The organism is Dyadobacter sp. Leaf189, assembly GCF_001424405.1.
In the GTDB taxonomy this organism is placed as follows: domain Bacteria; phylum Bacteroidota; class Bacteroidia; order Cytophagales; family Spirosomataceae; genus Dyadobacter.
This window is the reverse complement of sequence record NZ_LMPS01000009.1, coordinates 1-57,671: the sequence shown is the minus strand read 5'-3', so window position 1 is coordinate 57,671 and position 57,671 is coordinate 1. Positions and strand designations below refer to the sequence as shown.

At 45.7% G+C, this 57,671-nt stretch carries 49 protein-coding genes (1 of these 49 running past the window's edge); 25 read left to right on the top strand and 24 right to left on the bottom strand.

Features of this window, described 5'->3' with window-relative positions; all coding sequences use genetic code 11:
* The 4 genes from ASG33_RS24650 to ASG33_RS24635 form a co-directional block, all read left to right on the top strand.
* Nucleotides 1–979: the 3' portion of an O-antigen ligase gene (locus ASG33_RS24650; RefSeq protein WP_056291917.1), read on the top strand. Its footprint begins 416 nt before the window's first position; the window shows 979 of its 1,395 coding nt (coding positions 417–1,395); its start codon lies beyond the left edge, outside the window; the stop codon is at nt 977–979.
* Nucleotides 972–1,976: a glycosyltransferase gene (locus ASG33_RS24645; protein ID WP_056291909.1), complete on the top strand. Its 1,005-nt coding sequence runs from the start codon at nt 972–974 to the stop codon at nt 1,974–1,976. The genes ASG33_RS24650 and ASG33_RS24645 overlap by 8 nt, the downstream gene beginning before the upstream one ends.
* A 357-nt stretch (nt 1,977–2,333) precedes the next feature.
* Nucleotides 2,334–4,328 carry a DNA primase gene (gene dnaG, locus ASG33_RS24640; RefSeq protein WP_056291904.1) on the top strand — a complete coding sequence of 665 codons (1,995 nt, stop codon included), beginning with the start codon at nt 2,334–2,336 and terminating at the stop codon, nt 4,326–4,328.
* An 18-nt stretch (nt 4,329–4,346) separates the two neighbouring features.
* Nucleotides 4,347–4,895, top strand: a complete 549-nt coding sequence (locus tag ASG33_RS24635; RefSeq protein WP_056291901.1) for a DUF4136 domain-containing protein — start codon at nt 4,347–4,349, stop codon at nt 4,893–4,895.
* A 59-nt stretch (nt 4,896–4,954) separates the two neighbouring features.
* Here ASG33_RS24635 and ASG33_RS24630 read toward each other — a convergent pair whose 3' ends face one another.
* On the bottom strand, nt 4,955–5,257 hold the full coding sequence (locus ASG33_RS24630; protein WP_056291895.1) for a YtxH domain-containing protein: 303 nt from the start codon (nt 5,255–5,257) through the stop codon (nt 4,955–4,957).
* Between the two features lie 80 nt (nt 5,258–5,337).
* Between ASG33_RS24630 and ASG33_RS24625 the strand changes: the two genes are divergently transcribed.
* Nucleotides 5,338–6,465 carry a YCF48-related protein gene (locus ASG33_RS24625; RefSeq protein WP_229238850.1) on the top strand — a complete coding sequence of 376 codons (1,128 nt, stop codon included), beginning with the start codon at nt 5,338–5,340 and terminating at the stop codon, nt 6,463–6,465.
* Nucleotides 6,466–6,518: 53 nt separating this feature from the next.
* Here the strand turns inward: ASG33_RS24625 and ASG33_RS24620 are convergent, their stop codons facing one another.
* Entirely contained in the window at nt 6,519–7,526 is a 1,008-nt protein-coding gene (locus ASG33_RS24620) for a YpdA family putative bacillithiol disulfide reductase (protein ID WP_056292320.1), read from the bottom strand.
* A gap of 72 nt (nt 7,527–7,598) precedes the next feature.
* On the opposite strand from ASG33_RS24620, the gene ASG33_RS24615 reads away from it, so the two are divergent.
* From ASG33_RS24615 to pyk, 6 genes are read left to right on the top strand one after another with little or no spacing between them, the layout of a single operon-like run.
* The gene (locus ASG33_RS24615; RefSeq protein WP_082489400.1) at nt 7,599–8,669 is read left to right on the top strand and encodes an aminodeoxychorismate synthase component I; all 1,071 of its coding nucleotides are present in this window, start codon (nt 7,599–7,601) and stop codon (nt 8,667–8,669) included.
* Nucleotides 8,656–9,249, top strand: coding sequence for an aminotransferase class IV (locus ASG33_RS24610; RefSeq protein ID WP_056291893.1), 594 nt, complete (start codon nt 8,656–8,658; stop codon nt 9,247–9,249). Before ASG33_RS24615 ends, ASG33_RS24610 begins: the two co-directional genes overlap by 14 nt.
* A 40-nt stretch (nt 9,250–9,289) precedes the next feature.
* Nucleotides 9,290–9,520 (top strand): hypothetical protein, encoded by a 231-nt coding sequence (locus tag ASG33_RS24605; RefSeq protein WP_056291890.1) that lies wholly within the window; start codon nt 9,290–9,292, stop codon nt 9,518–9,520.
* Nucleotides 9,511–9,810, top strand: coding sequence for a type II toxin-antitoxin system RelE/ParE family toxin (locus ASG33_RS26345; protein WP_056291886.1), 300 nt, complete (start codon nt 9,511–9,513; stop codon nt 9,808–9,810). The genes ASG33_RS24605 and ASG33_RS26345 overlap by 10 nt, the downstream gene beginning before the upstream one ends.
* A gap of 25 nt (nt 9,811–9,835) precedes the next feature.
* Nucleotides 9,836–12,331, top strand: a complete 2,496-nt coding sequence (priA, locus tag ASG33_RS24595; RefSeq protein ID WP_056291884.1) for a primosomal protein N' — start codon at nt 9,836–9,838, stop codon at nt 12,329–12,331.
* A gap of 26 nt (nt 12,332–12,357) precedes the next feature.
* Entirely contained in the window at nt 12,358–13,797 is a 1,440-nt protein-coding gene (gene pyk, locus ASG33_RS24590) for a pyruvate kinase (protein WP_056291883.1), read from the top strand.
* A gap of 105 nt (nt 13,798–13,902) precedes the next feature.
* On the opposite strand, the gene pdeM is transcribed toward pyk, so the two are convergent.
* Entirely contained in the window at nt 13,903–14,544 is a 642-nt protein-coding gene (gene pdeM / locus ASG33_RS24585; protein WP_056291880.1) for a ligase-associated DNA damage response endonuclease PdeM, read from the bottom strand.
* Entirely contained in the window at nt 14,534–17,038 is a 2,505-nt protein-coding gene (locus ASG33_RS24580; RefSeq protein WP_056291876.1) for a ligase-associated DNA damage response DEXH box helicase, read from the bottom strand. Before ASG33_RS24580 ends, pdeM begins: the two co-directional genes overlap by 11 nt.
* 93 nt (nt 17,039–17,131) lie before the next feature.
* Here ASG33_RS24580 and ASG33_RS24575 point away from each other — a divergent pair, with 93 nt between their 5' ends.
* A complete protein-coding gene (locus ASG33_RS24575) occupies nt 17,132–17,320 on the top strand; it encodes a hypothetical protein (protein WP_056291874.1) in 189 nt (62 codons plus the stop codon).
* Between the two features lie 89 nt (nt 17,321–17,409).
* On the opposite strand, the gene ASG33_RS24570 is transcribed toward ASG33_RS24575, so the two are convergent.
* Together ASG33_RS24570 and ASG33_RS24565 are read right to left on the bottom strand one after the other, a co-directional pair.
* On the bottom strand, nt 17,410–19,008 hold the full coding sequence (locus ASG33_RS24570) for an ATP-dependent DNA ligase (RefSeq protein ID WP_056291871.1): 1,599 nt from the start codon (nt 19,006–19,008) through the stop codon (nt 17,410–17,412).
* Nucleotides 19,005–20,150, bottom strand: coding sequence for a ligase-associated DNA damage response exonuclease (locus tag ASG33_RS24565; RefSeq protein ID WP_056291868.1), 1,146 nt, complete (start codon nt 20,148–20,150; stop codon nt 19,005–19,007). Before ASG33_RS24565 ends, ASG33_RS24570 begins: the two co-directional genes overlap by 4 nt.
* 156 nt (nt 20,151–20,306) lie before the next feature.
* Here ASG33_RS24565 and ASG33_RS24560 point away from each other — a divergent pair, with 156 nt between their 5' ends.
* Genes ASG33_RS24560 through ASG33_RS24550 form a run of 3 tightly spaced genes read left to right on the top strand, consistent with a single transcriptional unit; the run spans nt 20,307 to nt 21,893 of the window.
* The gene (locus ASG33_RS24560) at nt 20,307–20,915 is read left to right on the top strand and encodes a Uma2 family endonuclease (protein ID WP_056291865.1); all 609 of its coding nucleotides are present in this window, start codon (nt 20,307–20,309) and stop codon (nt 20,913–20,915) included.
* An 8-nt stretch (nt 20,916–20,923) separates the two neighbouring features.
* Nucleotides 20,924–21,451, top strand: a complete 528-nt coding sequence (locus ASG33_RS24555) for a hypothetical protein (protein ID WP_056291854.1) — start codon at nt 20,924–20,926, stop codon at nt 21,449–21,451.
* Between the two features lie 43 nt (nt 21,452–21,494).
* Entirely contained in the window at nt 21,495–21,893 is a 399-nt protein-coding gene (locus tag ASG33_RS24550) for a DUF5618 family protein (protein WP_056291850.1), read from the top strand.
* Between the two features lie 377 nt (nt 21,894–22,270).
* Here ASG33_RS24550 and ASG33_RS24545 read toward each other — a convergent pair whose 3' ends face one another.
* The 3 genes from ASG33_RS24545 to ASG33_RS24535 all read right to left on the bottom strand — a co-directional run bounded on the left by ASG33_RS24545 (nt 22,271) and on the right by ASG33_RS24535 (nt 24,671).
* On the bottom strand, nt 22,271–22,516 hold the full coding sequence (locus ASG33_RS24545) for a hypothetical protein (RefSeq protein WP_056291848.1): 246 nt from the start codon (nt 22,514–22,516) through the stop codon (nt 22,271–22,273).
* Nucleotides 22,517–22,590: 74 nt separating this feature from the next.
* Nucleotides 22,591–22,800, bottom strand: coding sequence for a hypothetical protein (locus ASG33_RS24540; protein WP_056291846.1), 210 nt, complete (start codon nt 22,798–22,800; stop codon nt 22,591–22,593).
* A gap of 110 nt (nt 22,801–22,910) precedes the next feature.
* Nucleotides 22,911–24,671, bottom strand: a complete 1,761-nt coding sequence (locus tag ASG33_RS24535; protein ID WP_056291839.1) for a discoidin domain-containing protein — start codon at nt 24,669–24,671, stop codon at nt 22,911–22,913.
* A gap of 162 nt (nt 24,672–24,833) precedes the next feature.
* Here ASG33_RS24535 and tyrS point away from each other — a divergent pair, with 162 nt between their 5' ends.
* The gene (gene tyrS / locus ASG33_RS24530; protein ID WP_056292316.1) at nt 24,834–26,129 is read left to right on the top strand and encodes a tyrosine--tRNA ligase; all 1,296 of its coding nucleotides are present in this window, start codon (nt 24,834–24,836) and stop codon (nt 26,127–26,129) included.
* A gap of 181 nt (nt 26,130–26,310) precedes the next feature.
* Entirely contained in the window at nt 26,311–26,931 is a 621-nt protein-coding gene (locus ASG33_RS24525) for a DinB family protein (RefSeq protein WP_056291829.1), read from the top strand.
* Nucleotides 26,932–26,934: 3 nt separating this feature from the next.
* Here ASG33_RS24525 and ASG33_RS24520 read toward each other — a convergent pair whose 3' ends face one another.
* Nucleotides 26,935–27,750, bottom strand: coding sequence for a metallophosphoesterase (locus ASG33_RS24520; RefSeq protein WP_056291825.1), 816 nt, complete (start codon nt 27,748–27,750; stop codon nt 26,935–26,937).
* 111 nt (nt 27,751–27,861) lie between these two features.
* Here ASG33_RS24520 and ASG33_RS24515 point away from each other — a divergent pair, with 111 nt between their 5' ends.
* A complete protein-coding gene (locus ASG33_RS24515; RefSeq protein WP_056291823.1) occupies nt 27,862–28,320 on the top strand; it encodes a regulatory protein RecX in 459 nt (152 codons plus the stop codon).
* A 6-nt stretch (nt 28,321–28,326) separates the two neighbouring features.
* Here the strand turns inward: ASG33_RS24515 and ASG33_RS24510 are convergent, their stop codons facing one another.
* Nucleotides 28,327–29,322: a ribonucleoside-diphosphate reductase small subunit gene (locus tag ASG33_RS24510; protein WP_056291821.1), complete on the bottom strand. Its 996-nt coding sequence runs from the start codon at nt 29,320–29,322 to the stop codon at nt 28,327–28,329.
* Nucleotides 29,323–29,567: 245 nt separating this feature from the next.
* On the opposite strand from ASG33_RS24510, the gene ASG33_RS24505 reads away from it, so the two are divergent.
* Both ASG33_RS24505 and ASG33_RS24500 read left to right on the top strand, forming a co-directional pair.
* The gene (locus tag ASG33_RS24505; RefSeq protein WP_056291819.1) at nt 29,568–30,452 is read left to right on the top strand and encodes a hypothetical protein; all 885 of its coding nucleotides are present in this window, start codon (nt 29,568–29,570) and stop codon (nt 30,450–30,452) included.
* A 9-nt stretch (nt 30,453–30,461) separates the two neighbouring features.
* Nucleotides 30,462–31,880 carry a hypothetical protein gene (locus tag ASG33_RS24500; RefSeq protein WP_056291816.1) on the top strand — a complete coding sequence of 473 codons (1,419 nt, stop codon included), beginning with the start codon at nt 30,462–30,464 and terminating at the stop codon, nt 31,878–31,880.
* Nucleotides 31,881–31,882: 2 nt separating this feature from the next.
* Here the strand turns inward: ASG33_RS24500 and corA are convergent, their stop codons facing one another.
* Entirely contained in the window at nt 31,883–32,827 is a 945-nt protein-coding gene (gene corA, locus ASG33_RS24495) for a magnesium/cobalt transporter CorA (RefSeq protein WP_056291813.1), read from the bottom strand.
* A gap of 166 nt (nt 32,828–32,993) precedes the next feature.
* Here corA and ASG33_RS24490 point away from each other — a divergent pair, with 166 nt between their 5' ends.
* Both ASG33_RS24490 and ASG33_RS24485 read left to right on the top strand, forming a co-directional pair.
* The gene (locus tag ASG33_RS24490) at nt 32,994–34,181 is read left to right on the top strand and encodes an MFS transporter (protein WP_056291810.1); all 1,188 of its coding nucleotides are present in this window, start codon (nt 32,994–32,996) and stop codon (nt 34,179–34,181) included.
* Entirely contained in the window at nt 34,171–34,776 is a 606-nt protein-coding gene (locus ASG33_RS24485) for a YigZ family protein (RefSeq protein ID WP_056291807.1), read from the top strand. The genes ASG33_RS24490 and ASG33_RS24485 overlap by 11 nt, the downstream gene beginning before the upstream one ends.
* Before the next feature lies 1 nt (nt 34,777).
* On the opposite strand, the gene ASG33_RS25990 is transcribed toward ASG33_RS24485, so the two are convergent.
* From ASG33_RS25990 to ASG33_RS24475, 3 genes are all read right to left on the bottom strand, one after another.
* Entirely contained in the window at nt 34,778–34,942 is a 165-nt protein-coding gene (locus ASG33_RS25990; protein ID WP_200942872.1) for a hypothetical protein, read from the bottom strand.
* A gap of 102 nt (nt 34,943–35,044) precedes the next feature.
* On the bottom strand, nt 35,045–36,808 hold the full coding sequence (locus tag ASG33_RS24480) for a RagB/SusD family nutrient uptake outer membrane protein (RefSeq protein ID WP_056291803.1): 1,764 nt from the start codon (nt 36,806–36,808) through the stop codon (nt 35,045–35,047).
* 36 nt (nt 36,809–36,844) lie between these two features.
* Nucleotides 36,845–40,105, bottom strand: a complete 3,261-nt coding sequence (locus ASG33_RS24475) for a TonB-dependent receptor (RefSeq protein WP_056291799.1) — start codon at nt 40,103–40,105, stop codon at nt 36,845–36,847.
* A gap of 329 nt (nt 40,106–40,434) precedes the next feature.
* On the opposite strand from ASG33_RS24475, the gene uvrA reads away from it, so the two are divergent.
* Nucleotides 40,435–43,287, top strand: coding sequence for an excinuclease ABC subunit UvrA (gene uvrA, locus ASG33_RS24470; RefSeq protein WP_056291796.1), 2,853 nt, complete (start codon nt 40,435–40,437; stop codon nt 43,285–43,287).
* Here uvrA and ASG33_RS24465 read toward each other — a convergent pair whose 3' ends face one another.
* Nucleotides 43,288–44,022, bottom strand: coding sequence for a LytTR family DNA-binding domain-containing protein (locus tag ASG33_RS24465; RefSeq protein WP_056291791.1), 735 nt, complete (start codon nt 44,020–44,022; stop codon nt 43,288–43,290).
* Nucleotides 44,019–45,098, bottom strand: a complete 1,080-nt coding sequence (locus tag ASG33_RS24460; RefSeq protein WP_310589220.1) for a histidine kinase — start codon at nt 45,096–45,098, stop codon at nt 44,019–44,021. Before ASG33_RS24460 ends, ASG33_RS24465 begins: the two co-directional genes overlap by 4 nt.
* Nucleotides 45,099–45,443: 345 nt before the next feature.
* Between ASG33_RS24460 and ASG33_RS24455 the strand changes: the two genes are divergently transcribed.
* A complete protein-coding gene (locus ASG33_RS24455; protein WP_056291789.1) occupies nt 45,444–48,350 on the top strand; it encodes a TonB-dependent receptor domain-containing protein in 2,907 nt (968 codons plus the stop codon).
* Nucleotides 48,351–48,421: 71 nt separating this feature from the next.
* Here the strand turns inward: ASG33_RS24455 and hemC are convergent, their stop codons facing one another.
* The 7 genes from hemC to ASG33_RS24420 form a co-directional block, all read right to left on the bottom strand.
* Nucleotides 48,422–49,348 carry a hydroxymethylbilane synthase gene (hemC, locus tag ASG33_RS24450; protein ID WP_056291786.1) on the bottom strand — a complete coding sequence of 309 codons (927 nt, stop codon included), beginning with the start codon at nt 49,346–49,348 and terminating at the stop codon, nt 48,422–48,424.
* A gap of 22 nt (nt 49,349–49,370) precedes the next feature.
* The gene (gene rimK / locus ASG33_RS24445; protein WP_056291784.1) at nt 49,371–50,273 is read right to left on the bottom strand and encodes a 30S ribosomal protein S6--L-glutamate ligase; all 903 of its coding nucleotides are present in this window, start codon (nt 50,271–50,273) and stop codon (nt 49,371–49,373) included.
* A 16-nt stretch (nt 50,274–50,289) separates the two neighbouring features.
* Entirely contained in the window at nt 50,290–50,775 is a 486-nt protein-coding gene (locus tag ASG33_RS24440) for a RimK/LysX family protein (protein ID WP_056291781.1), read from the bottom strand.
* The gene (locus tag ASG33_RS24435) at nt 50,772–51,890 is read right to left on the bottom strand and encodes an ATP-binding protein (RefSeq protein ID WP_056291778.1); all 1,119 of its coding nucleotides are present in this window, start codon (nt 51,888–51,890) and stop codon (nt 50,772–50,774) included. Before ASG33_RS24435 ends, ASG33_RS24440 begins: the two co-directional genes overlap by 4 nt.
* Nucleotides 51,891–51,926: 36 nt before the next feature.
* Nucleotides 51,927–53,120, bottom strand: coding sequence for a putative sugar nucleotidyl transferase (locus ASG33_RS24430; RefSeq protein ID WP_056291774.1), 1,194 nt, complete (start codon nt 53,118–53,120; stop codon nt 51,927–51,929).
* Between the two features lie 127 nt (nt 53,121–53,247).
* Nucleotides 53,248–53,499 (bottom strand): type B 50S ribosomal protein L31, encoded by a 252-nt coding sequence (locus tag ASG33_RS24425; RefSeq protein ID WP_056291772.1) that lies wholly within the window; start codon nt 53,497–53,499, stop codon nt 53,248–53,250.
* Between the two features lie 129 nt (nt 53,500–53,628).
* A complete protein-coding gene (locus ASG33_RS24420) occupies nt 53,629–54,540 on the bottom strand; it encodes a sugar phosphate isomerase/epimerase (RefSeq protein ID WP_056292310.1) in 912 nt (303 codons plus the stop codon).
* A gap of 440 nt (nt 54,541–54,980) precedes the next feature.
* On the opposite strand from ASG33_RS24420, the gene ASG33_RS24415 reads away from it, so the two are divergent.
* Nucleotides 54,981–57,425, top strand: a complete 2,445-nt coding sequence (locus ASG33_RS24415) for a ribonucleoside-diphosphate reductase subunit alpha (RefSeq protein ID WP_056291769.1) — start codon at nt 54,981–54,983, stop codon at nt 57,423–57,425.
* The last annotated feature ends 246 nt before the right edge of the window (nt 57,426–57,671 follow it).

The window sequence follows — 57,671 nt, the reverse complement described above, 5'->3', positions numbered from 1 at the left end:
CAACGTGGTTTTTGGCGCCACAGTACTTACACTGGTTACATTGCCCTGTTATCTTGTATATCTGTCCGCTGCAATGCAATCGTCTGATTTTCGGGCTAGATTGGAAAGCTACCTGTGTCTGCTTTATATCATTCTCGGGGCCGGAACCTTCGGTCTTGTGGCGGCCGGCGCTAGTTACAAAGGATCTGACAACTTACTGGCTACACGGAATATCACAGATACCAATGTAACAATGGCGTATTTCGTGTTACTCTGGCCATTTGCATTGCTGTATGCCAGGCGACAACGCTCGCGGGCCGGCTTAGTTATCTTTTTGACTTCGGTTTTCCTGGGTGTCGTTTTGTTTTCATTTTCCCGCGGCGCAGTGCTGCTCATCATCCCTTATCTGATTATTACAAATACATTCAGTTTTGGAAGGTGGTTGTTCTGGATGTTTGCAGGTGTTCTCGGACTGCTGATTTTGACTGTGCCCTGGACAGCGCCTGCTACTGACAATGCAGGACTTACCTATTTCTGGAAGCTTCGGTTTGGTGACTTGGCCACGCATTCAATCTTCGGCAGACTTCTCGAAACCAGCGGAAGAGGGGAGATACATGCTGTTGCACACAGTCTTTTTCTGGAAAGTCCGGTTTTTGGGCATGGTACCGGGAGCTTTGAGGTGCTCGGACCAGGGTACAGGGAGGCGCATTCACTTTGGTATACGTTAATGGCCGAGAATGGGCTGATCGGTGCGATACTGATGTATTCTGTTTTTGTTCAATGCGGCACTATGCTTGTAAGCGCGTCCAATGCGGGGAGAATGTACAAGGTGCTGCCACTTGCACTGGTGGTTTACCTGGTTTTTAATCATACAGTCGGGAGCGTCTTTGTGATCATTCCTGCGAAAAGCCTGACGATCAACTGCATTGCGCCGGTGTTGTTGCTTTGTCTTTATTTTTATTCCGAAAGTCTGCGCAAGTCACCTCTATCGAATGCGTAGATTGCTCATCATTGGAAAAGTGCCGCCACCAATCGGCGGGGTAACCATGCATGTGAAGCGACTGGTGGAAAACCTCGAAAAAGAAGGTTTTAACAACTTTGACTTCGCTGACTTGCAACACGGGCCGGTTCGATGTTTTTTCAAATTGTGCCGCTACGAGGTGATACACCTTCATATCTCAAATCCCGCCTGGCAGGTTCTGTTAGCGCTATTTTGCAGACTTACATTCAGGAAACTAATCATTGCTTACCATGGAAACTGGGGCCGGTATACTTTCTGGGGGAATGTACTGGTAAGCTGGTCGGCGTGGCTTTGCTCCATTCCCATTGTTCAGAATGAAGAAAGCTTGCAAAAAGCACTGGAATGCAACAAATCTGCCAGGCTGATCTCGACGTTTTTGCCCTCTGATTATATAGTTCCACTCGATAAGTGTACGAGCTCAAAGCTGGCGGAGTTCAGGAAGCAGCACAGGATAATTGTTTGTACCAATGCATGGAACCTGACTTTTGACAAAAACCAAAAGGAAACTTACGGGATTTCGGATCTGGTTACTTACATCTCACAACAGCCCGCGTTTGGACTGGTCATTTCCGATCCTTCCGCTGCTTACATTCGCTACATATCAGATTTATGCGGCGAGCTTCCGACGAATGTTCTCTTCATCTCCATTCCGCACGATTTCAGGAATGTGTTGCAGATAGCAGACGCATTTATCAGGAATACTACCACTGACGGCGTTTCATTGTCCATTCACGAAGCACTTCAACTGAATGTAGCAGTACTTGCTTCCGCCGTGGTGGAAAGATCACCTTACTGCCAGGTTTACAATGATTTAAATGAGATGGATCTGGAAACTGAGATCAGGAAGGCAGAAGATTTGCTTCCCGGTAAACGAATTGAGAGTGAGGAAACTCCGGTGATCGAACAGCTGATGTCGCTTTATAGCAGTGCATTGGAATGTAAAATTTTGGAAAGCTCCAAAAAAACAAAGGCATAGAAAGTTTCCATGCCCTGTTTCACACTATACACACACTATATTTTTAATATCTATATCAAATTATTTGATGGTTCGAATTCTGGTTCTAATACCGCAAAATAACAAACTAAAGTAATTAGAAAAAAACTTTAAGATGTGATTTTCTAAATTCTAATAAGAAAATAATGGACAATTCTGGAAAAGAATTTTGCCAAACCCCGTTTTAGGCTTCAAATTTACGCAAATAATATTCAAATATTGCCCATAGGTTGCCACCTGATTACATTCGTGTAACTAATTTTTCTTACAAATGTGTTATGTAAGTATATTTCACTCCCTGTGAGCAGAACAGGTTACATACTCTAATCGATTACAAAAATGAGGATCAATCCCGAAACCGTAGAGCGGATCAAGCTGGCCGCCGACATTGTCGAGGTAGTAGGGGATTTTGTATCCCTGAAAAAGAAGGGCGCAAACTACTCGGCTTGCTGTCCTTTCCATAATGAAAAAACGCCATCATTCAATGTAAACCCGGTCAGGCAGATTTATAAATGCTTCGGCTGCGGCGCCGCGGGGGACTCCATTAAGTTCGTGATGGATGTTGACAATGTTGGCTACGGAGAAGCATTGCGTTACCTGGCCAATAAATACAATATCGAGATTGAAGAGGAGGAAATGACGGACGAAGAGACCCTCCGTCAGAATGAGCGCGAGAGCCTTTACATTATCCTCAATTTTGCCAAGAATTTCTATCAGCACCAGCTCCAACATTCGGATGAAGGACAGGCAGTAGGGCTCAGCTATTTTCGCGAACGTGGTTTCAGCAATGAAATCCGGCAGAAATTTGAGCTGGGATATAGTCTGGATACCTGGGATGCATTTTCCAAAGAGGCACTTGCAAAAGGATATTCAACAGAAATACTGGAAAAAGCGGGTTTGCTGATTCCACGAGAAGGCAGCAGCGGCGGCGGTTACGACAGGTTCAGGGGGCGCGTCATTTTCCCGATCCACCATGTAGGAGGCAAGGTAATCGCATTTGGCGCGCGTATCCTGAAATCAGAGAGCGGGCAAAAGGCAAATCAGCCCAAATACCTTAACTCTCCCGAAACCGCTGTTTATCACAAAAGCGATGTACTCTACGGGATCTTTCAGGCCAAGAATGCAATCCGCCAGCTCGACCATTGTTACCTCGTAGAAGGTTATACCGACGTAATTTCACTGCATCAGGCCGGGATCGAGAATGTTGTTGCATCTTCCGGTACTTCGCTCACCATTGAGCAAATCAGACTAATCGGCAGGTTTACACCCAATGTTACCATTCTTTACGATGGCGATATTGCGGGGATCAAGGCGGCATTGAGAGGTTTGGACCTTGTTTTGGAGGAAGGTTTGAATGTAAATATCGTCCTCTTTCCCGATGGAGACGATCCCGATAGTTACGTCAGGAAAGTAGGTGCGGAAGCATTTAAAACTTATCTCAAAAAAGCCTCGAAAGACTTTATCACCTTCAAAACGGAGGTTTTATTGCAAGATGCGGGCAATGATCCTTTCCGCCTTGCGGCTGTAATCGGCGAGGTGGTGAGCAGCATCGTCAAGATACCTGACGCGATTAAAAGACAGGTATTCTTTCATCGCACATCAGAAATGATGAATGTGGATGAACAAATGCTTATTTCGGAAGGTAATAAGCTTGTCAGAAAGCAGCAGACGCAGAAAAAGCCGGATAGAGGTTTTTCGCAGCAGAAAGCAGCGCCGGAAGGTCCTTCTGACCTGGGCAGCTTTTCCGACGGGTTTACCTTTACCGAGGAGGATATATTCGAGCCCGAGCCGGCACAAACCTACGAGCCGCCTCAAAAAAGCAAGCTGTATTACCAGGAAGAGGCATTTACGCGATTGCTGGTTTTGTTTGGTACAAAAGAGCTGGAACCAACCATTACAGTTTGCCAGTATGTTTTGGGCGAAATTGAAGGTATTGACTTCAAAGATGCGGTGTTTCAACACCTGCTGACGCTTTTCAGAGAAAATCTGAACCGCAATTATGTCCCGCCCACCGACTACTTCCTAAACCATCACGAATCCGAGATCAGGAACCTGACGATCGGCTGGCTCACCAGCAAATATGAGCTGAGCGAGCTGTGGTCAGAAAAATACGAGATATATGTTCCATTCGAGGCTGACGTTTTGGATAAAACTGCTTTTATAAATATCCTCCGGCTGAAAAAAGCCTTTATCGAGGAGAAAATGAAGGTTTGTTTAAATCAGGCGCTTCACGCGAAATCGGAAGACGAGCAGAATAGCGTGATGAGTGAGTTTATGTTTTACAAAGGGATCAGCATGGCGGCGGCCAAGGAGCTGGGGAGTGTGATTGGATAACTTAACAATGGAGCAACGATGAAAAAGATCATTTTTGCATTTTGGGGACTGTCAATTCTGCTGCTGGCAGGATGCAGCAGTTCCTATAAAATCCTTAAACCGGAGCAGGAAGACAATTTCCGGCTGTCGGACTATGCTACATTCGGTTTTTACGAGATAGAGGCAACAGGTGATACGATGCCTGAAAATTTTGAGAAGAATGTCGGGATCATCAAAGCTGCTGTTGCACAGAACTTGCAGGCAAAAGGCCTGGACGAAGCACGGGACGCTAATTTGAAAATCAACATCGCATTGGATGTGAAAGAGAAGGTGCAGACCAGGCAAACGGATTTCCGGACAGAAGGCTTACCGAGGTATATGGGGCAGCGCCGCTATTCTTGGAAGAGTGAGGAGGTAGTTGTCGGGAAATACCGCGAAGGAACGCTCATGATTGACCTCGTAGATGCAAACAACAACAGAATGGTGTGGCAAGGCGGTGTGTCGGGCATTATACCTTCCAAAAGCAAGAACTTCACGGAAGATGTGAACCAGGCTGTTGCCGAACTCTTGCAGAAGATCCCGAAGTAGCAGACACAAAAAAGGCAGCTTCGTAGGAAGCTGCCTTTGAATATCTCAATATAGGAGTATTATGCATTGTTGTTAACCACATTGCGGACTTTGTCATTGACGTTATCGGCAACAGAACCTGCTTTATCTTTTACTGAGCTTACATTTTTCAGAAAACCTTCTTTCAGTTTGTCGGCCAAAACGGATAATTCTTCAAGGCTTTTTTCGTATTTGTCTTTCGCGTTGTCGCCCAAGCCATAAGCTTTGTTTTTGAGCAACTTGCGGGCATCTTTACCATTTTTCGGAGCAACCAGAAGGCCAATTGCAATGCCTGAAATCAATGCACCAAGAGCGCCTACGAGAAATTTTTGATTCTTGTTCATACGAATTTCCTATTTTGTGATAATAAAAGCTTAGAACTGAGTGTAGTAAAAATACTGTGCCAATTTCTCCCATTCCTATCTTGAAAGCCCCCTTGCTGATCCTGAGAGCACTTTTGATGCTCAATCCGCTGTTCCTTGTCCAGCCCGCATCTGCGCAATGGAATATCATTGATATCAAAGCTACTACTCACATGCGCGCTGTCCACGCGGTTTCGCCTTCTATTTGCTGGATTGGCGGTACAAAAGGCACAATTCTGAAAACCGTGAATGGCGGAAAGACCTGGATAACTTTCAAAGTACCCGGCGCCGACTCGCTTGATTTTCGCGATGTGCATGCCATTAACAAGAATACATTGATCGCGATGAGCGCCGGCGAATCCGAGAAGGACAAAGCCAGAATGTACCGGACCGACGATGGCGGAGAGAGCTGGAGCCTTGTGTACCAAACTACACAAAATGGGGTTTTTCTGGATGGAATCGACTTTTGGGATAAAAACAGAGGCATTTGTCTCGGAGATCCGATCAATGGAAAACTGTTTATTCTGACTACCGAGGATGGTGGTAAAAGCTGGGTGGAGCAGCCACTGGAAAGTCGGCCTGCGGCAGAACCTGGCGAAGCGTGCTTTGCGGCAAGCGGTACCTCTTTGCTCGCATTTGGAAAAAGCAATGCTTATATCGGAACAGGGGGATCTAAAATGGCGCGCGTTTTCAGGTCTGAGGATTTCGGGCGTACCTGGCAGGTTTCTTCCACGCCATTGCCGGCCGGACCAACCAGTGGCATTTTCGGTTTAAGGTTTTGGTCAAAGAAAAATGGGATTGCAGTAGGCGGCGATTACAAACGTACCACCGACTCCACCCGAAATGTATTGCTCACGAAAGACGGCGGGGTTACCTGGGAGTTATCAAAAATGACCAATCCAGCCGGGTTGAAGGAATGTGTGGCCATTTACCAGAAAACAGACGCGATCTGGACAGGAGAGACCGAATTGCGGTCTGACGATTATGCATTGGTGGCAACTGGCCCGTCAGGGAGCAGCTATTCCATCGACCGCGGCAAAAGCTGGCGGTTTTTGGGCAAAGAAGGTTTTCACGCAGTCAGCTTTGCAGGAAACGTGGGTTATGCAGTAGGAGCCAACGGGCTGATCGGAAAAATCGACAAGCTTTCTTTCAAAAAGACAAAACGCAAGCTGGTTTTGGTTGAGGAGTGAAATTCGTGACCACCGGGGCAACGACGGTTCGTGCATTCGTGGCATAAAAAAGCTCAGATCCGGTCAATCAGTTCTTTCACTTTCCGTACTTCCCGGCCAGCCAAATGATCAGCGATTGCCGCCGCATGTTCACGTCCGTTCTCGATAAATACCTTTTCGGTAAATACCCCCGCCATAACCGTCCCGCACAGGTATAATCCGGGAACATTGGTTTCAAATGTATCCGAATCAAAGGTGGGTACTTTCGTGACGGGATTGAGCACCACGCCACAGCGCGTCAGTAAGTGCTCATCGGGCAGGTAACCTACCAGCAAAAACACGAAATCCGCAGGCAGCCACTCCGTTTCACCCGTTTCCAGATTTCGGATCAGTATTCGGCCAGGCTCAATCGCTTCTGTTACGCTGTTGAAGCGCGTATGTATCTTCCCTTCTTTCACACGGTTTTTCACGTCCGGCACAAGCCAGTACTTCACTTTTGTCCTGAAATCGGCCTCTTTATGGACAATTGTAACGTGTGCGTCGTGGCGATAAAGTTCAAGCGCGGCTTCAACAGAAGAATTGGAGCCACCTACCAGCACTACATTGGTATATGAATATTTGAAAGGTTCGTCGTAATAATGGGACACATGCGGCAGATCTTCGCCTGGTACATTCAGCATGCGCGGGACATCAAAGTAGCCCGTCGCCAGTACCACATTCTTTGACTGAAATACCTGCCCATCGTTGGAGTAAGTCAGAAAAGTACCATCAGCCTGCTTTTCAGAACGATCTACATCGATAAACAATTTGAAATTAAGCTTATAGTAACCCGCTACCTTCCGGTAATATTGCAATGCTTCGTTCCGGTTAGCTTTTACCTCGGAAATCGCGAACGGTATCCCGCCAATTTCAATGTTTTCTGCAGTGGAAAAGAAGCGCATTCTCCGCGGGTACCTTCTGATTGATTCCGTCAGGTTGCCTTTTTCCAGGATCAGGTAATCCATTCCGCTTTTCGCGAGCTCGACTCCCATTGCGAGTCCGCAGGGACCGCCTCCGATGACAATTACGTCGTAAATGTGCATTACTTCAAGCATGTTTTTTGGTAAAACCGGGCGAATTGACCAGGTAAGTGGTTCGTCAATTTAACCAGCTAAATGGTAGATTGGTTTCTGAACTTTGTAAATTCGCTTGCAGTTAAATCTGCATATATCCCTTTCAAATTGGCAGACAGCATCCAGACTTTTATTGATCAGCTTAATGCGTGGGGCAGAGCCGGAACTCCTTTTGTATTTCTTGTGGATTACAAAATGAGAAAACCACTTGCTTGGAAGCAGGAGGATATCAATGCGGCAGAAGTACGGTTTGACCTGAATGGATTCTCGAATCACGTGGCGTCGCAAAGCCTGGGGGCGTCGCCGGAGTTTTACTTCCAAAAGTTTCCTGTAGCTTTTGAAGCTTACGAAGCCAGGTTTGAGCACGTTATAAAGAACATCCGCGCAGGTAACTCGTTTTTACTGAATCTTTCGGTTCAAACGCCGGTAGAGACCAATCTCAGCTTGCTGGAAATTTTTGAAAATAGCCAGGCGCCTTACCGTTTCTGGCTGAAAGACCAGTTTGTCTGCTTTTCGCCTGAGATTTTCGTGAAAGTTTCCGGCAACAGGATTTCGTCGTTTCCTATGAAAGGTACCATCGACGCGTCGGTGGAGAATGCAGCGCAGGTAATTTTATCCGATCATAAAGAAGCAGCTGAACACGCAACGATTGTGGACCTGATCAGGAATGACCTGAGTATGGTTGCCGATAAGGTTTGGGTGGAACGTTACCGGTACATTGATAAGGTACAGGCTTACGACAGTGCATTGCTGCAGGTAAGCTCAGAAATAGCGGGCATTTTACCCGAAGATTTCAATGGAAATTACGGAGACTTATTATTCAAATTGCTGCCAGCTGGTTCTGTAACAGGAGCTCCCAAACCCAGTACTTTACAGATCATCGAAGAAGCAGAAGGCTATGACAGAGGCTATTATACAGGCGTAATGGGCTATTTCGACGGCCAGAACTTTGAAAGTGCGGTAATGATCCGCTTTATTGAGGAGCAGAAAGGGAAGCTCGTATTTAAAAGCGGTGGCGGGATAACTGCATTAAGCAATGCAAAAAGTGAGTACCAGGAATTGGTAGACAAAGTGTACCTTCCATTTAAATCTGTGCCGCATGTTGTGTATTGAAACGATCTGTGTTGAGAACCGAAAGCTAAAGAATCTGGCCTATCACGAAGCCCGGCTTAATAAAACCCGGAAAAAACTTTGGGGATATACCGATCACTGGAATCTTGCAGAAATGCTTGAAATACCGGAAACTGTAAGTGACGAAATGCACAAATGCAGGCTGGCTTACTCGAAAGAAATCGACAATATCAAATGGGAGCCGCAAACGCTGCGAACGGTCAAAAGCATCAGGCGCGTTTACAGCGACACGGTTGATTACAGCTATAAGTACGACAAACGTGAGGAGCTGAACACGCTTTTTGCGCAACGGAAAGAATCTGACGAAATCCTGATCATCAAAAATGGCTGGGTAACTGATGCGTATTATTACAATGTGGCATTCAGCGACGGGAAAGATTGGTTTACGCCAACCACCTGCCTGCTGCCCGGCACGAAACGGGCGTATTTGCTCGATCAGGGGATTATCCGCGAGCGCGAAATTTCAGAAACTGACATTTTCAGCTACAATACCGTCAGGCTTTTCAATGCAATGATCAATTGGGAAACGGCGCCGGAGATTGATACGAAGCTGATTGACTGAGGGCATTTCTTTCCTGCTTACAAAATTGTAAATTTGAGTTATGGACTTACAAACTGATAAAATCGAGTTGGCGAAAAGGCTTCTGGATACAGAAGATGAAAACGTAATTGACGCTGTCAAATCCATATTCCGACAATTTGATCATGAAAATGAATGGTCCGACCTTCCGGAGCAAGTCATTCAGGATGTAGACGAGTCGCTGAGGCAAATTGAAAGAGGAGAGGGAATACCCCACGAGAAAGCACGTGAGACATTTGCAAAATGGCTTTAAAAATCATTTGGTCCCCACGAGCGCTTGACAACTTCCAAAATGTAATAGCATATCTTGAAGAAAGCTGGGACGAACAGGTGATCAGAACATTTGTTAAAAGAACAGAAAAGATTATCAAGATAGTCGCAGAGCATCCCGAGATTTTTCGATTAGTTTCTAAAAAGAGGCAAATCCGAGAAGCTGTAATTACCAAACACAATCTTCTGATTTACAAAGCTACTGACACGCATATTCTGCTACTGGCGATATTTGACACTCGTCAGCATCCCAGAAGGAAGCGAATCTTTTAGCCTTTTATTTTTTTCGTTGCACAATATGACCTCCTTTTTTGAGGAAGAAACCACCCTTTTTACTGATTTAATTTTGCCGGTTCCGGTACCTGCTCTTTTTACGTATCGGGTGCCGAGGGAAATGGCGGGATTGGTTAAGGTGGGAGCGCGGGTGATAGTCCAGTTTGGAAAAAAAAGGGTCATTACCGCAGTAATCGCTCACATACACGGCACGCCCCCAGCCAAATACCAGGCCAAATACATTCTCGAATTACTGGATGAGCAGCCCATTATCACCAGTCACCAGCTTGAACTTTTCAAATGGGTAGCCGAATATTACCTGTGTAACATTGGAGAGGTACTGAATGTGGCTTTGCCGGCCGGATTGAAAATTACAAGTCAGTCGCGCATTCAGATTAACCCTGAATTTGACTACGAAGATCTGCTCACTGAACAGGAGCTGTTGGTTGTTGAGGAAATAAAAAAGCACCAGACACTGTCGTATGAAGAGGTAGAACGGCTTTTGCAGAAGTCCAATATCACGGCGATTATCAAGTCGCTTGTTGGCAAACGCGCCGTTATCCTTTACGAGGAAGTAAAAGAACGGTACAAGCCGAAAGTGGTGAAGAAGATCAGGCTCACAAATGCCTATCTCACCAACGAGTCGCTTTCGGCACTTGCAGCTTCACTTGAAAAAAGCCCGAAGCAGCAGGATATTTTACTTAAATACCTCAGCCACATTCCCGTTTATAATAATCCAGATCTTAATCAAAAAGGGTTGGATAAATCTGTTTTTGGCGGTGATGAAAGTGTATCTGCTTCGTCTTTGAATACATTGATCAAGCGGGGCATTTTTGAGCAGTTTGAAATCTTCATTTCCCGCTTTGACGATATTCCGGCTGGCAATACAGTCAATATTTCTTTAACAGAAACCCAGAAACTCGCAGCAGCTGAGATTCAGGAGCATTTTAAAACAAAGGAAGTAGTCCTGCTCCACGGCATTACGGGCAGCGGAAAAACAGAAGTGTACATTGACCAGATCAGGCAGGTACTGGAAGGCGGCTCGCAGGTACTTTTCCTTTTACCCGAAATTGCATTGACCACACAGATCGTAGTAAGGCTGCGGAAGGTTTTTGGCGATGTAATGGGCATTTACCACTCCAAATTCTCCGATAATGAAAGGGTGGAAGTCTGGAAAGGGATACTCGATGGAAAGTTCCAGTTTGTCGTCGGTGTACGCTCGGCGATTTTTCTGCCTTTTGATAATCTTGGATTGATTATCGTCGATGAAGAGCACGAATCCTCCTACAAGCAGCACGATCCTGCGCCCCGCTACAATGCACGGGATGTAGCCGTGATTATGTCTTATATGCACAAAGGCAAAACGTTGCTGGGATCCGCAACTCCCTCACTTGAAAGTTATTATCATTCCAAAAGCGGTAGGTACGGTTTAGTGGAAATGAAGCAGCGCTTTGGAAATGCCGCTTTGCCTACCTTCGAGCTGATCGATATTAAGAAGGAAAAGAAGATGAAAAAGATGAAAAATGAATTTTCATCCGTCCTGATCGATCAGCTGCAGCATAACCTTAACCACAAGGAACAAACCATTCTTTTCCAAAACCGGAGAGGGTACTCGCCTTATATGCAATGCGAAGAATGCAACTGGATCTCCGAATGCGCGAATTGTGACGTAAGCCTGACTTATCATATGAAAGCCAGGGAGCTGCGCTGCCATTATTGCGGACATAAAGAAGAAGTACCGCGCACTTGTCCGAACTGCGGCTCGACGAAGGTGAAAACAATGGGTTATGGTACCGAGAAAATCGAGGAGGAGATTAATCTGATGTTCCCCGAAGCCAGGGTGCAGCGCATGGACCTGGATACTACGCGGGCGAAGAATGCATACCAGCAGATCATTCAGGAGTTTGAAGAGGGCGGGATCGACATACTGGTCGGAACGCAGATGGTCAGCAAGGGACTTGACTTCGACAATGTAAGTGTAGTCGGTATTTTTGATGCCGATCGCATTATCCATTTTCCCGAGTTCCGCGCTTCCGAACGCGCCTTTCAAATGTTGACGCAGGTAAGCGGGCGCGCGGGCAGGAGGGCAGATAAGCCGGGCAAAGTGCTGATCCAGACCGCCAATCCGGCACAAAAGCTGCTTGAAAGAATTATTGAAAATGACTATATCGGAATGTACGAGTCCGAGATCATTGAGCGTGAAAAGTACAGCTATCCGCCATTTACGCGGCTTATTAAAGTCACGGTAAAGCACATCGATGAGGCTACTGCCAACAAGGCAGCCCATGTACTGGCTGCGAAGCTGGTTGAAAATCTGGGTTTAAGCCGCGTTTTAGGACCTCAGCCGCCGCTCGTAGAAAGAGTAAGAAATCTGTTTTTGTTCGACATTCTCATTAAACTTGAGCGAGAAAAGATTAATTTTAAGGCGGCAAAGTCATTTATACAGGAAAAAGTTATTGACATTTTGACCGACAAAACTTTGAAAAGCATTCAGGTCGTTATTGACGTGGACTGTTTATAAAAATCATTTCTTACTGCAAATCCCGTATGTCTTCCAAAAAAACCAGAATTGTTGCGACAGTAGGTCCGGCCTCAGAATCTAAAGAAACTTTATACGCATTAGCAAAAGCCGGAGTAAACGTATTTCGTCTGAATTTCTCTCACGGTACCCACGCCGACCACCTTGCAAGACTTAACACAATCCGGGAGATCAATGAAGAATATGGATTGAACCTTGCGGTATTGCAGGATTTGCAAGGACCAAAAATCCGTATCGGGCTTGTGGCCGAAAAGGACGGAGTTCTGATTGAGCCTGGAAATAAGTTGATCCTTTCCAATACCGAAGTATTAGGAACCGCTGAAAAGGTGAGTACTCCTTACGACGGAATGTATAATGATGTAAAAATCGGCGACCGTATTCTGATGGACGACGGCAAGCTGGAAGTGCTCGTAACAGGCATTGACGGTTCTGACGTAGTTACGGAAGTTATTTACGGTGGTTATCTGAAATCTAAAAAAGGGGTTAACCTTCCTAATACAAGGGTTTCAATGCCTTCGGTAACTACCAAGGATTACGAAGATCTTGACTTCGGTCTTGAACATGACGTGGAATGGGTAGCATTGTCGTTCGTACGTACGGCTGCTGAGATCCTGAAAGTGAAAGAATACATTGCCAATAAAGGCAAAACAGCGCGGTTGATCGCGAAGATCGAAAAACCGGAAGCGATCGTTAATATCGACGAGATTATCGAAGCTACTGACGGCATCATGGTGGCCCGCGGTGACCTGGGGGTTGAACTTCCTGCCGAAGAGGTACCGATGATCCAGAAAATGATCGTTGATAAATGTAACAAAGCAGGAAAGCCTGTTATCGTTGCAACACAAATGTTGGAAAGTATGATCGACAGTCCTCGTGCGACACGTGCCGAGCTGAACGACGTAGCAAACTCGGTACTGGATGGAGCTGATGCTGTAATGCTAAGTGCTGAAACAGCTTCCGGTAAATATCCGATCCTCGCAGTTGAAAGCATGACACGCACCATTGAGCGCGTGGAAGCATCTACAAACAGCATTTATTTCAGGCACCACGCATTTGTGAACGAAAGTCCTGGCACGTATAAGCTGAATGACAATGTAGTAATGAGTGCGTGCCGCCTTGCCCGTGATACCCAGGCGAGCGCTATTATCGGAATTACACGGTCAGGTTACACATCTTTTCGTCTTTCACACCACCGTCCAAAAGCCAGCCTTATTATTTTTACTTCCAATAAAGTATTGATGAACCAGCTCGCATTGTATTGGGGTACCAAAGTGTATTATTACGACCGCGACCAGGGCGTTTCAACTGACGATCTGATCGAGGATATCAAGACATTCCTGGTAGAAAAAGGCGAATTGCAAAAGGGAGATGTATTTATCAATACCCTGAGCATGCCGGTTTCGAGACAGCGCAAGACGAATACAGTGAAGTTGAGCGTAGTTGAATAATATAAGTTGAACAGATAATAAGGAAGAGGCTGTCTTAACTGGCAGTCTCTTTTTGTTTTTACACCCCCCTCCTCCTTTCTCCCTTTCCTCCTGACTCCTCTTCCTTCAACACACCGAAAATACCTTTGTTTCAGTCGTGATAAATATTTTCCGGTTTTTGGTTAAATCCATTTGGAACCCGCCAGTGAAAACGCCGAAACTGGGAAGAATAGCTTGGTGGTTATCGACTACAAAACAAGGTAAGCGGACGCTCTGTCGGCCTTTTCCATAAGTAGTAAAAACGGGATGCACGTGTCCGGCGAATACAAATTTGTCCTCCACAGCCTCTGTTTTAGGGTGGTGGGTAAAAACGAAATCACCTTCCTCGTAATCATTTAAATGTACTTCCAGATCGGCTTCAAGGAAGAGGCTCACGGGCAAGATGTCGTGGTTGCCGATCACGATCAGCATTTCAATGTAATGATGCGTTTGCCGCCAGTCGCGGAAAAGCTCCCATTCTGCATTGTATTGACTGTGAAAAAGATCTCCGAGAAATATAATGCGGGTAGCGCCGGTGTTTTTTACGAGTTCATTCAGTCTCGCAAAATTATTGTCAATCGCATTGGGAGGCAGTGCAATTCCCTCTTTTCTGAAATGAGTTATTTTGCCTAAATGCAGGTCCCCAATTAATAATGTCTGCGTTTCCTCCCAAAAAATGGCCTTTTGTGTTAATAACTGAAAATGTTCCCCTCTGATTTCAATCTGCATTACTGTACTGTTTGATCATTTTCTGGATTCTGTCTTCCAGCTTTTCCGAAGTTAATTGTTCTCTCAGCCGATCCACCATAATCGGGAAAGAAAATGGTGTCGGTTTCGGTGTTTTTTTTACGATAATTTTCTGCGTCGCAATCCGGTCCAGCGCCTGCCGCATCCGTACTTCTTCCAGCTGGTAGGTTAAAACTTCCTGGTAAGCTTGCTTGATCAGCAGGTTATTGTCTTCGTATTTGGTCATTACCGTAAATAGCAACGAACTGGAAGCCTGCAATTGTTTTGTTTTGACATTTTTTCCCGGGTAACCCTGAAACATCAATCCTGAAATCGCAGCAATCTCTCTGAATTTCCGCTTCGCCATTTCAGTCGCATTCACGCTCTGGTAAATATCGTCCACGAGGTTTTTGGTAGAAAACAGATCGTGATTCTGCAAGATACTTTCAAGGTCAACATACTGGTCACTAAGTAGTTCAAATCCATAATCATTCATCGCGACAGAAAACGTGATCGGGCTGAGTTTTGATAGCCGGTATGCAAGAATGATCGACATTCCTTCGTGCACAAGTCGGCCTTCAAATGGAAAAATGAAAATATGGCAACCCTCCCGCGTTTCACATTGCTCGATTAGCAGTTCGTCTGTCTTCGGGATCATGGAACGTTCGGCCTGCAATTCTAAAAGCGGCTGCATTTTGGCAAGCTCTTTTTCCTTAAACGGGTTTTCAATGGCGTCAGCCAGGCGCTCACGGATAAATGCCGATAATTGCGAAGAGAGTGGCATTCTTCCTCCCGCCCAGCGAACCAGAAATCCTTTCTTACCCTCCGCTTTTTTTACCGAAACCGTCATTTCATGGATCCTGATAAACTCGACGGTCATACCCGCAAACGTAAACACGTCACCGGGCTTCATCCAGGTTACAAAAGATTCTTCGACCGTACCCAGATACTTCCCGCTTTGCAGCTTCACCTTAATGCCCGTTTCCGAAACGATCGTTCCCATACTCAGCCGGTGGCGCAATGCGATACGCCGGCTGGTAACTACATAGCGCCCATTAACGCGTTCCACTTTTTTATATTCATCATAGACCAGAAGGGAAGAGCTGCCCGTAGTTATATATCCCAAAAGCCACTCCCATTCCTGCCGGTTGATATACTGATAACCGTAACTGTCGCGCACTTCTTCAAATAATTCCGCTTCGTCAAAACCTTCCCCTACTGCCAGCGTTATCATCCATTGAGCCAAAACATCAAATGCATGAGCCACCGGGGGGCGGTCTTCCAATATGTTTTTGGCAACACCTTCCCGGAGCGAAACCGCCTCGATCAGTTCCAGTGCATTGGTCGGACAGAAATAGATCTTGCTATCCACACCCGGCCGGTGGCCACTGCGTCCCGCCCGCTGGATAAACCGCGCAATGCTTTTCGGGCTGCCGACCTGAATTACCGTATCTACCGGCCGGAAGTCCACACCCAGGTCCAGACTCGCCGTGCAGATGACGAGCTTCAACCTTTCATCGTGCAAAGCCTCTTCCACCCAGTCGCGTATTTCACGGTCAAGTGACGCGTGGTGCAATGCCATAATGCCGGCAAACTCAGGATATTTTTCAATGATAGTCCGGTACCATATCTCGGTACCCGATCTGGTATTGGTAAAAAGCAATGTCGTGCTGCTCTGATTCACAATTTGAACCACCTGGTCCACCAACCGCGTGCCCATATACCCCGACCACGGCAGCGTTTCAACGCGATCCGGAATAATACTTTCTACTAAAATTTTCTTGTCGGTATTTGCCTTGATGGTCACCGCCTGCTCTTGCGGAAAACGCATTCCCAGCAGCACTTGTCTGGCTTCGTTCAGGTTTCCGATGGTCGCCGAAATCCCCCAGGTTTGCAAAGCAGGGTTCATTTTCCTTAGCCGGGCGAGTGCGAGCTCTGTTTGTGTGCCCCGTTTGCTGCCCATTAACTCGTGCCACTCGTCTACGACAACGGTATGCAGGTTTTTGAACAGCTCCGAATTGTTTTTTTGAGCAAATAAAATATGCAGACTTTCGGGTGTAATAATCAGCGCATCAGGCATTTGTTTTTTCTGCTCGCTGCGGTCTTTGGCATTAGTATCTCCGGTCCGCATTCCGACGCGCCAGGTCAGGTTCATTTCCAGCGCCGCCATTTCCATATTGCGGAACAAATCTTTGGATAAGGCACGCAGCGGCGTGATCCAGAGCACTTGCAGCCCTTTCTTAACTTTCGGCTCCTTTGATTTAGCTTTTGGGTCTTTCGCATTAGCTTTCGGTTCTTTACCAGGAAGAGAATTAATGTGCCTTATGAGAATGGGTACCCAAAGTGAATAGGTCTTTCCGCTCCCGGTAGGCGCATTCACCAAGCCGCTCTTTCCATCCAAATAAGCAGCCGCCGCTTCCTTTTGAAAATCCGCCCATTTCCAGTTTTTGGACTTAAACCATTGCTCAGCGATAATATGTCCACGGGATTTTGGCAAGGAGGTTCGGGTTGTTGTCAGTACTTATTGAATAATGTTTAGATTTAGCAAGCTAAATGAACGTTCTGTCTAATCAAATAAAACTATACCAATATGTGGACGACGATCGAAGGAGTTTATGAAAATGGTCAGGTAACATTAAGTGAGGAACCGCCGGTGAGGGATAAGGCGAAGGTTTTGATTACTTTCATTGAGGAAAAACATAGTTCCATTCACAGCGATCGAGAGCTGGGCAAAATGAAAGGCACAATCAGAATGTCAGATGATTTGATGTTCCGCTAGACGATTTTAAAGAATACATGTAAATGCGATATCTTGCCTACTGGAGTTTCGCGAATATGGAGGTTATGTGAATGTGGTTTGTTAATTAATCATTTATACATCTCCAAAATCCCTTTCAAATTCTCCAAAGTATCTGCCTCTTCGGCTTTTTTATCTTTCCGCCATCTCAAAATCCTGGGAAAGCGCACAGCAATACCTGACTTATGCCGGGTGGATTCATTGATGCCCTCAAAGCCGATCTCAAAAACCAGCTCAGGCTTCACCGTCCTTACCGGGCCGAATTTTTCAAGTACATTTCTCTTAATAAAATAATCAACCTGCCCGATTTCCTGGTCTGTCAATCCGGAATACGCTTTGGCAAACGGTACCAGCTTCCCGTCTTCGCCCCACACTGCAAAAGTGTAATCGGTAAACAGCTCCGCTCTCCGGCCGGAGCCTTTTTGGGCATAGATCAAAACGGCATCGACGCTCAGCGGATCAATTTTCCATTTCCACCAATCGCCTTTTTTTCGTCCTACCTGGTAAGTACTGGCTTTTCTTTTGATCATAAACCCTTCTGCATTTTGCTCGCGGGAAAGTGAATGCAGGTTGGCCAACTCCTCCCATTCTTTGAAATCAATCAGCGGAGAAAGATTGAATATCCGTTGTGCTGGCATTTGGGCATGCAGTGCTTCCAGCTCTGCCCGGCGCTGCTGCTGCGAGTGACTGCGAACATCCACGCCATTTGCTTCCAGAATATCGTAAGCCAGAAATGCGACCGGCGCTTCTTCGAGTACCTTTTTAGATAAATTTTTCCGACCAATGCGCGTTTGCAGCACATTAAAAGGCATCGGGCGATCGTCCTGGTAAGTCACAATTTCACCGTCGAGCACAGTTCCATTCGGTAGCACATCCGCCAGGAAATGCAGCTCAGGGAATTTTTCAGTCGAAAGCTCTTCTCCCCGCGTCCAAATGAACAGTTCGTTATTCCGGTAAATGATCTGTGAGCGGATTCCGTCCCATTTCCATTCTGCAAACCAGTCTTCCGGCTGGCCCAGGTCGGCCACCGTTCCTTCAATGGCATAAGCAAGGAAAAAAGGGTAGGGGCGGGAAGCGTTGTCGTTTTCACCTTTGTCCAATATAAGTTTCTCAAAGGTAGTATCCGCAGGATCCCACTGGCCCATAACGCGGTGAGCAATCACATTTGAATCAATTTCCGTTGCCTCTGCCAAGGCCCGCACCACAAGCGTTTGCGAAACACCGATGCGGAAACTGCCCATTAAAAGTTTGTTGAAAACGAAAGTCTCGTGCTGCGAAAGCTGCATCCAGGCCTGAATAATGTGGTCGCGCTTTTCTTCGTCCGTCATGCCTGGCAACATACCGAGGTAGTGAAACCAGTCAGTCAGGGTTTTGTCAGAGTCAAAAGTCTGGTTTTTAGGTAAAAGCAAAGAGATGGTCTCGCCCAGGTCGCCCACGCTATGGTAACTTTCCTGGAAAAGCCACATCGGAATATTTGCTTCCTGCGCAGCCCATTCTTTTACCATTGTCCGGTTGACCTTAAATGAAGGTCTCCGACCTGTAAAAAGGGTCAATGCCCAAATTTTATCTTCGTCTGAGGCTGTCAGGAAATACTGTTTCAGCAACTCCACCTTTGCATTGGTTTTGTTGGTACGGTCGAGGTTCATGAAAAGTTCTGCGAATTGTTTCATAGTTCGCGGCCTCCTTCCACCCCTAAATCCCCTGTTGGGGACTTTTCTTTTGATGTATTTTCGATTTCATCGTCCAGTTTGGCTTTGTGTTGTTCGTAACTTTCACTTGCGACTGCTGCGTCCTGAACTACTTCTTCCTCTTCGTTTTCGTCCTCATTTCCATACATAGTGTGTACTTCTCCGGCTTCAATGCCATTTTCGTTCAACCACCGCGAAAAAATACTGGTATATCCGTGCGTTACAAACACTTTTTCGGCGCCTGTTTCTTTTACTGCCCTGTTCAGGTCAGGCCAGTCGACGTGATCGCTTAATACGAAACCCTGATCCACGGCGCGGCGGTTCTTGGCACCGCGCAGCGCCATCCAGCCCGAACAATAACCTAGGGAATAAGGATTGAATTTCTTGATCCACGTGCTGCTGTCTACCGAAGGCGGGGCTAGTACGAGTGCGCCGCGGAATAGCTTGCGGTCCGTCTCTTTGGTGACTAATGTTAATTCAGGTAAGTCGAAGCCTGCCTGACGCAGCCTGTCGTTTAATGTATAAATAGCTCCGTGGGCGTAAATAGGCTCGTCGGGTAACTGTATGTTCTTCAATATCCGCTGCATTTTACCCAAAGAATAGCCCATTAAAACACTGGCTTTTCCTTCGGCTTTATTCTGGGCAAACCAGGTATCTATCTCGGACATAACTTCATGTTGCGGCTGCCACTTGTATATGGGGAGGCCAAATGTAGATTCCGTTATAAAAACGTTGCATTTCACGGGTTCGTAAGGCACAGCAAAATGGTCGTCTTCCAATTTATAATCGCCGCTGGCAACCCATACTTCGCCTTTATGTTCCACTCTGATCTGCGCTGAGCCGATAATATGTCCGGCGGGGTATAGGGAAAAAGTAACGCCATTGATCACGAATTTCTCACCGTATTCAACAGTTTGCAAAGAAATATCCTGTCCCAATCGTAGCCTCAAAATAGGCTCACTGTCTTTGTGCGCAAGATAATGCTTGCTACCCCAGCGCGCATGGTCGCTGTGCGCGTGTGTTATAATCGCCTTATCGACCGGTATCCACGGATCAATGTGCGCATCGGCGACGGAGCAGTATATACTTTTCCCGGTAAATTGAAGTAGTGGTTGTGATGGCATGACTCTGAAATTATGAAAATTGTGCCAGCCTGATTAATGCTTTCGCAGGTGCATTGACTGCTTCTTCTTAAAAGTTAAGCCGCATGATAATCGGATTTGATTTACTAAATTGTGTTAGTGTAAATTGTTGAATCACTATAAAAACACTTTACACACATGGGACTCGCTCAAATGGCAACAAACACCTACACCGTACCTGAATATCTCGAATTGGAAGAGAAAAGCGAGATCCGTCATGAATATTATGACGGGGAAATCTTTGCTATGGCCGGCACAACACTGAATCACAATCGGATTGTTGATAGTGTCAGGACGCTCTTGAAGGGCATCTTCAAGCCAAGAGGCTGCGAGACATTTGCTGAAAACGTGAAAGTTGAATGCACTCCAAATTTCACTTATTGTTATCCAGATGCCATGGTCACCTGTTCAGCTGAGGATCTTGCCAGTACATATATTGTTCGCAATCCCAGTATTTTGGTTGAAGTTTTGTCCAAAAGCTCCGTCAGCTATGACCAGGTCTTTAAGCTAAAACTCTACAAGCAAATCGCCTCGCTGCAATATTACCTTCTGGTCACACAATATGAATGTTATGTGCAATTGTACACCCGGTCTGGCGACAGTGATATCTGGAATTACCAAACTTTTGCTAACCCGACAGACCAGGTTCCATTTGACAATCTGGGATTTTCATTATCTGTTGCCGCGATTTACGAGGGCATTACTTTTTTGCCGGAAGAGGCGGAAACCACGCTTCCGCGGGATTAGGCCTTTAAATGAAAAAGATCGAATATTCAGATATTCTGCATGAGCACGTTTACCTCTATTACAAAGGCGACCGCCATTATCCTGTCAGCATCATTTCAGATCAGGATCGCTGGCTGGCAGATTGGGTAAAGTGTACGCGCTATTATGTGCAGGGATCATTTGGAGAAAGCTACAATGACTTGTTAGCGGAAGCACTTCAAGATTTAAGGAGTGTTTTGTTCGATGAAGTTGCAGGCTTCAAGTACCTCGTTTTAATGAATACCCAGCGCGTCGAACCTTTGGATGCCACGAATTTCTGTACACTCGCCAGCCATTTGGTTGATTCCAGAAATGCACTTATTGTAATTGCCGGGGAAGATTTGTTGAAAGATGTACAGAATGTTCCGGTTGAATATGACAAAGCAACTGGCTCAGGTAACATCGATTATCTCAGACTGATTTTAGATTTATGCCCTTTGGGCGCATCTGTTTGCAAAATGAGTGGAGATGGTGGTGATGATTATATCGCCTTTGATCTCTTCTCGAAGAATAAATAATTTGTCCAGTAAGAATGGACGGTTTGTCACACCATTATCATTTATGTCAGCAAAAACACACGAAGAAAGATCGGCTGCGGAGGAAGCGCAGCGCTATTTGGAGAATGCACGCACCATTCTCAGCGAAAAGGCTGGGAAGAAAGACGGATTGTATGCCGATGTAAAATACGTCAAAATGGCCTCGGGCACGGCTTATTCAGCGGCGCTGCTTATTTTGGATGAATTTCTGAAGCAAAAAGAAGGTATTCATTTCAAGAAACCGACCAGCATTGAAGATTATATTGTAGGAGTTGGCAAGTATGATAAAAAATTGCTTAGACTTTTAGTAGATGTTTATGACGAACTGCATTTGGCTGGCTACTATCACGGTACTAAATCCGTTAATACAATCCAGCTGGGTCTTAGCAATGTGACTAAGATGTTGAACTACATCGCACAATAATCGTTTTTCTATAAACAGGAGGCCCCTCTGGGGCCGCTATTTATGCCGTCCACATTTTTCTATAAACAGGAAGCTCCTCTGGAGCTGTGATTGCCGTATCCACATTTCACAAAGGTTCCTGCGGAGCCGCCTGTTTTCAATTACTGAATGCATTTGAGATGGTCGCTAGCAAGTCATATTTAGCTTAGTTACAGGGGGCTCCTCCGGAGCCGCGATTTTCACGTTAGCACATTTTCTATAAACAGGAGGCTCCGCAGGAGCCAATGCACTTGCTAAGCGCGAAAACCGTTCCGGAGGAACGCCCTGTTTATAGAAACAACATATTCCTATAAGCACAAAAGGCTCCTGAGGAGCCTCCTGTTTACAATGATTGTGAATTATACAACGCACTTGCAAGTTGTGTCCAGTTTCGTCAGCATAGTCGCAACTCTCAGCTGGTTCACAATATGCACGCGCATCTCAGAAGTAACATTTTCCAGATCTGAACTGAACAAGAAGCTTTCAACCATATAGTGCATTGATTCCACCATTTCACTGACATGGTCGGTTGCGAAAAAATCACGAATGATCTCGTTTTGTTTAACTAAGGCTTCGTCCGATAAGCTGGTTTTTAGTGTGTTCATAGTTTTAAGTTGTTTATAGTAAATAACTGAATTTGTAGGATTCTCGATTAATTTTAGGCAAATAAAAAGCCGCTTTACGGCTCATAGACAATCAAAGTCTCAATTCTAAAATTTCCGAATTCAATTAAAATGTCTCGCATTCGTTTTTCGGAAATTCCCTGATTATAGGTATAGTCTCTCCAAGCCACAACAGGTTTGCCCTTTTTCACTGCTGGCGGTAATGATGGATATACATTCTTTATCCACCAATCAAACGCTTCCGGGATAGTTTCGAACTTCTTCATGTAAATGTAATCAATAATCGAGTTTCCTACAAAAGCTTTGTTATTTATTTTGGTGAAAATAGTGAAAGATATCTTTGCATATGTTAGTCGCTGCTTACCATGTTGATTTGCTACCTAATCCCAACAACCTTACTCACTCCGGAAACCCCATTCTCATTAAAAGCTTCAATATTGAAATAATAAGGCACCCCTACATTCAATGCGCGCAATTCAAATGCATTCGGCTCGTCGTGCCAGAACTGGTAGGTTTGGTATAATTTATCTGGTGAGATTCCCCAAAGAACATTGTATCCAATCGCGCCGGGCACTTTTTCCCATTTCAAATCCACATTCCGGGCGTCTTTTTGGCGAACAGCTGTAAAGCTTTTTGGAGTAGCGGGCGCTTTTCCAAAACCATTTCCAAACACACGAAACTCGCTGATTGCGAGAGTGGGCGAGGCTACGTAAATGTGCTCGTAGCGCACATATCGGGCTTTTACGGGTTTTGCGAGTTCAATGTAAGCTACTGGCCGGTCGCGTTTTGGTTCGTTGGAAAGATCTGCCGCTGGCTCCCATTTCTTGCCATCTTTCGAAGTCAGGATCTTGAATTGCGTGTAAACTTTTTCGGGTTTGTTGTCAAAGATATTGGATTTATAATCGGTGTAATTTACCTGAATTGCCTTTACTTCCTGTTCGGCTCCGAGATCGATCGTTAGGTTTTCCCCGGGCTTGTTTTGCTTTGCAGCCCAGAATGTACGCGGGTTTTCATCGGTAATCTTCGCGGCCGACATTGAATCTATTGTCGATGAGGCTGTTACTGGTTTTTTGTAGGATAAAAGCATCCAGCCCGTGAACTGTTCGTCGCCTTTGCCGGACCAGGTTTTGGTCGTCATTTTGTGCGGGAAATCGCCGAAACGCGTGTTGGCGAACATTTGTCCGTCTTTGTCAAAGCCTGCCGGGTACATCACAATGCGCCGCTCCATTCCCCAGTTCAGCCCGATCCAGGTGGTGCCGGTATTCCAGTAATTTCCGTAGTTATCCTGAAAAGTATTCCCGTGACCGGCGCCAGTCGCGAAGCCGCCTGGCTTGTAGGAAACGGGGTTGTAAGGCGCGTAAGTAAACGGCCCAAGCGGATCGTCGCCCACGTAAGTACCATTTGCATATACATTGTATTCCGTGCCTGGCGCGCCGTATTGGAGGTAATATTTGCCTTTATGCTTCGTCATCCAAGCGCCCTCGGTGAAGGGTTTAAATGGATCCGAGTGGTTTGGCCCAAAACGTTCCCAGCCGTGATCGTACTGATTTAACCAAAACATCGCTTTGTAATCACCTTTGAATGCAAGTCTTTTGGAATAATCGAGCTCGGAGCCGAAAATTGGGTACACATTCGACGAGCCCCAGTACATATACCATTTATCAGTGTCGGGATCATGAAAAAGCGCGGGGTCCCACGGGCCAATATCTTTCGGCAGTCTCGGCGTCCAGCGGTTGTAAAACTCCCAAATGCCTTTTTCCGGCGCTACTGAGTACAAAATAGGTCTGGATTCGAATGTGGATTGGAACAAAAACAAGGTATCCCGCACCGAAACGGCTGCGGGCGCGCACATATCTTCAAAAGGCCAACGATTGGCAGTGAGGTACTTCCAGGTTAGCATATCTTTCGAATGCCAATAGCCGCCGGAAATGGTGACGAACAGGAAATATTCGCCTTTGTGGTTGATTATCACGGGATCAGCGCCGGAGCGGTAGCTGATATTTTCGTTGAGCTGCTCGAAATTGTATTTGTAATCGATATCCATCGGGTTGCAGTAGGTGGTCTGCGCCAGCACTTGCCGTGCACACAGCAAGGCCAGAGAGAAGATCAATAGTGTGGTAGTCAGTTTTTTAAGCATGTGAGGATATTGCATTTAAATCTTTAATCAATACCAAAATAACAGTTTTTGGGGGAAATATGAGGTGCGACTTCCAAAACCTTGTGGATAGCGCAGCATTTCAAGTCTATAAATTTTACCTTTGCGCTTCGATTTGAAAATGTACTTGAACTCACAATGGAAATTGATTTTATCGAGGAACTGCGCTGGCGCGGAATGCTGCACGACGTCATGCCGGGCACACAGGAGCAACTGAATAAGGAAATGACTGCCGGTTACATTGGTTTCGATCCCACTGCTTCCTCTCTGCATATTGGCAACCTGGCAACAATTATGCTGCTTGTGCATTTCCAACGTGCTGGTCACAAGCCGTTTGCACTTGTAGGTGGCGCGACCGGGATGATCGGAGACCCTTCTTTTAAAGCAGCTGAGCGTTCGTTTCTGGATGAAGATACATTGCGTTTCAATCAGGAAGGGATCAAAAAACAACTGGAACAATTCCTTGATTTTGACTGCGGCGAAAACTCTGCCGAAATGGTCAATAACTATGATTGGTTCAAAGATATTGGCTTTTTACAATTCCTGCGCGAAGCTGGTAAGTACCTGAGCGTTAATTATATGATGTCCAAAGATTCGGTTAAGAAACGTCTGGAAACGGGCATTTCCTTTACCGAGTTTTCGTACCAGCTTTTGCAGGGTTACGATTTTTACCATTTATATAAAACCAAGAATATCCGTCTGCAAATGGGCGGCTCCGATCAGTGGGGTAACATCACGACCGGCACCGAAATTATCCGCAGAAAAGAAGGCGACGAAGAAGGTTATTTCAAAGCCTACGCGCTTACCACGCCACTTTTGACGAAATCCGACGGTTCAAAATTCGGTAAATCCGAAGGCGGAAACATCTGGCTCGATCCTGAAAAAACGTCTCCTTACGAGTTCTACCAATTCTGGCTCAACCAGGCAGACGAAGATTTGCCACGTTACCTGCGGGTATATTCATTCAAAGGCCGCGAGGAAATCGAAGCCCTCGAAAAAAGCCACGCCGCCGAGCCGCATTTGCGCATTATGCAAAAAGCATTGGCCGAAGAGCTGACTACACGCGTGCATTCTGAGAAAGCATATCAGCTGGTGATCAAAGCTTCGGAAGTTTTGTTTGGAAAAGCTACGCTGGAAACTTTGCAAAGCATTGAGATCGATGAGTTTGACACGATTTTTAACGGCGTACCGCAAACTGAAATTAGCCGGGAGGAATGGAATGGAACAGCAAATATTCTGGATCTGGTTTCAATAGTTACCAGAGCCGAGATTTATCCTTCAAAGGGCGAAGCCCGCCGCGCGATCCAGCAGAATGCAGTGAGTGTAAACAAGGTAAAGGTTACGTCTGAGGCGCAGGCGCTGAGTGACTTTTCGTTATTGCAGGATAAGTTTTTGTTGATTTCCAAAGGGAAAAAGAATCATTTGATTCGGGTGGAGTAAAGTCTCTTTACGAACGATCATTTTAGTAAAAGAAGCTCTTCCCGAGCTTCTTTTTTTGTTTGGAGAAACTTACTAAAGTTTTTTGCGCCGATAAAAAGACGACCGCTACCGATAGGTCAATCTCCAAGTAAGCGAATGTGCGAATTACTACCTTGATAGCTTTCGAAACGAGAAGCAAGCTATGAAACATATCTTAATTGTACTTACGCTGTTGTTAAGCGGAACATCATTTGCTCAAACCAAAAGCCCAATCTGGACGGAGCAGGAGCGGCAAATTTTGTTGGAAGGGTTACAGTCTTCGCAAAATGACCTTCTTAGTGAGGTAAATGGCTTAACCAAGAAACAAATCCGTTTCAAGCCCGACAGTGTAGGTTGGTCTGTTGCGGAAATCATAGAGCATTTGGCTATCTATGATGAGTTGCTTTACTGGGATTTGTTGAACAAACAATATTCACCAGAAATGCCTGAGTGGGTTGATAAGGTGAAAGGTCTTGATTCGGTGATGACAGCGTATACCGACGATCCGATCAAGTTGAAGGCTCCGTTTATCGCTCAGCCCCTAGGTCGTTTTGAAAATGAAAGAGATCTGATAGCCTATTTCAATCGTTTTCGAAATGAATTGATCGCGCTTATCAGAGAAACCAAAACTGATTTTAGATTACATTTTGTTTTTCGTTCAAAAGATGCAGGAGTGTGGCGGGTTAGGGATCTGCAACAATATACATTACTCTGGATTGCGCATACGCAGCGGCATACCAATCAGATTAAGAGCGTAAAGGCGCATCAGAACTATCCCAAATAGAACTTAGCTTTTCCCCGAAAACGTATTCAAAACCGGCGCAGCCGTAGGGTTATATTGGTACGATTGCCAGGTGTGATCTTCATAAATTTCCACGACGCGGTAGCCTTTGTAAGCTGTTCCCCAGTTGCCGCCGAAGTGGGCATCGAAGAAATAGGGTTTTTTGCCGTATTGTTTTGTGCTGTCCTGGTCGTGGTCGTGGCCGTTGAAAATGGCTTTTACGTTGGGGGTATTTTCGAAAAGGTCGATTACCTCCTTGCATTCAATTCCATTCACGGTCCATTTGGCCGGGGTGATGTGCAGGAAGACGAAAATGCCTTTTTTGTCTTTGTATTTCGCTAACTCCGTTTTCAGCCAGGTGGCGTCGGGACAAACATATTCACCTTTTTCGTTGGAAGTATCACCTACCACAAATGCGTATTCGCCTTTGGCAAAACTGTGATTGGTAGGGTAGCCCCAGGTGCTTTCCCAAACATCAAGTCCTACTTTATCGTGGTTACCGCGACTCACAAAAAAAGGTACACTAAGCCCGGAAATGGCTTTTTTGAAGTCGTATAACAATGTCGGCTCGTCGTGGATCAGGTCGCCGTTGATAAAAAGAAAATCAACACCTTTCTGCATTTTTTCCCGGTTTATCCAGCTGATCAGGTCACTGTGGAATTTCTGAAATTCAGTGTTTGGCTGACCGTAATGCCCGTCAGAAGCGACGATAAACCGCATTGCAATTCTCGCTTTCGGAGCGGCGTTCAAACTATTAGAAAAGAATGGGAGCGTGGAAACAGCAGGTACAAGTTTCAGAAATGACCGTCGTTCGAGATTCATTGGTAGCCGGGTTTAATAAGTAGGTCGGGGTGTTATTAGTTTCAAAAATAGTTATTGATCGGAGATATTTTCTTTATTCTTGCATTGCATTAACAATAATTAATATTCACGATGGACCGCCTTATTCTCCAAAATGCAGCTTCCTATTGCGCCTATCAGGAGCGGACGCAGGATGAAGTGCGCCAGCGGCTGCGAAAATGGAATGTGTGGGGCGACGAAGCCGATGAGATCATCGCAGAACTGATTTCACAAAACTACCTCAGCGAGGAGCGTTTCGCCAAGACTTTTGCTGGGGGCAAGTTTCGCGTGAAAAACTGGGGCAGGATTAAGATCAAACAGGAATTGCAGCGCCGCGGGATCAGTAAGTACAGCCTCGACCAGGGAATGGCGGAGATCAAGGATGAAAACTATCTGGCCACTTTAAAACAGCTTCTTGAAAAGAAAAAGACTTTACTGGAAAGAACCGAATCAAATCCGTTGATCCTGAAACAAAAATTGGCCAGATATGCTCTGGCCAAAGGGTATGAGGGAGAATTGGTCTGGAAAGAAATAGAGGATTTGTCAGCATGACAAGCCTTAAAAGTCCGAATCGAACGAAATTCTGTGACCTGAATCTTTGTCTTTCACGCCGCTCATTACGCCCGCTTTCTGATATTCTCCTACGCGTTTTTCGAAGAAGTTAGTCTTACCAGGAAGTGAGATCAACTCCATGAAATCGAATGGGTTAGCCGAACCGAATTGCTTTTCGCAGCCCAGTCTTTCAAGCCAGAAGTCGGCGATGTATTCAATATATTGTTTCATCAGATCAGCATTCATTCCGATCAGGGAAACTGGTAATGCTTCGGTAATGAATTCTTTTTCAATCTCCACCGCATCCAGCATGATTTCGATTACTCTTGCAGGATCAAGCTGGTTGACGATGTGTCTTGTGTAAAGGAGACAAGCAAACTCACAGTGCAGACCTTCGTCTCTGGAAATCAATTCATTGGAGAAAGAAAGTCCGGGCATTAGGCCACGTTTTTTCAGCCAGAAAATAGAGCAGAATGAGCCTGAGAAGAAAATACCTTCTACTGCTGCAAATGCAATGATTCTTTCCGCGAAAACCGGGCTATTGATCCATTTCAACGCCCATTCTGCTTTTTTGCCTACGCAAGGAACAGTTTCAATTGCGCGCAAAAGGCGGTCTTTTTCAACTGCATCTTTAATATAAGTATCAATCAGCAGCGAGTAAGTTTCGGAGTGGATGTTTTCCATTGCAATCTGGAAACCATAGAAACACTTCGCCTCCGCATATTGGACTTCACTGAGGAAATTAACTGCAAGGTTCTCATTTACAATGCCGTCTGAGGCTGCAAAGAATGCAAGTACGTGCGAAATGAAGTGGCGTTCCCCATCGTTAAGATTTTCCCAGTCCTTCATATCCTGCCCCAGATCAATCTCCTCGGCAGTCCAGAATGAAGCCTCATGTCTTTTGTACATTTCCCAGATATCGGAATGTTTAATAGGAAATAAAACAAACCGCAATGGATCTTCTATCAGCAGGGGCTCCTGACGCGCAAGTTCTTGTGACATAATTAGTTTGAGTATATACGGGGATAAATTTTGAACAACCCGCTGTGTGTCGCTGGCCAGAGATAGCAGCAGCCGGGATTAACAAATCTACATGCTTTGGCCCGAAAACTCAAGGACGGACAAGTCAAATGGATAGACTTATTTCTCACTATACTTGCCGGGAATGACTTAACTTTGCCTTTTTCAATACCTTAATTGTCGGTAGAAAAGCTGCGGATCGTTAGTCAATTTAAACCTATATACTGTTGAAAATTTCCGGATTTACCATCATCAGAAACGCGGTTATTAACGATTATCCTATCGTCGAGGCAATCATTTCTATTCTTCCGGTTGTCGACGAAATGCTTGTGAGTGTTGGAGTTAGTGAAGACGGTACACTGGATTTAATTAAGTCCATTCCCTCTGATAAGATCCGTATTGTTGAATCAGAGTGGGATATGTCGCTGCGTGCTGGTGGAAAAGTGCTGGCTGTTGAAACAGACAAAGCTCTGCAGCAGATTTCGCCCGATAGTGACTGGGCATTTTACATTCAGGGCGATGAGGTGGTGCACGAGAAGTACCATCCGGCCATTCTTGAATCCTGCAAAAAATATGTAAACAGTCCGGAAGTGGAAGGGTTAGTTTTTGACTATCTTCACTTTTACGGGACTTATGATTATGTGGGCGACAGCCGAAAATGGTACCGCCGTGAAATACGCATTATAAGGAATGAAAAACAGCCGAAAGAAACGCCCATCACTGCATTCAGGGACGCGCAGGGTTTTAGGCGTGGCAGAACGAAGTTGAATGTAAAGCATTCCGGCGCCGCCGTATATCATTATGGGTGGGTGAAAAGTCCGGTCCAGATGAAGACTAAAATGAAGAATGTAAGTCGCTTCTGGAATGAGGATAATGAATGGGAAAAGATCCTGCAATCGGAGGATTTTTTCAATTATGAGGAATTTGATTCTATCCGCGTATTCGACGGAACACACCCAGCTGTGATGCGGAAACGCATTGAAAGTCAGACCTGGAAAGTGGATCTGGATATATCAAAAAAGAAATTCCGGCTGAAAGACGCGCTTTTGTACTGGTACGAGAAAAGGACAGGCCGCCGGTTATTTGAGTTTCGCAATTACAGGTTTTTGTGAACTATCTAAATGCTGGAAATATCAAGAGGCAAACTATTTGCTATCCTATCGTTTTTTGTTGCACTCACTTTGCTATCCTACTTTCATCGGTACCCTACCGGCGACGATGCCTGGTTTGGGGAACAGTCCTATTGGCTTGAAAGGGAAGGCGTAATCCGGTCGGAATATTTCAGGGGCTTATTGGGATGGGAAAAGCAAATTCTGGTCAGTCACAAATTCTTCCTCCTTTTTGGCTCGGTACTGATAAAGTTCTTTGGCCACCATTTACCTGTACTGCAGTTCACCGGATTGATCTTCTTCTGCATTGTACTGGCTGAGCTGGTTTATTACGTCAGGATCAGGGAGCAAAGCCTCCGGACCTGGTACCTGCCGGCAGTGTTGATTCTCATATTTGCCAACAGGTTATTGGTGAAAATGAGCTTTGAGAACCGCCCCGAAATGATGCTGGCCGCACTTGGCTTTGGCTCATTTTTGTTGATTCAAGGTAAGCGGAGACCAGTTTTACGAAATATGTTAGCAGGTATCTTCGCCGCAATGGCTTTTTTGTGTCACCTGAATGGGATCATTTTTCTCATCGCAGGCTTTGTAGCACTCATTAATTCCAAACAATACAAATCAGCCTTCGTATTCACGATTTCCGGTGGCATTGTGGCATGTCTGTACTGGCTGGATGTAGCTTTGGCAAACAATGGTTTTTCGATCTGGAGTTATCAGTTTAGCGGAGATCCTGCAACTCAGGATGCGCTCGGCTTATCCTCTAAGTTGTTACAGCTGGCAACATATCCGCGGCTTTTCTTCCATTCACCCGAACAGATTTCAATTTCGTTACTGTTTGCATTTCTGCTTTGGAAGCAATGGGGGTTCGTGTCACAACTGCCGGTAATGCTAAGAGTCTACTCGCTCACGCTTTTCTTTTCGTTTTGGCTGATTACCAAAGCAAATGGAGCTCTTTATCTGGTACTTTTCATACCGTTCATGTTGGTACTGATTTACGAACTGTATAAACTTCGCCCGTTCTCAAGTCCGGCATTGAAGTTGATTATGGTTGCGTATTTTCTGATCAGTGTGTTTGGAATGGGACAGATCATTTACCGTAATTTCACAATGGAGTACCTGCCGCTTTCTTATGAAAAGCTCAGGCCGCACATTGAAGATCAGTATGTTGGATTCGTTCCGTTAACATTCTTCTTCAATGAGTATGAGGAATATCCCCGCTTGTTGACGCACGAAAATTACAAGCTTCAATCGAAGAAGAAGGGAATGACGACGCTCAAAATGGCCAGGTGGGCGTATAAAAATGGTGCAAACTTTATTGTAATGGACTATAAATTCCGACCTGAACCTTACTATCCTGCCGCAGGCGCAAAATCAATCCCGTTTTACAAACTATCCTTTTTTGACGGCAGATTTGCCATTTATAAAAAATAGGATCAAATCCACCTCTTCCGCCTGAAAAACCAAAGTACGATCGCGGAGGAAAAGACCATTAACAAGAGCGAAACCCAGAAGCCCCAGGGTTCGCCGGTAGAAGGAATATGGTTGTAATTCATTCCAAAAATCCCTGCAATGAGGGTCGGCGGCATGAAAATGATCGTCACTACCGTGAATATCTTGATAACCTGACTTTGTTCAAGGTTGATCAAACCCATAAATGTGTTCTGCAGATATTCGAGCCGCTCGAAATTGAAGGTGGTATATTCCAGCAGTGAATTAATGTCTTTCAGGATAATGCGCAAATGTTCTTTGCGGTCCTCAGGGAAATATTGGCTCCGTAAAATCCCGGATAAAACGCGTTGTTTGTCGATACTTGTCTCACGGAGCATCATCGTGATTTCCTGCAAGCCGCTGATGCGGATCAGTACTTCCTGACGTGCTTTTTGTTCGTGGGTAAGGTCTTTACTGATCGCAGAAATGTCCCTGGAAATACCTTCCAGCGAATCAGCATCTGCTTCAATGCGGGTTTCCAGCAACAAAAGCATAAAGTCTACGCCGCCCTGAATACTCTCGGGGCTCACCTTCATTTTCTTCACTGTATCCGCAAACGTTTTTGAGTCGCCGCGGCGGTATGTAAACAGTACATTCTGGTGCAGTAGAAAGGACACAGGATAAGTCTCATACCCTTCCCGGTCGATTTTCAGGAAGTTAGAGTTGGCATTAATGGTCTCATTTTGTTCAAAAAACCGTGAGCTGCTTTCAATCTCAACGATTTCCTGGGGGGTCTGGAAGCTGATATTGCATTTACTCTCAACCCATTCCTCTTCCTCGGCAGAAGGGGACTGTAAGTCCACCCAAATCAGGTTCTTCACTTTGCCAAGTTCGCGAAAATCATTTTCGCGTTTAATCAAACGTCCCTCTTTATAGAATATGCGTACCATGTTTTAAAGTTGGGAAAAAAGAATGTCCCGCGAAAGACGATGCAGATTTTTCCGCAGGAAAGATGAGGTGGTTAGTTGGGGTAACGCGGAATTACTGTGCTTAACCTGCCACCCAAGTCTTAGTAAGCGTTCAATATTCTTCCAGGCAAAATTGTACCTTTGCCGAATGCAAAGTACCGCAACAAAGAGCATCTTCACTACGCAGTTCTGGCTGCTGGGCCTCAGTTCCTTTCTCTTTTCTTCCAGCTTTAACATGCTCATACCCGAGTTACCGGGATATCTTTCTCAAATGGGCGGTGCGGATTATAAAGGCGCAATCATCGGTTTATTTACATTGACGGCAGGTTTGTCAAGACCCTTCAGCGGGCGTCTTACTGACCGTGTCGGCAGGGTGCCAGTTATGGCATTTGGCTCGCTGGTTTGCTTTGTATGCGGACTGCTATATCCCGTATTTACAACCGTAATGCCGTTTTTACTGCTCCGGCTCGTGCATGGTTTCTCTACGGGCTTCAAGCCAACCGGGACCGCCGCATACGTAGCGGACATCGTTCCTGCAAACCGCCGGGGCGAGGCAATGGGTATCCATGGCATGTGCATGGGAGTCGGATCGGCTTTCGGGCCTGCTGTGGGAAGTATGATCAGTCAGTCGTTTTCGTTGAATGGGTTGTTTTATACCTCCTCTGTTTTCGCATTGCTGTCGATCGCGATTCTGATGAATATGAAGGAAACGCTGGCCGAAAAACAGCCGCTTTCCAGGGACGCGTTCAAGCTGAGCTGGCGTGATATCTTTGAACCTGACGTATTCAGTCCGGCACTGATCACCTTCCTTTGCTACTTTGGATTTGGCGCAGTAGCGACCATTACACCCGATTTTAGCGAGCATCTCGGTTTGCAGAACAAAGGATACTACTTTATGGTATTTACAATTTCGTCCATTCTAGTCCGCATTTTTGCTGGTAAAATCTCTGATCAGCACGGCCGCATGCCGGTTACTATTGTCGGCGCAGCTATATTGATCGTGTCCATGATAATTACTGGTTACGCAGATACTGCCCTTCTGTTTTTAGCAGGCGGAGCTGTTTTCGGGATATCAATGGGCATTTTATCTCCGGTACTTTCAGCGTGGACAGTCGACTTGAGTGGAGATCATAACCGCGGCCGATCCATCGCAACTATGTACATTTGCCTGGAAGCCGGCATTGGTATCGGCGCATTTCTTTCTGCGGCTCTGTTTGCTAATAAGTCAAAGAATTTACCTCTTGTATTTTTCTCAATGGCCGGATTTGCTGCTGCGGGACTGATCTACACTATATTCATTTATCAGCAGAAAAAACGCAAAAGCCGTGTTATTTGACGATACTTTTCAAACAATTGCTGCACCAGCCGATGGATTTTTCAAGGATAAGGGAAGCAAATTTCACGGATATGCATTCCCGATCTCAGGCGACGCAGATGCCAGGCAGCATTTAGGAGAGCTCAGGGAGCTGCATCCCAAAGCAGTGCATCATTGTTACGCCTATCGGTTGGGTACGGATAAAATGAGTTACCGCATGAGCGATGATGGGGAGCCTTCGGGTACCGCGGCCCGGCCTATCCTAAATACATTGTATTCACGAAACGTAACCAATGTGCTGCTAGTTGTTGTCCGGTATTTTGGCGGGACACTCCTGGGAGTTCCGGGTTTGATCAATGCCTACAAAGCCACGGCTGAGGATACATTAGATGCAGCAGATGTGGTAACCAGGCATTTTGTAAACAGGTATGAAATTGCATTTTCCTACCCGCAAATGAATGAAGTAATGCGGATAGTAAAAGAAATGGAGCTCCCTGTATTAAGCCAGCAGTTCGAGATGCATTGCGCCATGAAGGTGGAAGTGCGGGTGTCTGCAACGGAACTATTCGTCACAAGATGCCAGAAGATCGAAGGTCTAACTCTTACATTACAGTAGATTAGTTGTTGTCTTTCAGCATTTTAATAAAATCATCCTCGTAGTCTTTCATTGCTTTCAAGAGCTCTTTCAGTTCTTTTTCCTCAGGGCTTCCCTTTTTCGCCCCAAAAATTTCATCAGCGCGTTCCGACGCTTTCTCGTAATCACTTTCGTTCTTGATAATCATTATTTGCCTGGTCTAATTGAGATAAAGATATTCATAATGCCTGAAACGCAAAAGACCTGCCGAAGCAGGTCCTTGCGTTAGTTTGGTTAAAAATGCAGATTATCAATATCCCGGATTCTGAACCAGAACGGGTTGTCCATTCAGCTGGCTGTTCAGGATCTCGTCCTGAGGCAATGGATAGTAAAGGTTTTTGGAAGTAAATGTTTTTCCGGCCATATAACCTCTTTTGCTGAAAGTACGTCCGGAAGGCTCTTTCCCTGGAACTGCTTCTTCGGCAGCATATTTGTTCAATACTTTCTCGGCGATACCCCATCTTACCAGATCAAAGAAGCGGTGACCTTCCATTGCAAATTCAAGTCTCTGCTCCATGCGAACTGCATTTCTTGCAAAATCAGCACCTCTGCTTGCAAATGTACCTGCTGGGTAAGGCTCTACTTTGTAAGTCACGCTCGCATCCTGTACAGAGCCGGTTTTAGCGCGCAGGCGGATTTGGTTTACATAACCCTCAGCCGCAGCCAGGTTGCCAAGCTCCACTTCGCATTCTGCCAGCCAGAGCAGCACGTGCGACAATTTGATCAGGCGGAAGTTGTTGTTAACATTCCGCTTGCTGGTCGAGTGCGTGGTGCTGTTTTCTTCTGCCAGATAGTACATCCATTTTTTTCCGGTAAATGGACCTGCATAGGTCTGGTCACGGATCCAGGAAGAACCCGGCATTGGGCCCCAGTCAAGGAAGTTAACGCCGCGGCGGCCAACAGTCCAGTCAAGACGAGGATCAACCGGGATGGTTTTGTCCAATGTAAATGCAGCAGAAGCAGCGATTCCCTGGTCGTTTGGAAGGTCCACTTTGTTGTAAGTATCCAGCGATCCGTCGGCTGCGTTGCCGATCATCGGAAGTCCATTTTCAGTTTTAAATGCATTTACCAGGTTGTGAGAAGGCTGATAAAATCCACAGCAGCCTCTACCAGGAGCATTTGCCGAGTAAGGCCAGTTCAGGTTATCACCGGCGTTACCGTTGTTTCCGTTAGTACCGTCATTTACTGAAAATTGTACTTCGAAAATTGACTCGCTGTTGTTATTACCTGTTGTTCTGTAATTGTCGTGATAATTGGCAACCAGCTTTTTACCTGAGTTTTTAACCACATCTTCGAGCAAAGTTTTTGCCGCAGCCCATTTTTTCTGGAACAGCAATACTTTGGCAAGGTGCGATTTCGCTGCCCACTGGGTAGCTCTTCCTTTTTGCGCCTGAGTCGCGGGTAAGTTGTCCGCAGCGAACTGGAAGTCAGCTTCGATTTTAGGCCAGATATCATCCTTGTTGGGGATTTTGGTGGAATTCGGGTCCGCGGCTACATAAATGGTCTCATCGATGTAAGGTACCATATTCCACATTTTCTTGGCCTCAAAATGGTAGAAGCCTCTCAAAAAGCGCGCTTCTGCGATTACCTGATTCTTTTCAGCATCAGTCATATCTTTTACCAATTCTCCATTGACCACCTGAATCACTTCGTTGCAACGGGCAACTCCATCATACTGGTGCCACCATTTTCCAAGGAAATAGGTGTTGTCAGAAAGCCAGTTGTATTGTTCAATGAAAGACTGCTCAGGCTGGTCACCCGCATCAGTTCCTTTCACCGCATCGTCACTCGCGATACCGCCGAAAACGTAGTTCGAAATGGTTGACTGGCGGCCGGTGTTACCTGAACCCACGCCGTCGAGCAGAGAATAGGCGCCGATCAGCAATGCATTTACTCCGTTTTTATTGCTCAATTGCTCGCGTGACGCTCTTCCCTGTGGTTTTAGGTCAAAAAAGCTGTCGGAGCAGGAGAAGCTGAGTCCGACGAGGAGTACTAATAATGTTATTTTTTTCATCGTATTATCTATAATAATTTGATTGTCACGAGATTTTTAGAAACCAAACCGAACACCTACCAGGTACGATTTTGAAACCGGGTATGCACCTTCATCCACACCCATGTGCGTGTCCTGGTTATCGTTACCTGATCTTCTCAGGTTGATATCAGGATCAAGTCCGGTGTATTTGGTGAATGTGAACAAGTTCTGTCCCTGCAGATACACCTGCGCCGAGTTAAGTTTGATTTTCTTCAGGAACGCAGAAGGTACTGTGTAGGTAAGCTGGATGTTCTTAATCCGGAAGTAAGAGCCGTCTTCAAGGAAGTAAGAGGAAACCTGCTGGCTAGTAGCATCACCTGAATTAAGGCGTGGCAGCTTCGCATTGTCACCTGGTTTTTTCCACGAGTTATAAAGCATATCCTTTGATCTGTTACCCTGGAACACATTGAAATCAGTCCAGTATCTCACGTAATTAAATATCTCGTTGCCGTAAACACCCTGTCCAAATACAGTCAGGTCAAAAGCTTTGTAACCTACATTCAGGTTAACACCGTAGTTGAAATCAGGGTGTGGGCTCCCGATGATGGTTCTGTCAGCAGCAGTAATGATACCGTCGCCATTTACATCCCTGAATTTAAATACACCTTCACGAGTATACGAACCGAATTTTGGAGCTGCATCTGCTTCCGCCTGATCTTTGATCACACCATCCACGAAGTATCCATAGTAACTCGCGATAGGGTAGCCCGCTTTCGTTGCAGACATTGCCGGAAGGCGCGTTGTGAAACCGAAAATGGTAGAGTTAGGGTTGTCATTCAATTTGATCACTTCGTTTTTATAGTGACCAAAGTTTACGCCTACTGCGTAGTAGAAATCATCTTTGCGGTCGCGGAAGTTAACCCCGATATCAAATCCTCTGTTACGTACCTCACCAATGTTGGTATAAGGAATGGTTCCTGTTCCGGCTGTTCTCGGAATGGCGATCTGGGTAAGCATATCCGATGTTACGCGGTTGTACAAGTCAAGCACTACTTCCATCTTGTTGTTCAGCAATACCGCATCAAGACCAATGTTGGTAGAGGTATTGGTTTCCCATTTACCATTTTGGTTACCAAACTGCACCAGGTCAAAACCACCTACGATAGAAGTTCCGGTACCATTGATATCGTAAGCATTGTTCTGAGGATCAGGTGCGTACAAAGTGTATGCATTCGATACGTTCGGGATCAGCTGGTTACCTGTTTTACCCCAGCCAAAACGAACTTTCAAATCATCCAGAACTTTCTTGGTCGGCTTCATGAAACCTAGTTCCGTCATACGCAGACCCAGCGAGAATGCAGGGAAGATACCGTAGCGATTTGCTTCCGAAAAGCGCGATGAACCGTCACGACGCAATGTGAAATCAGCAAGGAAAAGATCTTTGAAACCGTAGTTGATCTTGCCAAACTGAGAGAAAAGGGCGGTACGTGTAGCGCCTGCGCCTGCATTGGCCAAACCGGCAGCCGAACCTGCATCCAGGTAACGGTAGTCAAGATCGTCAAATGCAAAACCGCTTCTGCTAGCCTGGAATCCCGCTGCGTATGTTTTTACAGCTTCTGTCCCTACCAGCACGTTCAGGTTGTGCGAGCCAATAATTTTAGCATAATTCAATGTATTGAACCAGGTAATGGAGCGATCAAGGTTATTGATCACATTCATGCTGTTTGCATTTCTCGCCTCAGCTGCTTCAATGTCACGGTGAAAATACTCAGAACGGTTGGATTGGTTGTATTCCAGACCAAAGCTCGTGCGGGCTACCAATCCCGGAAGGATGTCCACCTGTGCAAACATGTTTCCAAACACGTGGGTACCTCTTGTAATGTTATCTTTTTCCCGGTACAAACGAGCGAGCGGGTTTGGCGCATTACCCAGGTTACTACCGCGGCTTCCTGCGAAACCATTGTAAGCAGAGGTATTTGTACCACCCAGTTCAGCAGGACCGCCTGTAATATCAAACACGGGAATGATCGGGTGTACACGGATCGCGAACATGATCGGGTTACCTTCGTCATTGTTTGTGATTCCCTGTCTTTCATCATAAGAGAATGTAAGGTTCTCCCCCACAGTAACTTTACCTTTCGTGAACTCGGTATTGGCACGAACTGAATAGCGTTTGTAGTTGGTATATCTCAGGATACCATTCTGCTTGAAGTAATTGGCCGAGATCGCATACTTGGCTGTTTGCGAACCACCTGAGGCACCGATCTGGTAATTAGAAATGGGCGCCGGGTCAAAAATCACATCCTGCCAGTCAGTACCTTCCTTGTTTGCCTTGGTAATGTTAAATGCTGTTTTACCCAGGTTCGGGTCAGCAATATCATTGGTATAGGTATAGTTGGAAGGCAGTTCTCCGTAAACATTCGGGTAAATGTAATCGGCGATCGTCTGGTTTCCATTCTCGTCAAACTTATACTGAACAGAAGGAGAAGTGGCAGAAGGGTTTTTACCTGCGCCAAGATCTGCCTGATACAGATACTCGCCCAACTCTTTGGTATTCAACAGATCAAGCATTTTGCCTGGCCGCTGCGTACCTGTGTAAAAATCAAATGTAATGTTCGGTGCACCTGGCTTGCCTTTTTTAGTTGTAATAATCACAACCCCGTTCGCAGCACGTGCACCATAAATAGAAGCAGCAGAAGCATCTTTCAACACCTGCATGGACTCAATATCGTTCGGGTTGATCTGATTAAGCGTTCCCTGCGTAGGTACTCCGTCAATTACATACAGCGGACTGTTGTTGTTGATAGAACCGAAACCTCGGATACGAACCATTGTTCCACCGCCCGGTGAGTTATCATTACCAACTGTAACCCCGGCCGCGCGGCCCTGCAGCATTTGCGTAACGCTGGCACTTGGCACTGCGGTTAGTTCTTTGGGGTTGATAACGGTAACCGCGCCGGTGATATCCTGCTTCCGCTGAGATGCGTAACCGGTTACAACAACCTCGGTCAGACTTTTAATGTCATCGGAAAGTTTTATGTCAATAACAGTCTTTGAACCTACGGTAATTTCTTGTTTGATATACCCGATTGAAGAAAAAACAAGGACTGAATTGGCTGATTTTGCGTCGATAGCAAACCGCCCGTCTGCGTCAGTGACAGTACCGGTGTTGGTACCCTGTAACTGAACATTCACGCCGGGGATACCGGCTCCGTCAACTGTAGAGGTGACTTTCCCTGTAACTTGTCTGTCTTGCCCGTAAGACGTACCACTGCTTAGCAGCGCCCATAGCAATAACGTTACGGAAGTCAGAGCGACTCGTAAATTTTGTTTCATAGAATAGGGATGTTAAAATGTTAATTATGTATTACTAATTATCAATATACTACCAAAAGTAGAAATTCAATTGGCAATTCTACAACTGTTTTTGAATGAAACGGTGATAAAATGTTAATATACTAATGGTGACAACTGAGAGGGATCATTGTTTCGTGCAAATTGGGAACGTTTGCATTGCAACAGAAAATCCTTTAAAACTTCAATTTGATATTGCCGGAGATTGCATCCGAATCTTATGATAATTATGCAACTGAAGGTGTAGTTTTGTGGTTAAATCAGTTAAGCTACATCAACAAAAAAATTATTCATCACCATCATCTAAGGTATTGGAACATCTGAATGCAACAGAACTTGCTGGTCAGGATCTCATTGAAGTAGAGGGCGCCCGCGAGCATAATCTTAAAAATATTGACGTTAACATTCCCCGCAATAAGCTGGTTGTGGTGACGGGGATCAGTGGCAGCGGCAAGTCTTCGCTCGCTTTTGATACCATTTATGCAGAAGGCCAGCGGCGTTATATGGAGAGTTTTTCATCTTATGCGCGCGGTTTTATAGGTGAAATGGAGCGGCCTGATGTGGATAAGATCAGCGGTCTTTCACCCGTCATCAGCATTGAACAGAAAACAACCTCCCGCAACCCGCGGTCTACGGTGGGTACGGTTACGGAAATCTATGATTTTCTGCGACTTCTGTATGCAAGGGCAGGCGAGGCTTATTCATATGTAACCGGCAGGAGAATGATCAAGCAGTCGCAAGACCAGATCGTTAACCAGCTTTTATCGCAGTTTGTAGGTAAAAAGATCATCCTGCTTGCTCCGGTTGTAAAAGGCCGGAAGGGCCATTACCGGGAACTGTTCGTGCAAATTACCCGACTAGGCTATACGAAGGTGCGGGTAGACGGCGAAGTGCTCGATATTACACCGAAAATGCAGCTTGACAGGTACAAGGTCCACGATATTGAAATCGTTATTGATCGCATCATTCCCAAGAGCGAATCGGAAGATAGCCAGTCGAGGTACCGGCTCAGCCAGTCGGTAGCGACGGCGATCAAGCAAGGTAAAGGCGCATTGATGGTTTTGGATGATAAAGGAGAAACATACTATTTCTCTCAAAACCTGATGGATCCGGAGTCGGGGATCAGCTATGATGATCCTGCACCGAATGCATTCTCATTCAATTCACCTTACGGCTGGTGCCCCACCTGCCAGGGTTTAGGAATGATCGAGGAGATTACCGAAGAGTCTATCATTCCTGATAAGTCTTTGAGCATTAGTAAAGGCGGTATTGCGCCAATGGGGGAATACAGGGAGGCCTGGATCTTCAAGCAGCTCGAAGTGCTTTTGAAAAAATACAAGATCACATTACAGACCCCACTTGAAAAATTTCCAGAAGAGGCGATCAAGCTGGTGCTTTACGGAAGTGAGGACGCGGTGCCTGTACCTTCTAAAAAGTACCCGGGCACAGAATGGGAGACGAAATTTGACGGTATCATTAACTTCCTGAAAAGGCAGCAGGAGAGTGGTAATGATAAAATTCAGGAGTGGCTGAAAGATTTTATGTCCATTCAAACTTGTCCGGAATGCAATGGAAAGCGGCTGAAAAAAGAATCGCTCCATTTCAGGATTGACGGGAAGGATATTGCTGAACTCTCAAACAGGGATGTACGTGAGCTGGCTGATTGGCTGGTGAATCTGGAAGACAGGCTGGAAGAGCGGCAGCGGGTAATCGGACACGAGGTTTTGAAAGAGATCAGAAAACGTGTCGGATTTCTGCTGGATGTAGGATTGGATTATTTAACCCTGAACCGCGCATTGCGCACATTATCAGGCGGGGAAGCACAGCGGATCAGGCTTGCGACCCAAATTGGTACACAGCTTACCGGTGTTCTTTACATTATGGACGAACCAAGTATCGGCTTGCACCAGCGCGACAATGTAAGGTTGATCAATTCGCTGAAAAGTCTGCGTGATCTTGGAAACACGGTACTGGTAGTAGAGCACGACAAGGATATGATGCTCGCGTCTGACTATATCCTTGATATTGGTCCGGGTGCGGGGCGGCATGGAGGTAATGTAGTTGGAGCGGGTTCGCCTGAGGTTTTCCTGAAAAATGGGTCTCTTACCGCTGAATACCTGAGTGGCAGGGAAGCCATCGAAATACCTAAAAAGCGTAGAAAAGGATCAGGTAACTCCATTACGCTGAAAGGCTGCACCGGTCACAACCTTAAAAATGTCACAATGTCGTTTCCGCTCGGAACGATGATTTGTGTTACCGGAGTAAGCGGGAGTGGAAAGTCTTCGCTGGTCCACGAAACGCTCTTTCCATTGCTGAATGCCCATTTTTATAAATCAAGAAGAGAGCCGCTGCCTTATAAATCGGTGGAGGGTTTGGAGCATATTGACAAGGTAATAGAAGTGGATCAGTCGCCGATCGGGAGGACCCCGCGGTCGAACCCGGCTACCTACACGAATTTATTTACAGATATCCGGACACTTTTCGCCGAACTGCCAGAATCAAAGATCCGTGGTTACAAGCCGGGACGTTTTTCATTCAATGTAAAAGGCGGTCGATGCGAAGATTGTGAGGGTGCGGGAATGAAAAAGATTGAAATGGATTTTCTTCCAGATGTCCATATCAATTGCGAAACCTGCAAAGGCAAACGCTTTAACCGGGAAACACTGGAAGTGCGTTTCAAAGGTAAATCCATTGCCGATGTACTGGATATGACCGTGGAAACTGCATTGGAGTTTTTCGAAAATATGCCAAGATTACTCCGTAAAGTGCAGACGCTCAATGATGTTGGTTTGGGTTATATCACCCTAGGCCAACATGCAACCACATTATCCGGCGGTGAGGCACAGCGTGTGAAGTTATCGGAAGAGCTGTCAAAAAGGGATACCGGAAAAACCCTGTATATCCTTGACGAACCAACAACCGGGCTCCACTTTCAGGATATCCGCCATTTGTTGAATGTTTTAAACAAACTTGTGGAAAAGGGGAATACAGTATTGATCATCGAGCATAACCTGGACGTGATCAAAGTCGCCGACCACATTATCGACGTGGGACCGGAAGGCGGCGCCAAAGGCGGGCGCATTATTGCGGAAGGTACACCCGAGAAAGTCGCGAAAGTAAAGGGGAGCTTTACAGGTTACTTCCTGCAGGAAGAGCTGAAATAGCTACATCCATTTACTCAAAAACTGGTTAAAGTTCTCTTTGTACTGGTCGCTTACCGGAATGGTGATCGACCCGATTTGAATCGTATTCTTTGTTACCGCACTGATTTTGTCGAGGTTAACAATAAAGGAACGATGTACGCGCATGAACTTGGAAGCGGGAAGTTTTTCTTCCAGCGCTTTCAGGCTCGTGAGCGAAAGAACAGGTTTGGGATCTGATTTCAGGTGAACTTTTACGTAATCTTTGAGTCCCTCCGTGTACATAATATCATCGTAGGAAATCCGCACAAGCTGGTATTCAACTTTCAAAAACAGGTATTCATCCTTGTTTTCTACGGAGCCAGCCGATGATGCCTTTTGCAAAAGGTCGGCATAAGCCTGCGCTTTTGATGCAGCACGGAGGAACTCTTCATAATTAAAGGGTTTTAGGAGATAGTCAAGTGCGTCGACCCGGAAGCCATCGAGGGCATACTGGTTGAATGCGGTTGTAAAGATGATCCTGGGCGCTCTTCCTCCTGCTTTTTCGATCACGCGGGCTAGTTCAATACCCGTGAGGTCCGGCATTTGGATGTCCAGGAAAATAAGATCTATTTGCTGATTGTGGATTACCTGCAATGCTTCTACTGCACTCGAATATCTGCCTGCAAGCGACAGAAAAGGCGTTTTTTCAATAAAGGCACAAACCAATCCCAGTGCCAGCGGCTCATCGTCAACGGCGATGCATTGTAATACATTCATGCCGTTTCTAATTCCAGATGTACTTCAAACTCTTTTTCAGCTTTATTCTCGTTCACTTCCAGCTGATACTTTCCGGGATATAGCAAATCGAGGCGGCGCTGCGTATTAGCCAAACCAATCCCGTTACTTTCATCCAGGATAGCCCTTTTGTCCGTAAACAATGTATTTTTCACTTCTACAAAAATCTTGTTGCTGCTTTGGCTGATCCGTATATCGATCCGGCTCGGCTGCACGGCACTTACTCCATGTTTGAATGCATTCTCAATGAAAGGCAGAAACAGCATCGGCGCAATGGAAACATCGTGCATCGGATTTGGCGGGTCGAGGTGTACTGTTACTTTATCAGTCAGCCTGAGTTGCATCAGCTGAATGTAATCCTGGGCGAATGCAATTTCCTGGCTCAGCAACACGGTACCGTGCTGGGTTTCGTAAAGCACGTAGCGCATCATTCTCGAAAGCTTGTGCAAAGCTTCGCGGGCTGCTTCTACGTCAATCACCGTCAAAGCGTAAATGTTATTCAGGGTATTAAAGAAAAAGTGGGGGTTAATCTGCGCTTTCAGAAACGAGAGCTCAGAATTGATCTTTTCCTTTTCGAGGTTCTGACGGTACTGCTTATCCATTTGCGCGGTGCGTACAGCAGCGATGCCGGTACTTAGCCCGATTACCATTAATGCAGTAATCATTGCGAAATTATCCAGCTTTTCAGCCCGTTTCTTTTCTCCGTTCGCTTCTCTTGCCAGCCTGAATGCACTTTCCATCTGAGTTCCAAAGCCTATATAGCTTTTCACCTGCTCCATTGTAAAGGCAATGATCAGAACCGAGATCACATTCAGGAGAATGAATTTGACGTATTTGTTTTTGGCAAGAAAGTGAGGAAACCAGAAGTAGTAGTTAATATAAAAGATAGACACAAGCAGTGTAAACAAAACTGCCTGCTTGATCCAGAATGCAATCGGAAACTGAATCTGCCAGTTGAGTGGCTGCCACATCAGAAACATGGCCAGGAACCCCCAACCTAAAAGGTGCAGGAGCAATGGCGGGTATTTTCTAGCGGCACGCGTATCCATTTTCATCATTTGGTTTATATGTCAATGATCCCGACATATAAACGCAATCTTACAGGGAAATTCTCTAATCCCCTATTTCAATCGATCAAAGCAGGACGAATACCGACTGAATCAGGTGCAGAGTCTATTAAACCGAAATGCGCAACAGTGGGGCGGGAATTGCCTGATTGCACTGATTTGTTGGGGATTAGGGGTTTTTGTAAAGCAGATCCATCGACAGTCGTAAGCTACTTAGTCGTGTGAAACCCGACTTTGATCGGTACATTACCTGTTTCTATCTATTCCTTTTTTCTACGCCGTTTTTAGGTACTTATTTTGAAACTCGGATAGTGGATCATTATATACAACCCAACCATGAACTTTAATTTACGATTAACACTCCTGACATTATTTTCGGGAATTACATTTGGAGCCTACGCACAGTTTGGCGGCGGAGGTGGCGGAGGCAGGCCAGGCGGCGGCGGCGATTTCAGGGGCGGCGGCGAGAGACAACGTCAGACTGCTATTCCCGGGACAGCCGAAGATACCCGCAGCGGAAGCGGGAAAATACGTGGAACCCTGATCGACTCAGTGAGCAAAAATCCGGTGGAATTTGCTGCATTATCGCTCGTGGATATTAAAACGAACAATCCGATCGACGGTACCACAACTGACGAGAAAGGACAGTTTGCAATGTCGAAAGTAGCATCCGGAAATTTCAAGATCCTCATTTCATTTATCGGGTATAAAACAAAAACCATTAACGATATCAAAATCGACAGACGATCGGACATTGATCTCGGAAATGTGACATTGGCGCCGGACGTGGTCCAGTTGAAGGAAGTAGAAGTAGTAGGAATGGCCCAGCTCGTGGAAGAGAAGGTTGACAGGCTCGTTTACAATGCAGAAAAGGACATTACCAGCAAAGGCGGCGACGCTTCTGACGTAATGAAAAAAGTCCCTATGCTGACTGTGGATCTGGATGGAAACGTTTCACTCAGAGGTAGCTCCAATGTTCGGGTTTTGATCAATAACAAACCTTCCACGATTATTGCGACGAGTGTTGCCGATGCATTGCGCCAGATTCCGGCGGATATGATCAAGTCGGTTGAGGTTATTACTTCTCCATCTGCGCGCTACGATGCGGAAGGCTCTGCGGGTATTATCAATATTGTTACCAAAAAGAGCACGATCCAGGGCGGTACGCTTAACCTGGATACGGGCATTGGTAACCGTGGCTCTAACCTCGGACTTCGCGGTAACTACCGGGTTGGTAAAATGGGTTTCAGTTTAGGCGGTTTTGGCCGTTTCAACTACAATATGCCTGGTAAATCGGAGAATATCCAGAATGGAAAAGTGGATAACTTTCAGGTACGTCAGACCAGTGAGTCAGATAACAAAATGGCATTCGGGTCTTATAACCTGGGATGGGATTATGAGATAGATTCAAAAACGTCTCTTTCAGCAAGTGTGCGCTACGGAATGCGGAACCAGCGTAATATGCAGGATCTGACCACGCTGAACCGGTCTGCTGCGGGTACGGAGAAAAACAGCTTCCGCGATGTAAATTCAAAAGATTTGTCAGGAACGTGGGACGTGAATGTGGATTATATCAAAACGCTCGCGAAACCTCAACAGGAATTAAGCATTTCGACACAATTCAGCCGCAACAACCGTACAAACGACTATACCGCAGATGTATACAACCTGCTGGGTGGCGTGAGTACAAGAGAATTGCTTGGCACTGAATTGAACGATAACAATAGCCATAACCAGGAAAGCACAGTTCAGATCGATTATCAAACGCCGATCAAGGACAATCAGCTTTTTGAATTTGGTGGAAAAGGCATTTTCCGTCAGGTAGTGAGTAACATTGTGTATGGAGGCCTGATAGCAGCCCGCCCGAACAGCGCGTTGGATTATGACCAGAATGTGGGTGCAGGGTATGCTTCCTATACTTTTACTACCAAAAGCCGCTTCACTGTGAAAGCAGGCGCGCGCTACGAATATACCAGCATCGACGCGACGCAGGGTGAGCAGGGTGCATTAAACCTGCCCGCTTACAGCAACCTGGTACCTAGCCTCAATCTTTCGCAGACATTTGGCAAAGGTCAGACTGTGAAATTGGGTTATAACCGCAGGTTGCAACGTCCGGGCATTCAATTCCTAAACCCTAACATTAATTCTGCCAACCCGAACAACATTTCGTTCGGTAACCCCAATCTCCGCCCCGAGCTGACGGACCAGATTGAATTGGGTACCAGTTTTTTCAAGAACTCCTTGTATATCAATGTGGCAACATTCGCGCGGTTTACCAATAATTCCATTGAAAGTATCCGTACAACAGACGCAAATGGGGTGATTTCGACAACTTATGGAAATATTGGTGAGAAGAAAAACTATGGTGTCAATGTCTACGGAAACCTGACATTGTTCAAAAGATGGCAGATCGGTGGTGGTTTTGATTCTTATTATTCCAATCTCAGGAATAACAGCGGCGACGCTTCACTGCGGTCTAGCAACAGCGGGATTGTGGTTAGCGGACGTTTACGTAGTAGTTTGACCATTAAAAACGGTTGGGGATTGCAGCTCGGCGGTTTTGCAAGAGGACGCGACGTTCAGTTGCAGGGAACACAGGCTGGCTTCCGTATGTATGATCTGGGTATCCGCAAAGACTTCAAAAACAAACGCGGCGGCATTGGTTTCGGAATGGAAAACTTCCTGGCACCTTCAATGAAAATGCGTACAAGCCTTGAATCGGCCACATTCACGCAGGAGAATACGAATTTCCTTTTCAACAGAGGATTCCGCGTGAACTTCAATTACCGCTTTGGTAAAATGACTTTTGTTGAGCAAAAATCTCGCAGAAGAAAGTCGGTTAACAACGACGACCAGAAAAGTGAAGGGGGCGGAATGGATGCAGGCGGAGGCGGACAAGCTGCGCCAGCGGTTTCTGTTCCCGGTATCTCTCCTGCAAGAGGCGGAGCTGGCGGCAGGCCGCAAGGAGGAGCAAGGCCTGCAGGCGCAGATAGTACTGCAAGACCAATGCGTCAGGGAATGCCGATGCAGCCAGGTACAAGGCCGGATTCAACAATGAGAAGAGACTCAACCGCGCGTCCTGACTCAACAATGAGACCGGCAATCATACCGGATTCAACTGCAAAGCCAGTTGTTCCCGCTGACTCGACTATAAAGCCGGACAGTACAGCACTACCTGTACGTACGGATTCAATCCCCATGAAACCTGCTGTTCCAGCAGATTCAATTCCCAAGAAAGACTAACCAGAATAACCCTTAACAGCAAAAAAGCCCGGACACAGTGCCGGGCTTTTGCGTTTTCTGCATTCAAATAATCAGCTATTCGGATTCCTGATTTCCGCTAAAATCCGATCCGCGCCTGCTTCCAGTAGCTCGTTGGCCAATGCGGTACCGAGTTCCTCGGGGAAGGTTTGTGCGCCGGTTTGCGTTTTTCGGATCAACTCACTTCCATTCAGACTGATAATGCCGCCGGTAATGTGAATTTGTTCGCTTTGCAAAGTGGCCATTGCAAATACGGGGATGCTGCAGCCACCCTGCAATGTTTTCAGGAAAGCTCTTTCAGTCAAAAGGCAGATTTCTGTTTCTACATGGTTGAGGAGATCTTTCAGAATGGCTTTTTTCTCTTCGCTCAGAGAAGTAGCGCATTCAATCGCAACGCTGCCCTGGCCCACTGCGGGCGTGAATTCGTCCAGGAGCAAATGCTCCGCGATTTTATTATCATATTCCATCCTATGCACCCCGGCGTAGGCAAGGAGCAATGCATCGCAATGGCCTTCTTCCAATTTGCGAAGACGCGTTTGCAGGTTGCCGCGCATATCTACCGTTTTAATATGAGGGTAAAAATGCCGGAGTACGGCGACGCGGCGCGTAGAAGACGTACCTACTGTAAATGGTTCTCCACTTTTAAGAGATAATGCAGTGTTGTGGCTTACCAATACATCATTCGCTTTTTCTCTTTCGGTGAATGCGACGATTTCAAATGCTTCGTCCAGCTGCGACTGTAAGTCTTTTGCACTGTGAACGGCGATATCTATTTCGCCACTTCTCAGCTGGTCTTCCAGCTCTTCGGTAAAAACTCCTTTACTGCCGATTTTAGACAAGGACCTGTCAAGAATTTTATCTCCTTTGGTCTCAATAATAACGATTTCAGATGCAATGCCGCCCGCTTGCAAGAGGTCCCGGACGTAATACGCCTGCCAGAGAGCGAGCCTGCTGCCGCGCGTTCCTATTTTTATATGCATGATGTTTTATTACTTAAATCCTTTAAACTCCAACAGTATCCCCTTCATCTGTAACAATTTTGTCTTCAATGTAGCTAACAATTAAAGAGGCTATATCAATTCCACTGATTTCTTCGATGCCGCGCAGCCCCGGGGATGAATTTACTTCCATTACCAGCGGGCCCCTTTCGGATTGTAACATATCTACTCCTGCAATCTTGACGCCCAACGCTTTGGCAGCTGACACGGCGGTGTGCTCTTCCTCTGGCGTCAATTCGACCAGGCTGCCCTGGCCGCCGCGATGCAGGTTACTGCGGAAATCACCGTCGGCACCTTGCCGGCGCATGGCTGCAATTACCTTGTTACCAATGACGAATGCACGAATATCTGCTCCTTTTGATTCGGCAATGTATTCCTGAATTAAAAAGTTGGCACGCAAGCCGTAAAAAGCTTCAATTGTAGACTTTGCAGCTTTGATCGTCTCCGCCAGTACCACGCCTACCCCCTGCGTTCCTTCCAGTAATTTGATTACAACAGGTGGCCCGCCGACCATGTGGATCAGCTCGTTGACTTGCGAAGGGTTTTTGGCAAAAACAGTTTTAGGAATACCAATGCCCGCTTTTGCAAGAACCTGCATACTTCTCAGCTTGTCACGTGATCGTAATATCGCCTGGGATTTGACCGTGGTGAAAACTTTCATCAGTTCCAGCTGGCGTACTACTGCACAGCCAAATGCACTGACCGAAGTTCCGATCCGCGGTATAGCCGCATCAATTTCAGGTACCGGTTTTCCTTTATATATAATGGAAGGCTTGCCACCTTCAATCATCACAAAGCATTTAACATGGTCAATGACAATGGATTCATGACCTTTTTGTTTGATTGCCTCCACCAAACGTCGCGTCGAATAAAGGTCTGCATTGGTGGATAATACGGCGATTTTCATAAAAGAATTTGAGAGATTAGCTGTGATGACGAGGGTTTTCAATGTCTGATTTCAAATGATCCGGGGCATTTGAATGTCTTGATGCCGACAGGTTTTTCTGGGAAACATCAATGATAAAACGGTCTTTTAAAAGTTTCCTGCCAAGCAGGATCGGATACTGCATTTTCTTCCTGTTGGCGAGCGAGAATTCCGTGCGGACCTTTTTACCAAAAATCCTGATCCCGGTTTTGATCACATACCGTTTTTCCTCCTTGCCTGATGAATTCCTTACAACAGTTTCTTTATAGTTATCCACAATGTAAGATTGCTGCGGCGCTCCTTTCTTTTTATCAAGGTAAAATTGAAGCCGCGTTTTGTCGCCTTCTTTAATAAGCTTAACGCGGGAGCAATGGATTGCTGAGGTAGTTGCGCCCGAATCAATGCGTACGGGTACATTGAACCAGCCCAGGTCAGGCAGGTCTACAATATCGGTTGCGCCGATCAACTGCACCTTTCCTTTCATTTGCGTTCAAAAAAGTGAGCTATCGTAAGAGAAAGATCCAGCAAGACCATTTTGGCGCGTACGTTGCGCTCAATGTGGTAATGCGCCGTATTTACTTCTTCAATCATTTTTTCCAGCGCGCCGAAGTTGACGGTTTTGGAGAAGTTCTGAACGAACGTAAGCTCCTCCTCCGGTACCCGCAGCAAGTCGCCTGCGCCGTGACTCCAGATCAGCATATCGCGGAAAAGCCTTAATGCATATTCCAGCAAGCCTTTTTGCTTTTCTTTGTTCATTGTATCATAGCTGTCGGCGAGTTTGACAAGGTGCGAAACATCGTATCTGTAACAGGAACGCATCCAGCCAGCAAACCAGGTCGACCTATCGTCTTCATCCTCATGCACCAATTTCAAAGCTTCTGACAGGTTTCCGTCGGAAAGGTAAGCTGCCTGGTTAATAGCAGCTTCGTTTGCATTGTATTTCCGCAGGTATTCCCGCACTTCCTGATCTGAGAATGCCGGAACCGTAATGCGCTGGGTTCTTGAAATGATGGTGGTCAGTAGTTTGTCAGACTGATCACTGACAAGCAGAAAAAGTGTTTTCTCCGGCGGCTCTTCCAGGATTTTCAAAATTGCATTTGAAGATGCCGCATTCATGATATCCGGTTTCCAGATCAGCAGGATCTTGTATTCACCTTCGTACGATTTTACAGAAAGCTTTCGTAAAATACCCCTGGCTTCTTCCACTGAAATATTACCCTGCTTGTTATCAGCACCGATTTCATCCAGCCAGTCGGGAAGTAACCGGTACGGATTTTCGATCAGGAATGTACGCCACAGCGGGAGAAATGCCTCGCTTGTCTTTCCATCGACCTTTTTTGAAGTGGCAGTCGGGAAAATGAAGTGCATATCCGGATGGATCAACTTTTCCATTTTTGCACAGGAGGCGCATTTACCGCAGGCATCTTCTTCCTGTTTGTTTTCGCAATTGATATAGGTCGCGAAAGCCAGCGCCATTGAAAGTCCGGCGCCTCCCTGCGGGTAGTCAAACAGCTGTGCGTGGGCCAAATGGCTGTTTTTAACCGAGCGCGTCAGCGTGGATTTTATTGCTTTAAGCCCGGGGATATCTTTAAAAAGCACAGTAATCGAAATTAATCTTATTCAATGGCAGCATTGTCAAAAAACACGCTGGTTTTTGGTTTGGTCAAAAACGGCTTTCAGGATCGCTTCGTCTTTTTCCTCAAAAGTAATATTCCGCCTGTTTACTGTATCTGATGCAACTGCCAGTGCTTTTTGCAAGCGGTATTCGCAAAAACCTTCGGCAGTACCTCCCCACGAAAATGATGGAACGTGTTTCTGCTGAAAACCGCCACCGAACACATTGACACTTACGCCTACGACGGTTCCGGTGTTGAACATGGTCGATATACCGGCTTTGGAATAATCCCCCATAATCAGTCCACAATTTTGCAGACCGGTGTTTTCGAGCTGATTGGTTGCATAGCTGTGCAGCTTCACCGCGCTATGGTCGTTTTTCAGATTTGAATTGTTGGTATTCGCGCCCAGGTTACACCATTCTCCCAGCACTGAATTGCCTAGATAACCATCGTGACCTTTGTTACTATATCCAAAAAGAATGCTGTTACTTACTTCGCCGCCAGCTTTGCAAAAAGGCCCTACGGTTGTATTTGGGCGGATTTTAGTTCCCTGCGCCAGCACAGAAGCTTCTCCCATAGCAAACGGGCCCTGAATGGTCGAGCCTTCCTGGACCAATGCATTTTTACCAATATATATCGGTCCATTCTCTGCATTCAGAATGGCTGCTTTCAATACTGCGCCTTTTTCAATAAATACCTGTGCAGGATTGTAAATATGTGTAAATGGATCAGTAACCGGTTCTGAAATCCTGTTTGAGGTTATCCTTTCAAAATCAGCTTTGATCTGCGCGGCATTGAATGCGAATATATCCCAAACCTGACGAATCAAAATGAATGAGCCCGGGTAAGCAACTGGTGTAAGTTCATTGACGCCCAGCGCCGGTTCCCACGGACCGTCAGTTCTGACAATAAGTACTTCATTGTTCCGGGATGTCAATACTGTATTGATTGCAAGATCCTGCGCTGCGGCGATCAGCTGGTTGTCCGGGCACAGTCCGCCATTAACGTACCAATTATCCTGCGAGATATGCAGCGGGAACTTGGGGCGGAGGTAGTTTTCAGTCTGGAAAGAAACAGGTGATTGTAATGCGCGGCTCCATTTCTCAGCAATTGTGTCAATACCGCAACGGATTCCGGCAACAGGTCTCGTGTATGTAAGTGGCAACAGTTGCTTGCGGAGTACCGGGTCGTCAAATAGGATTATAGCGGGCATATTTTTTCAGTATGTGTTGCCAAAGTTCGCGCATTTTATCGGTTAGGACAAAAAAAGAAGCAGCCTCCTGAACATTTGCCAGGAGACTGCTTTCATAAATATGTATCGGCTACGAAGCTGCTTGTGACTAAGCTTCTTTCTGTCCGTAACGTTTTCTAAACTTGTCAACACGTCCGGCTGTGTCAACCAGAACGTTTTTACCAGTATAGAATGGGTGTGACTGAGAAGAAACCTCCACTTTGTAAACAGGGTAAGTTTTACCGTCTTCCCAAGTGATATTTTCGCTGGTTTCGATCGTAGAACGGGTAATGAATTTAAAATCGCTCGACAAATCCCAGAAAACTACGTCTCTATAATTGGGATGAATATCTTTTTTCATTGGTATATGGTATTATATGTTTCGATACAATTCTCAAAAAGGATTGCAAAAGTATACATTCTAATTTTTCAAACCAAGTTTTAAAACTGTATCTTTTTAAATATTAGTACCATACGCCGAGTGTGCATCTTAAACTTCGCTCAGCTGCTGCTTTAAAACCTCAATCCCGCGCTTTGCTTCTTTATCGAAATCGGTGTAAGTGAAGCATTCAATGGAAAGTCCGCCCTTGTAATTGATCTTTTTCAATGCGCTCAGGTAGGGTCTGAAATCATCCCCCTTTACACCTGGCGGTGTGCGGTTTTCCTTTTCAGCAATGTGGCAATGGACAATGTGCTTGCCGTACTTCACGATCTCGGTTGCGGGTTCGTCTTCCTTTAACATGTGGAAAATGTCGCATAGCAACTTCACTCTTGGGCTTTTTACAGCTTCAACAATCTCGACTCCTTCTGCCAGGCTGTTGATAAAGTTTGTCTCGCCCCGGTTTAGTGGCTCTACCGCAATGGTAACGCCGTACTTTTCGGCAAGCGGCGCCATTCTTTTCGTCAGATCGATGTGTTGCGCCTTTGCGGTTGCTTTGTCAAATCCTTCCGGGATAATCCGTGAACCGCCGCTTCCAAACACAACATATTGGGAGCCGCATTCTTTGGCACGTTTCAAAACAACTTCTGTCCGCTGCAAAATGGCTTCGTGGTTCGCTTCCGGGCCCAATGTTTTTAATGCAGCTGGAAGCAGGATCACATAAGATTTGATAGGGAAGTTATCTTGTTTCAGCTTTTGGAGGTTCTTTTCATATTGTTGATCTCCATCTGCGGGAATCAGGAACCCGGCAACAGACTCCTCTATATATGTACAACCGGATTCTCTCAGGAAATTGGCTTTGTCGTAGGCGGCATATACCCCTAGCGGGATGTTGTATTCGGGCTTGAACGGCGACTGTGCGAATGCTTCATGCACATTGGCTCCGACAGCCAGTCCTGCAATGATTCCGGAAGACCTTTTCAGAAAGGTTCTTCTTGCTTCATTTTCGATTTTGTGTTGCATATGATGGTTAAGGTTTAATGCGTTCCTGTTGTACTTATTTGATGTAAATTTTTGAACTGAAAAATAAAAGTTTACAAATTTTAATTTTGCAATTAACAAATGAGAATTGTAAGATATTCATTTACAGATGTTAATGTTGAGCTTGTGTGAACTTCTGGTCTGCTTGGTCGAAAAAAAGTTTACAAATTTTTATGTTGAGAAATATTTTAAAAATTTTTTCCAGAACCATTTCCATGTCTGCCGGGCTAAATCACTAGTAATAAGTTTCTTAACAATTTCATAATTTGTACTCTGCTCAGAAGGCTTGATTTTCCCTCAAAAGTGTGGTTGTGAATGCGCTCGAATTAATGTTATTTCAGGAGATTTTTAGAAATCAACTCCGAGTAAAGTTCTTAGAATATACATCACTAACTTCCTAAAAAACAAGCTATTATATGTCTATGTATGTAATAAAGCGTGACGGTCGCCGCGAATCCGTGAAATTCGACAAGGTGACGGCCCGCATTGAGAAACTAAGCTACGGCTTGGACACCAAGTACATCCAGCCTGTCGAGGTTGCGAAAAAGGTAGTGTCCGGTATTTATGATGGTGTAACTACGGCCGAGCTGGACAACCTGGCTGCAGAAACTGCCGCATCTATGACCACAAAGCACCCGGATTACGCTATTCTGGCTGCCCGTGTAGCAATCTCAAACCTGCATAAGAATACATTGAAGTCGTTTTCGGCTACAATGAAACGCTTGTATACATATATAGACTCTAAAACCGGCGAGAATGCGTCCCTTATCTCTAAGGAGGTATACGAAGTTATCCGTCAGAATGCGTCTCTTTTTGATTCTACTATTATATATGACCGCGACTATGCCTATGATTATTTTGGCTATAAAACCCTTGAAAAATCGTATTTACTGAAAGTTGACGGAAAAATTGTAGAGCGGCCACAGCATATGCTTATGCGTGTTGCCGTGGGAATTCACCAGGATGATATCCAGGCTGCGATTGAAACCTACCATTTGTTGTCGGAAAAGTGGTTTACACATGCTACTCCAACCTTATTTAATGCAGGAACACCGAAGCCACAAATGTCTTCATGTTTCCTTTTGACGATGAAGGAAGATAGTATCAGCGGCATTTATGATACACTTAAGAACTGCGCTCTTATTTCACAGTCTGCAGGAGGAATCGGATTGAGCATTCACGATGTGCGTGCGACTGGTTCTTATATCAAGGGTACCAATGGACAATCCAATGGTATAGTGCCAATGTTACGGGTTTTCAATGATACAGCAAGATATGTTGATCAGGGAGGTGGCAAGCGCAAAGGTTCTTTTGCTATTTATATGGAACCCTGGCATGCAGATATCTTTGACTTCCTGGACTTGAAGAAAAACCACGGAAAGGAAGAGCAACGTGCGCGCGACCTTTTCTATGCGCTCTGGATTCCTGATTTGTTCATGAAGAGAGTTGAGGCAAACGATACGTGGTCACTATTCGATCCACACGAATGCCCGGGATTATCTGATACGCATAGCGAGGAGTTTGAAAAGCTCTATGAGCAATATGAATTAGAAGGTAAGGCGAGGAAGACTATCAAAGCGCAGGATCTTTGGTTCGCGATTATGGAATCGCAGATAGAGACAGGTACACCTTATATGTTGTACAAAGACCACGCGAACAGCAAATCCAACCAGAAGAACCTGGGTACGATTAAGTCCTCAAACCTTTGCACCGAGATTATCGAGTATACTGCGCCTGATGAAGTAGCAGTGTGTAATCTGGCGTCCATTGCATTGCCGAAGTTTGTTGAGCAGGGTGCGGATGGATTTATGCATTTTGATCATAAGAAGTTGTATGAGATTACCAAGGTAATCACGCGCAATCTTAACAAGATCATTGACCTCAATTATTATCCGGTTCCGGAGGCAGAGAAAAGCAATAAACGGCACAGGCCAATCGGTATCGGAGTACAAGGTTTAGCTGATGCGTTTTGTATGATGCGCATGCCTTTCGATTCGGACGAAGCGCGCCAGTTGAACAAGGAAATTTTTGAAACTATTTATTATGGATCAATGGAGGCTTCAATGGAGCTTGCTATCAAAAATGGTCCGTACGAAACCTGGGAAGGAAGTCCTATCTCTAAAGGTATCTTCCAGTTCGATATGTGGAATGTAACACCGGAGAGCAATCGGTGGAATTGGGAGAAGCTGAGAACGGAGGTGGTTAAACACGGTGTTCGTAACTCGCTTCTGCTTGCACCAATGCCAACTGCATCTACCAGCCAGATTTTAGGGAACAATGAATGCTTCGAACCATTTACTTCTAACATTTATGTAAGACGTGTTTTATCGGGCGAGTTTGTTGTGGTGAATAAGTACTTGCTTAAAGATCTTGTTCGTCTGAATCTTTGGAATGAAGAAATGAAGAATAACCTTGTCCGGGCAAGCGGTTCAGTTCAGGCTATTCCGAACATTCCTCAGAACATTAAGGATCTTTATAAAACAGCATGGGAGATCAAGCAGCGAAGCTTGCTGGATATGTCTGCCGATCGCGGGGCTTACATCTGCCAGTCTCAATCGCTGAATATCTTTATGGAGGAAGCCAATTTCGGCAAGTTGACATCAATGCATTTCTACGCCTGGAAAAAAGGACTTAAAACGGGAATGTATTACTTGCGTACACGCGCCGCATCAGATCCGGTTCAGTTTACGGTTAGCAAACAGGCAGAAGTGCTGCTTGAGCCAGCGACAGCTGTGGTTACAGAGAAGGAATTAAATTATGTTCAATATGCAGAGGAACATGCCAAGCCGGTAATGCCAAGAGACAATCGCTCCGATATGCAATGCTCATTGGATGATCCGGAGGGCTGCGAAGCTTGCGGTTCATAATTGAATGAAAATTCTGAAAGCGGTTCCTGTACTCTACGGGAGCCGCTTTTTGCATTATAGGTGTTGATCTTTCAAATAAATATTGAAGTTTTCGGGGAAAAAATAAGATTCTTAAAAACGGACTTTCTATCGCTTTAAATGGAGTGAAAATATCTTTAAAAACTTTCCTTGCTGGATAGAATTCATTTTCAGGGGGTTAATATTGCTGGTGCAAAAAGTTTAAAAAATATTTTAGCGGGGGTGTTG

What these genes read in the sequence shown, in the direction of transcription:
- hemC (WP_056291786.1), bottom strand. Translation starts at nt 49,348, where the DNA reads ATGCATATAAAAATAGGAACGCGCGGCAGCAGGCTCGCTCTCTGGCAG.
- ASG33_RS24635 (WP_056291901.1), top strand. Translation starts at nt 4,347, where the DNA reads ATGAAAAAGATCATTTTTGCATTTTGGGGACTGTCAATTCTGCTGCTG.
- ASG33_RS25990 (WP_200942872.1), bottom strand. Translation starts at nt 34,942, where the DNA reads ATGATTATCAAGAACGAAAGTGATTACGAGAAAGCGTCGGAACGCGCT.
- priA (WP_056291884.1), top strand. Translation starts at nt 9,836, where the DNA reads ATGACCTCCTTTTTTGAGGAAGAAACCACCCTTTTTACTGATTTAATT.
- ASG33_RS24440 (WP_056291781.1), bottom strand. Translation starts at nt 50,775, where the DNA reads ATGAAAGGAAAGGTGCAGTTGATCGGCGCAACCGATATTGTAGACCTG.
- ASG33_RS24535 (WP_056291839.1), bottom strand. Translation starts at nt 24,671, where the DNA reads ATGCTTAAAAAACTGACTACCACACTATTGATCTTCTCTCTGGCCTTG.
- ASG33_RS24465 (WP_056291791.1), bottom strand. Translation starts at nt 44,022, where the DNA reads ATGAATGTATTACAATGCATCGCCGTTGACGATGAGCCGCTGGCACTG.
- ASG33_RS24570 (WP_056291871.1), bottom strand. Translation starts at nt 19,008, where the DNA reads ATGAAACAATTCGCAGAACTTTTCATGAACCTCGACCGTACCAACAAA.
- ASG33_RS24615 (WP_082489400.1), top strand. Translation starts at nt 7,599, where the DNA reads ATGGTAGATTGGTTTCTGAACTTTGTAAATTCGCTTGCAGTTAAATCT.
- ASG33_RS24475 (WP_056291799.1), bottom strand. Translation starts at nt 40,105, where the DNA reads ATGAAACAAAATTTACGAGTCGCTCTGACTTCCGTAACGTTATTGCTA.
- ASG33_RS24430 (WP_056291774.1), bottom strand. Translation starts at nt 53,120, where the DNA reads ATGCCCGCTATAATCCTATTTGACGACCCGGTACTCCGCAAGCAACTG.
- ASG33_RS24510 (WP_056291821.1), bottom strand. Translation starts at nt 29,322, where the DNA reads ATGTCACAAGAACTTGCGCGTCAGGAGCCCCTGCTGATAGAAGATCCA.
- ASG33_RS26345 (WP_056291886.1), top strand. Translation starts at nt 9,511, where the DNA reads ATGGCTTTAAAAATCATTTGGTCCCCACGAGCGCTTGACAACTTCCAA.
- ASG33_RS24630 (WP_056291895.1), bottom strand. Translation starts at nt 5,257, where the DNA reads ATGAACAAGAATCAAAAATTTCTCGTAGGCGCTCTTGGTGCATTGATT.
- ASG33_RS24520 (WP_056291825.1), bottom strand. Translation starts at nt 27,750, where the DNA reads ATGAATCTCGAACGACGGTCATTTCTGAAACTTGTACCTGCTGTTTCC.
- pyk (WP_056291883.1), top strand. Translation starts at nt 12,358, where the DNA reads ATGTCTTCCAAAAAAACCAGAATTGTTGCGACAGTAGGTCCGGCCTCA.
- ASG33_RS24455 (WP_056291789.1), top strand. Translation starts at nt 45,444, where the DNA reads ATGAACTTTAATTTACGATTAACACTCCTGACATTATTTTCGGGAATT.
- ASG33_RS24415 (WP_056291769.1), top strand. Translation starts at nt 54,981, where the DNA reads ATGTATGTAATAAAGCGTGACGGTCGCCGCGAATCCGTGAAATTCGAC.
- ASG33_RS24500 (WP_056291816.1), top strand. Translation starts at nt 30,462, where the DNA reads ATGCTGGAAATATCAAGAGGCAAACTATTTGCTATCCTATCGTTTTTT.
- ASG33_RS24555 (WP_056291854.1), top strand. Translation starts at nt 20,924, where the DNA reads ATGAAAAAGATCGAATATTCAGATATTCTGCATGAGCACGTTTACCTC.
- ASG33_RS24480 (WP_056291803.1), bottom strand. Translation starts at nt 36,808, where the DNA reads ATGAAAAAAATAACATTATTAGTACTCCTCGTCGGACTCAGCTTCTCC.
- ASG33_RS24545 (WP_056291848.1), bottom strand. Translation starts at nt 22,516, where the DNA reads ATGAACACACTAAAAACCAGCTTATCGGACGAAGCCTTAGTTAAACAA.
- ASG33_RS24515 (WP_056291823.1), top strand. Translation starts at nt 27,862, where the DNA reads ATGGACCGCCTTATTCTCCAAAATGCAGCTTCCTATTGCGCCTATCAG.
- pdeM (WP_056291880.1), bottom strand. Translation starts at nt 14,544, where the DNA reads ATGCAGATTGAAATCAGAGGGGAACATTTTCAGTTATTAACACAAAAG.
- ASG33_RS24540 (WP_056291846.1), bottom strand. Translation starts at nt 22,800, where the DNA reads ATGAAGAAGTTCGAAACTATCCCGGAAGCGTTTGATTGGTGGATAAAG.
- ASG33_RS24610 (WP_056291893.1), top strand. Translation starts at nt 8,656, where the DNA reads ATGTTGTGTATTGAAACGATCTGTGTTGAGAACCGAAAGCTAAAGAAT.
- corA (WP_056291813.1), bottom strand. Translation starts at nt 32,827, where the DNA reads ATGGTACGCATATTCTATAAAGAGGGACGTTTGATTAAACGCGAAAAT.
- ASG33_RS24620 (WP_056292320.1), bottom strand. Translation starts at nt 7,526, where the DNA reads ATGCACATTTACGACGTAATTGTCATCGGAGGCGGTCCCTGCGGACTC.
- ASG33_RS24490 (WP_056291810.1), top strand. Translation starts at nt 32,994, where the DNA reads ATGCAAAGTACCGCAACAAAGAGCATCTTCACTACGCAGTTCTGGCTG.
- dnaG (WP_056291904.1), top strand. Translation starts at nt 2,334, where the DNA reads ATGAGGATCAATCCCGAAACCGTAGAGCGGATCAAGCTGGCCGCCGAC.
- ASG33_RS24560 (WP_056291865.1), top strand. Translation starts at nt 20,307, where the DNA reads ATGGGACTCGCTCAAATGGCAACAAACACCTACACCGTACCTGAATAT.
- ASG33_RS24525 (WP_056291829.1), top strand. Translation starts at nt 26,311, where the DNA reads ATGAAACATATCTTAATTGTACTTACGCTGTTGTTAAGCGGAACATCA.
- ASG33_RS24550 (WP_056291850.1), top strand. Translation starts at nt 21,495, where the DNA reads ATGTCAGCAAAAACACACGAAGAAAGATCGGCTGCGGAGGAAGCGCAG.
- rimK (WP_056291784.1), bottom strand. Translation starts at nt 50,273, where the DNA reads ATGAAAATCGCCGTATTATCCACCAATGCAGACCTTTATTCGACGCGA.
- ASG33_RS24420 (WP_056292310.1), bottom strand. Translation starts at nt 54,540, where the DNA reads ATGCAACACAAAATCGAAAATGAAGCAAGAAGAACCTTTCTGAAAAGG.
- ASG33_RS24425 (WP_056291772.1), bottom strand. Translation starts at nt 53,499, where the DNA reads ATGAAAAAAGATATTCATCCCAATTATAGAGACGTAGTTTTCTGGGAT.
- ASG33_RS24645 (WP_056291909.1), top strand. Translation starts at nt 972, where the DNA reads ATGCGTAGATTGCTCATCATTGGAAAAGTGCCGCCACCAATCGGCGGG.
- ASG33_RS24575 (WP_056291874.1), top strand. Translation starts at nt 17,132, where the DNA reads ATGTGGACGACGATCGAAGGAGTTTATGAAAATGGTCAGGTAACATTA.
- ASG33_RS24460 (WP_310589220.1), bottom strand. Translation starts at nt 45,098, where the DNA reads ATGATGAAAATGGATACGCGTGCCGCTAGAAAATACCCGCCATTGCTC.
- ASG33_RS24565 (WP_056291868.1), bottom strand. Translation starts at nt 20,150, where the DNA reads ATGCCATCACAACCACTACTTCAATTTACCGGGAAAAGTATATACTGC.
- ASG33_RS24605 (WP_056291890.1), top strand. Translation starts at nt 9,290, where the DNA reads ATGGACTTACAAACTGATAAAATCGAGTTGGCGAAAAGGCTTCTGGAT.